The 57671-nt window shown below is 58.4% G+C and carries 48 protein-coding genes (2 of these 48 running past the window's edge); 32 read left to right on the forward strand and 16 right to left on the reverse strand.

The features are described 5' to 3' along the window. The 6 genes from ABVT35_RS19275 to nthB form a co-directional block, all read right to left on the reverse strand. On the reverse strand, window positions 1-60 hold the 5' end (the start) of the coding sequence (locus ABVT35_RS19275) for a DUF1097 domain-containing protein (protein ID WP_368468531.1). The gene continues 465 nt to the left of window position 1, outside the view; the window shows 60 of its 525 coding nt (coding positions 1-60); its start codon is at window positions 58-60; its stop codon lies beyond the left edge, outside the window. Window positions 61-320: 260 nt separating this feature from the next. Further along, on the reverse strand, window positions 321-734 hold the full coding sequence (locus tag ABVT35_RS19280; RefSeq protein ID WP_368468533.1) for an OsmC family protein: 414 nt from the start codon (window positions 732-734) through the stop codon (window positions 321-323). Further along, on the reverse strand, window positions 731-1093 hold the full coding sequence (locus tag ABVT35_RS19285) for a nitrile hydratase accessory protein (protein WP_368468535.1): 363 nt from the start codon (window positions 1091-1093) through the stop codon (window positions 731-733). Before ABVT35_RS19285 ends, ABVT35_RS19280 begins: the two co-directional genes overlap by 4 nt. Before the next feature lie 4 nt (window positions 1094-1097). After that, window positions 1098-1697 carry a nitrile hydratase subunit alpha gene (nthA, locus tag ABVT35_RS19290; protein ID WP_368468536.1) on the reverse strand — a complete coding sequence of 200 codons (600 nt, stop codon included), beginning with the start codon at window positions 1695-1697 and terminating at the stop codon, window positions 1098-1100. A 27-nt stretch (window positions 1698-1724) separates the two neighbouring features. Continuing rightward, complete coding sequence (locus tag ABVT35_RS19295) at window positions 1725-1853, reverse strand: hypothetical protein (RefSeq protein ID WP_368468537.1); 129 nt, start codon at window positions 1851-1853, stop codon at window positions 1725-1727. Beyond that, window positions 1850-2509: a nitrile hydratase subunit beta gene (nthB, locus tag ABVT35_RS19300; protein WP_368468539.1), complete on the reverse strand. Its 660-nt coding sequence runs from the start codon at window positions 2507-2509 to the stop codon at window positions 1850-1852. Before nthB ends, ABVT35_RS19295 begins: the two co-directional genes overlap by 4 nt. A 330-nt stretch (window positions 2510-2839) precedes the next feature. Between nthB and ABVT35_RS19305 the strand changes: the two genes are divergently transcribed. The 8 genes from ABVT35_RS19305 (at window position 2840) to ABVT35_RS19340 (ending at window position 10840) form a co-directional block, all read left to right on the forward strand. Further along, a complete protein-coding gene (locus tag ABVT35_RS19305) occupies window positions 2840-3640 on the forward strand; it encodes a phosphosulfolactate synthase (RefSeq protein ID WP_368468540.1) in 801 nt (266 codons plus the stop codon). Further along, the gene (locus tag ABVT35_RS19310; RefSeq protein ID WP_368468542.1) at window positions 3627-4544 is read left to right on the forward strand and encodes a hypothetical protein; all 918 of its coding nucleotides are present in this window, start codon (window positions 3627-3629) and stop codon (window positions 4542-4544) included. The genes ABVT35_RS19305 and ABVT35_RS19310 overlap by 14 nt, the downstream gene beginning before the upstream one ends. Beyond that, window positions 4541-5872, forward strand: a complete 1332-nt coding sequence (locus tag ABVT35_RS19315) for an adenylosuccinate lyase family protein (protein ID WP_368468544.1) — start codon at window positions 4541-4543, stop codon at window positions 5870-5872. The genes ABVT35_RS19310 and ABVT35_RS19315 overlap by 4 nt, the downstream gene beginning before the upstream one ends. Window positions 5873-6009: 137 nt before the next feature. After that, window positions 6010-7533 carry a lyase family protein gene (locus ABVT35_RS19320; RefSeq protein ID WP_368468545.1) on the forward strand — a complete coding sequence of 508 codons (1524 nt, stop codon included), beginning with the start codon at window positions 6010-6012 and terminating at the stop codon, window positions 7531-7533. Between the two features lie 334 nt (window positions 7534-7867). Further along, on the forward strand, window positions 7868-9202 hold the full coding sequence (locus tag ABVT35_RS19325) for an FAD-dependent oxidoreductase (protein ID WP_368468546.1): 1335 nt from the start codon (window positions 7868-7870) through the stop codon (window positions 9200-9202). A gap of 19 nt (window positions 9203-9221) precedes the next feature. Next, a complete protein-coding gene (locus ABVT35_RS19330; RefSeq protein ID WP_368468548.1) occupies window positions 9222-9506 on the forward strand; it encodes a hypothetical protein in 285 nt (94 codons plus the stop codon). Between the two features lie 23 nt (window positions 9507-9529). After that, window positions 9530-10018, forward strand: coding sequence for an MSMEG_0572/Sll0783 family nitrogen starvation response protein (locus tag ABVT35_RS19335; protein WP_368468550.1), 489 nt, complete (start codon window positions 9530-9532; stop codon window positions 10016-10018). A gap of 138 nt (window positions 10019-10156) precedes the next feature. Further along, complete coding sequence (locus tag ABVT35_RS19340; RefSeq protein WP_368468551.1) at window positions 10157-10840, forward strand: energy-coupling factor ABC transporter permease; 684 nt, start codon at window positions 10157-10159, stop codon at window positions 10838-10840. Between the two features lie 560 nt (window positions 10841-11400). Here ABVT35_RS19340 and ABVT35_RS19345 read toward each other — a convergent pair. The 3 genes from ABVT35_RS19345 to ABVT35_RS19355 are packed head-to-tail and all read right to left on the reverse strand — an operon-like array spanning window position 11401 to window position 15198. Next, a complete protein-coding gene (locus ABVT35_RS19345) occupies window positions 11401-12606 on the reverse strand; it encodes an MSMEG_0565 family glycosyltransferase (protein ID WP_368468552.1) in 1206 nt (401 codons plus the stop codon). A 36-nt stretch (window positions 12607-12642) separates the two neighbouring features. Continuing rightward, window positions 12643-14187 (reverse strand): oxidoreductase, encoded by a 1545-nt coding sequence (locus ABVT35_RS19350; protein WP_368468554.1) that lies wholly within the window; start codon window positions 14185-14187, stop codon window positions 12643-12645. Beyond that, entirely contained in the window at window positions 14188-15198 is a 1011-nt protein-coding gene (locus tag ABVT35_RS19355) for a carbamate kinase (RefSeq protein ID WP_368468555.1), read from the reverse strand. A 181-nt stretch (window positions 15199-15379) separates the two neighbouring features. Here ABVT35_RS19355 and ABVT35_RS19360 point away from each other — a divergent pair, with 181 nt between their 5' ends. Then, window positions 15380-16036: a hypothetical protein gene (locus ABVT35_RS19360; RefSeq protein ID WP_368468556.1), complete on the forward strand. Its 657-nt coding sequence runs from the start codon at window positions 15380-15382 to the stop codon at window positions 16034-16036. A 161-nt stretch (window positions 16037-16197) separates the two neighbouring features. Continuing rightward, window positions 16198-16743, forward strand: coding sequence for an MSMEG_0567/Sll0786 family nitrogen starvation N-acetyltransferase (locus ABVT35_RS19365; protein ID WP_368468558.1), 546 nt, complete (start codon window positions 16198-16200; stop codon window positions 16741-16743). Between the two features lie 30 nt (window positions 16744-16773). Here the strand turns inward: ABVT35_RS19365 and ABVT35_RS19370 are convergent, their stop codons facing one another. Beyond that, on the reverse strand, window positions 16774-17745 hold the full coding sequence (locus tag ABVT35_RS19370) for an AIR synthase related protein (protein WP_368468560.1): 972 nt from the start codon (window positions 17743-17745) through the stop codon (window positions 16774-16776). 226 nt (window positions 17746-17971) lie between these two features. Here ABVT35_RS19370 and ABVT35_RS19375 point away from each other — a divergent pair, with 226 nt between their 5' ends. Beyond that, window positions 17972-18613 (forward strand): cupin domain-containing protein, encoded by a 642-nt coding sequence (locus ABVT35_RS19375; RefSeq protein ID WP_368468562.1) that lies wholly within the window; start codon window positions 17972-17974, stop codon window positions 18611-18613. Window positions 18614-18650: 37 nt separating this feature from the next. On the opposite strand, the gene ABVT35_RS19380 is transcribed toward ABVT35_RS19375, so the two are convergent. Then, the gene (locus tag ABVT35_RS19380; RefSeq protein WP_368468564.1) at window positions 18651-20039 is read right to left on the reverse strand and encodes a PLP-dependent aminotransferase family protein; all 1389 of its coding nucleotides are present in this window, start codon (window positions 20037-20039) and stop codon (window positions 18651-18653) included. 288 nt (window positions 20040-20327) lie between these two features. Here ABVT35_RS19380 and ABVT35_RS19385 point away from each other — a divergent pair, with 288 nt between their 5' ends. From ABVT35_RS19385 to ABVT35_RS19400, 4 genes are all read left to right on the forward strand, one after another. Next, on the forward strand, window positions 20328-21449 hold the full coding sequence (locus ABVT35_RS19385) for an MSMEG_0568 family radical SAM protein (RefSeq protein WP_368468565.1): 1122 nt from the start codon (window positions 20328-20330) through the stop codon (window positions 21447-21449). An 18-nt stretch (window positions 21450-21467) separates the two neighbouring features. Further along, a complete protein-coding gene (locus ABVT35_RS19390) occupies window positions 21468-22316 on the forward strand; it encodes an LnmK family bifunctional acyltransferase/decarboxylase (RefSeq protein WP_368468566.1) in 849 nt (282 codons plus the stop codon). Between the two features lie 111 nt (window positions 22317-22427). Continuing rightward, the gene (gene metC, locus ABVT35_RS19395; protein WP_368468567.1) at window positions 22428-23582 is read left to right on the forward strand and encodes a cystathionine beta-lyase; all 1155 of its coding nucleotides are present in this window, start codon (window positions 22428-22430) and stop codon (window positions 23580-23582) included. A gap of 218 nt (window positions 23583-23800) precedes the next feature. Beyond that, window positions 23801-25111: an ABC transporter substrate-binding protein gene (locus ABVT35_RS19400; protein ID WP_368468568.1), complete on the forward strand. Its 1311-nt coding sequence runs from the start codon at window positions 23801-23803 to the stop codon at window positions 25109-25111. On the opposite strand, the gene ABVT35_RS19405 is transcribed toward ABVT35_RS19400, so the two are convergent. Continuing rightward, complete coding sequence (locus ABVT35_RS19405; RefSeq protein ID WP_368468570.1) at window positions 25087-25848, reverse strand: FadR/GntR family transcriptional regulator; 762 nt, start codon at window positions 25846-25848, stop codon at window positions 25087-25089. The genes ABVT35_RS19400 and ABVT35_RS19405 overlap by 25 nt on opposite strands. Before the next feature lie 458 nt (window positions 25849-26306). On the opposite strand from ABVT35_RS19405, the gene ABVT35_RS19410 reads away from it, so the two are divergent. The 13 genes from ABVT35_RS19410 (at window position 26307) to ABVT35_RS19470 (ending at window position 41403) form a co-directional block, all read left to right on the forward strand. Further along, window positions 26307-27599 carry an ABC transporter substrate-binding protein gene (locus ABVT35_RS19410; protein ID WP_368468571.1) on the forward strand — a complete coding sequence of 431 codons (1293 nt, stop codon included), beginning with the start codon at window positions 26307-26309 and terminating at the stop codon, window positions 27597-27599. A gap of 77 nt (window positions 27600-27676) precedes the next feature. Next, a complete protein-coding gene (locus ABVT35_RS19415; protein WP_368468572.1) occupies window positions 27677-28546 on the forward strand; it encodes a branched-chain amino acid ABC transporter permease in 870 nt (289 codons plus the stop codon). Continuing rightward, window positions 28539-29570: a branched-chain amino acid ABC transporter permease gene (locus ABVT35_RS19420; protein WP_368468573.1), complete on the forward strand. Its 1032-nt coding sequence runs from the start codon at window positions 28539-28541 to the stop codon at window positions 29568-29570. The genes ABVT35_RS19415 and ABVT35_RS19420 overlap by 8 nt, the downstream gene beginning before the upstream one ends. Beyond that, the gene (locus tag ABVT35_RS19425) at window positions 29567-30337 is read left to right on the forward strand and encodes an ABC transporter ATP-binding protein (RefSeq protein ID WP_368468575.1); all 771 of its coding nucleotides are present in this window, start codon (window positions 29567-29569) and stop codon (window positions 30335-30337) included. Before ABVT35_RS19420 ends, ABVT35_RS19425 begins: the two co-directional genes overlap by 4 nt. Continuing rightward, entirely contained in the window at window positions 30327-31034 is a 708-nt protein-coding gene (locus tag ABVT35_RS19430) for an ABC transporter ATP-binding protein (protein ID WP_368468576.1), read from the forward strand. Before ABVT35_RS19425 ends, ABVT35_RS19430 begins: the two co-directional genes overlap by 11 nt. After that, window positions 30994-31620 (forward strand): hypothetical protein, encoded by a 627-nt coding sequence (locus tag ABVT35_RS19435; RefSeq protein WP_368468578.1) that lies wholly within the window; start codon window positions 30994-30996, stop codon window positions 31618-31620. The genes ABVT35_RS19430 and ABVT35_RS19435 overlap by 41 nt, the downstream gene beginning before the upstream one ends. 41 nt (window positions 31621-31661) lie before the next feature. After that, complete coding sequence (locus tag ABVT35_RS19440; RefSeq protein ID WP_368468580.1) at window positions 31662-33860, forward strand: FAD-dependent oxidoreductase; 2199 nt, start codon at window positions 31662-31664, stop codon at window positions 33858-33860. 83 nt (window positions 33861-33943) lie between these two features. Further along, the gene (locus ABVT35_RS19445) at window positions 33944-36097 is read left to right on the forward strand and encodes a heterodisulfide reductase-related iron-sulfur binding cluster (RefSeq protein ID WP_368468582.1); all 2154 of its coding nucleotides are present in this window, start codon (window positions 33944-33946) and stop codon (window positions 36095-36097) included. Beyond that, complete coding sequence (locus ABVT35_RS19450) at window positions 36094-37518, forward strand: hypothetical protein (RefSeq protein WP_368468584.1); 1425 nt, start codon at window positions 36094-36096, stop codon at window positions 37516-37518. Before ABVT35_RS19445 ends, ABVT35_RS19450 begins: the two co-directional genes overlap by 4 nt. A 19-nt stretch (window positions 37519-37537) precedes the next feature. Continuing rightward, window positions 37538-38323 carry an electron transfer flavoprotein subunit beta gene (locus ABVT35_RS19455; protein ID WP_368468586.1) on the forward strand — a complete coding sequence of 262 codons (786 nt, stop codon included), beginning with the start codon at window positions 37538-37540 and terminating at the stop codon, window positions 38321-38323. 3 nt (window positions 38324-38326) lie between these two features. Next, window positions 38327-39283 carry an electron transfer flavoprotein subunit alpha/FixB family protein gene (locus tag ABVT35_RS19460; protein ID WP_368468588.1) on the forward strand — a complete coding sequence of 319 codons (957 nt, stop codon included), beginning with the start codon at window positions 38327-38329 and terminating at the stop codon, window positions 39281-39283. Between the two features lie 87 nt (window positions 39284-39370). Beyond that, window positions 39371-40468, forward strand: coding sequence for an aminomethyltransferase family protein (locus tag ABVT35_RS19465; protein WP_368468590.1), 1098 nt, complete (start codon window positions 39371-39373; stop codon window positions 40466-40468). 11 nt (window positions 40469-40479) lie between these two features. Beyond that, window positions 40480-41403 carry a DMT family transporter gene (locus ABVT35_RS19470; protein ID WP_368468592.1) on the forward strand — a complete coding sequence of 308 codons (924 nt, stop codon included), beginning with the start codon at window positions 40480-40482 and terminating at the stop codon, window positions 41401-41403. A 13-nt stretch (window positions 41404-41416) separates the two neighbouring features. Here ABVT35_RS19470 and ABVT35_RS19475 read toward each other — a convergent pair whose 3' ends face one another. Genes ABVT35_RS19475 through ABVT35_RS19485 form a run of 3 tightly spaced genes read right to left on the reverse strand, consistent with a single transcriptional unit; the run spans window position 41417 to window position 44270 of the window. After that, the gene (locus ABVT35_RS19475; RefSeq protein ID WP_368468594.1) at window positions 41417-42457 is read right to left on the reverse strand and encodes a 2-dehydropantoate 2-reductase; all 1041 of its coding nucleotides are present in this window, start codon (window positions 42455-42457) and stop codon (window positions 41417-41419) included. Next, window positions 42454-43992 carry an acyl--CoA ligase gene (locus tag ABVT35_RS19480; protein ID WP_368468596.1) on the reverse strand — a complete coding sequence of 513 codons (1539 nt, stop codon included), beginning with the start codon at window positions 43990-43992 and terminating at the stop codon, window positions 42454-42456. The genes ABVT35_RS19475 and ABVT35_RS19480 overlap by 4 nt, the downstream gene beginning before the upstream one ends. Window positions 43993-44024: 32 nt before the next feature. After that, window positions 44025-44270 carry a hypothetical protein gene (locus ABVT35_RS19485; RefSeq protein WP_368468857.1) on the reverse strand — a complete coding sequence of 82 codons (246 nt, stop codon included), beginning with the start codon at window positions 44268-44270 and terminating at the stop codon, window positions 44025-44027. Window positions 44271-44332: 62 nt separating this feature from the next. On the opposite strand from ABVT35_RS19485, the gene ABVT35_RS19490 reads away from it, so the two are divergent. The 3 genes from ABVT35_RS19490 to ABVT35_RS19500 all read left to right on the forward strand — a co-directional run bounded on the left by ABVT35_RS19490 (window position 44333) and on the right by ABVT35_RS19500 (window position 55403). Next, complete coding sequence (locus ABVT35_RS19490) at window positions 44333-46381, forward strand: glycosyl transferase (protein WP_368468598.1); 2049 nt, start codon at window positions 44333-44335, stop codon at window positions 46379-46381. A gap of 41 nt (window positions 46382-46422) precedes the next feature. Further along, the gene (locus tag ABVT35_RS19495) at window positions 46423-47580 is read left to right on the forward strand and encodes a UDP-galactopyranose mutase (RefSeq protein WP_368468600.1); all 1158 of its coding nucleotides are present in this window, start codon (window positions 46423-46425) and stop codon (window positions 47578-47580) included. A 167-nt stretch (window positions 47581-47747) separates the two neighbouring features. Beyond that, entirely contained in the window at window positions 47748-55403 is a 7656-nt protein-coding gene (locus tag ABVT35_RS19500; protein ID WP_368468602.1) for a hypothetical protein, read from the forward strand. Between the two features lie 210 nt (window positions 55404-55613). On the opposite strand, the gene ABVT35_RS19505 is transcribed toward ABVT35_RS19500, so the two are convergent. Further along, complete coding sequence (locus ABVT35_RS19505; RefSeq protein ID WP_368468603.1) at window positions 55614-57065, reverse strand: aldehyde dehydrogenase; 1452 nt, start codon at window positions 57063-57065, stop codon at window positions 55614-55616. A gap of 182 nt (window positions 57066-57247) precedes the next feature. On the opposite strand from ABVT35_RS19505, the gene ABVT35_RS19510 reads away from it, so the two are divergent. Continuing rightward, window positions 57248-57671, forward strand: partial view of a helix-turn-helix domain-containing protein gene (locus tag ABVT35_RS19510; protein WP_368468604.1) — the 5' portion only. The gene runs 482 nt beyond the window's last position; 424 of the gene's 906 nt are visible here — the first part of the coding sequence; it begins with the start codon at window positions 57248-57250; its stop codon lies off the right edge, out of view.

Consider the following 57671-nt stretch of genomic DNA (forward strand, 5'->3'; position numbering starts at 1 on the left):
ATACGTTGCGACCACTCCTGTCAAAGGGATGCTTATAGATAGTGCGTTCAAATTCTTCATAACTGTGTCCTCCTCAGTTTGTTGAAGCATTGAGCCGCCGAAGGCGGCGTGAGTTCCTGATTGTTTTTGTTCTTGTCGCAAACCGTGAATCCACTCATTTGCGATTGTCACCGGCCCCTACCGGCGATCATGTGCATGTTCTTGTATTGATCCTCCCCCATGGTTTCTTGTCAGCAATGACGGGCTTTGGCACACAGATGTTCCGCTCCGGAATCAGCATGTGTTTCCAGAAAATGAAAAAGCGCTGTTAGGGCTTTGTTTTATGGCGCCGGTGCAGCTATGGCCGTTGCGTTCACCTTGATCTCTATCTCGGATCTAAGCGTATTGGTCACATAGCAGACACGCTCCGCAGCCTGCACAAGTGTATCAACCCGATCCGGATCGCAGCCCAGGCGGCTTTCGATGCTGATTGAGCGAAATCGCGGACCGTCATAAATTCCGGTTGCGCTGACCGTGAGGTCGTCGAGGGCGATGGATCGCTTTCGTGCGCTATAGGCGATGGCAAGGGTAAAGCACGAAGCGACCGATGCGAGCAGCAGCGCCGTCGGCTCCGGGCCGAGGTTGGATCCGCCGACATGCTCCGGCTCGTCGACGGTGACAACAAATTCACCCGCCGATACATCGCAGCACAAGCCGCCGCGCCAGGTGCTTTCCACCATGCGCTGGCCGGTCAATGGTGATGCCCGTCCGCGTGATCGTGGTCGTGGCCGTGCGGGCGCTTGCAGAAATCGGTAACAAGCGTGTCGAGTTCTGCGGTCGAGATCAGACCCCGCTCCACAACCAGCGCCTCGAGAGCTGCAAACCACCGTTCGTAATAGCGGTAGGACGGCAAGCCGTCCTGCCCGGGTTCGCACTTGGCAATGGAAGTGATCAGGCTTTGCTGAAAATCCGACCAGTCAAAAATACCAAGATCGGCCAGGGCAGCCGCCATTCCGAATGCGCGGCTCTCCCAGGGTTCTTCAAACACCAGCTCACCATTGGATCGCGGCAGTGACGTTTCGGAATCGGTCCCTAATTTTTCAACGAGGCTCATGGAACTATCCTGCCTTGACTGCGGCGACACCAACCATGGCGTCGCGTGAAACGAGCAAAGCGAGCTCCTCTTCAGAGAGATCTTCGGTTCCTTCCGGCCGGTTCGGAAGCACGAAATACCGGTTTTCCGCGCTGGAATCCCACACGTGGATTTCCACGTCGTCAGCCAGTTCGAGACCCATTTCGCCCAATAGCTTGCGTGGCTCGCGAACTACGCGAGAACGATAGGCGGGATCCTTGTACCAGTTGGGCGGAAGGCCGAGGAGCGGCCATGGATAGCAAGAGCAAAGCGTGCACACCACCACATTGTGCAATGTTGGCGTGTTTTCAACGACAACGATGTGTTCGCCCTGCGGGCCGCCAAATCCAAGTTCCTTTACTGCATCCGTGCCGGATTCGAGCAGGCGCTTGCGGTAATCGGGATCGACCCAGGCCTTGGCCACCACCTTCGCGCCATTCATCGGTCCGACGTCATTAACATAGCGGCTGATAAATCCATCAAGCATTTCCGGATCCACCAGACCACGCTCGACAAGCAGTGCCTCCAGAGCCTCGACACGCAATTGCGGCGAGGGGTAGTCGGCTGAATGTGGGTAATCGGTCATGAGGCCTCCTGATAACTTTCAATCATGTCAGTGAACAAAGTCGGGAGCTTTGCGCTTTCGCCCCAACTTTCTGAGGAAGTGGGTCAACAGCGCCTCCAGCGCCTCGACCCGCAATTGCGGTGAGGGGTAGTCGGCTGAGTGGGGGTAATCGGTCATGACGCCTCCAGGTAGCTCTCGAACATGTCGATGAACAAAGTCGCGGGCTCTGAATCCTCGCCCCAAAGTTCTGTGGAGGTGAACTCCACGGTGTAGACGTGCTGGGGGTCTTCGCCGGTAAAATGCGCGGTGCTGTCGGGAAGCACGGCGGCAGGCCTTATCGCGCTGATCACGCCGGCATGGCCGCGGATATAGGCAGGAAGGCGCGTGTGTCCTGATTTGCGAAATGTCTTGGCCCGCACCGGCTGGCCGACGGCGAACTTCGGTGCGGCGTCAATGTCACGGAGCGATCCGGCGCCGCCTCTTTCATATTGCGGTTTGCGGGTTTCGACATCCGCGGGCTCTTCGACATCTTCACCGCGCAGCCGGCGGGCGCGGGCTTCGACTGCACCGGGCGCCAGGATGCCGCTGTCAACGCAAAGCTGTTCTGCGCAGCTGAGCCAGCGCCCGTAATATCCGTGCTGCAGATAGTCTAGCGGGTGCAGCCGCTCCAGGCTGTGGCGGAAAGCATCCAGATTGGTTCCCGAGACGCCCATCGACGCCAGTCCCAGTGCAAATGTCCGCCCATGCCACAGGTCAGCGAATACAGGCTCGTCGGGCTCGATCCGGACTGTTCCCCAGCCCTGCGTTCCGCCCATATCGTGTATTCCGTCCATTGTGCTCCCCTTTTCGATTGATGGCGAAGCGTAACAAAACGCAATGCTGATTGTCAATTATACGATATACATGTTTCTTTAAGGATATGAATAATTCGACCTTCTGACACAGGAAATCCGAGGTGCATGATTGGCGGAATTGCGCTGTTAATCCCGGATTTGTGGGAAAAACCCTGCGCTGCTTCAGCGGAAAATACGGCGGTCGTGTCGGCCCGGAAGATGAAAGGCGAAGGCGCTCTCGTCGCTTGACGACGTTTCGGATATGATATACCAATCACCGTATCGTTAACGGTCATCCCAAGGTCCGTTGAGATGATATTGGAGCTGAGAATGTTGGCAGATCCGCGTCCGTCATTTTTGAAATTGAAAAAAAGACCGCCCAAACCACGCAGCGTTGGACTGACCCATGTTCTCGACAAGGGCTACACATTGTCGATGACACAAGAAGTACTGGCACAGGCCGCGGACTTCATCGATATCTGGAAATTCGGATGGGGAACTTCCTACGTTGATCCCGCTGTTCGTTCCAAAGTGGCGGAATTACAGGCGGCGGGCATCAAAACCTGCACGGGCGGAACCCTCCTCGAAGTGGCCTGGATGCAGGGCCAGACCGAGGCGATGTTTCAATTCGCATCCGAGGTCGGGTTTGATTGCGTGGAAGTGTCCGACGGCGCAACGGAGATGCCGCCGAGTGAAAAAAGGAAGCTGATTTCGCGAGCCTGCGATTACGGGTTCGATGTCATGGCTGAAGTCGGCAGCAAGGATCCTGCCAAGCTCGTAACGCCTGCCGGCTGGCTCGACGAGATTGACGGCGATGTGGCGGCAGGAGCCAGCTGGATTGTCGCCGAGGGCCGCGAAAGCGGAACGGTCGGTCTCTACGAAGGGACCGGCGAAGTCCGCCGCTCACTGATTGATATGCTCGGGCAAAGCCCCCATGCGGATAAAATCATCTATGAAGCGCCGCAACGTGCCCAGCAGTCGTTTCTGCTGCGCCTTTTTGGGCCGAAGGTCAATCTGGGCAATATTTCCATCGACGACATTATGAGCCTTGAGACGCTGCGGCTTGGTCTGCGGGCGGATACGCTCGGATTGTTGTCGGGAGACGATCGAGGATCAGATGTTCGGATTTGATCCATCAGCCGCCAATGTTGTTCCGTCGCGTTATCGTCAGGTGGCGCTGAGCACCGGTCTGCAAAGCCTCGATCCGGTGTGGCTTGAAAATCACTTCATCGGTCGCGAAGCCTATATGCGCACGCGATTCATCGTCGCGCGATGCGGCGAAGAGACTGCATTGGTTGAGATCGACCGCCGCCAAAGTTCCGACCTGTTCTCGCCAATCGAAAGCGCCCGCGTTCTGGCAACGCCGCGTCAGTGCCGCTATGTGGTGGCCCGTGAAACGGACTGTGGCGTCGCGTCACAAATGGCGGCAGTTGCCTTGGATCACCAGGATGTATCCTGTGTTGTTGTCGAGGGGCGTTATTCCCATGTCAGCTTCATCCTCAACCCCCAACCCTTGAAGCTGCACGTCCTTGATATCGTTCCGCCTTTCCCCTCGAAACTGCTCGACCAGGTTCAGCGGGTCCTCGATCTGGCGGAGGAACTGCCGCCTGTTGTTGTCGTTCCCACACTGATCGACAGCCGCGCGCAGCTGACCGAGGCCTGCGACCGGCTTCCGTCCCGGGTGCTCGTGCCCTGTCGCGGGTCGGGCATCGATCTGGAGGGCGTCACTATTGACTACCTCGACGAACGGCCACAGGCCGCCGACTGGACGCTGCTTGGCTGCGAGCGCTCGCACCAGATTCACCGCTGGTTTTATGGCTCTTCACCGACAACGGTTGATATTTGCCCAAAACGCTTTGCAGGCGATATCGGCAGGGAGGGCGGTCACATTCTGACACGCTGCTGCCTGCTGCAGGAGGGTATCGAGGATAGCAGCCAGGCGACGTTCGTTCCGTGGGGTGCCTCGCTTTGCGAGGTGCATGATGCAATCGAAACCATCATAAACCGGGTGGGAGTGACATGGACGCCCACATGATCGACTCCAGGATTTTCGGACATCAATGGGCCACGGCCGAGGGCCGGGCGATCTTCGCCGAAAAAGCCCGGGTGGTCAGATGGCTTGAAATCGTGATCGCGCTGGCTGAGGCGCAGGCTGAATGCGGGATCATACCTGCCGCGTCTGCGGAAGAGATTTCGGGTCTTCGTGACGTCGATCTGCCGATCGATGATATAGCCGCGCGAACAAGGCAAACCTCCCACTCGACGCTGGGTATGATCCAGGTTCTGCGCGACTTGCTGCCGGCTTCTTCAGCCGAACATGTCTATTACGGCACGACGGTGCAGGATATCACCGACACTTCGCAGGTATTGGAGATGCGCGCGGTCGGACTGCTGATCTGGCGTGATCTCTGGTTGCTGGAAGGTGACCTTTTGCATCTTGCCGAAGTGCATCGTGAAACGCCGATGGCGGGACGCACCCACGGCCAGCCGGGCTCACCCATCTCATTCGGATTTAAGGCCGCGTCCTGGGCCGACGAGGTTGGCCGCCACCTGCAGCGCATGCAGGAAATGCGTGGCCGGTGGCTTGTCGGTCAGTTTGGTGGAGCGGTCGGAACGCTGGCTTTTTTCGGAGACCACGCGTTGACGCTACGCGCGGCCTTTTGCCGCCGACTTGACCTTTCTGAACCCGATATCTCCTGGACCAATTCACGTGACAGGCTTGCGGAATTTGCCAATTTTGCCGCAGCGGCTGTTTCCAGCCTCGCGCGCATCGCCAATGAAGTATATGCCCTGCAGCGCAACGAAATCGGCGAACTCGCGGAAAGCAGCCGACCGGGCACTGTCGGCAGCATTACCATGCCGCACAAGCGCAACCCGGAGGACAGCGAACAGATCGTAGCGCTGTCGCGTCTGGTGCGCTCGCTGGCGGGTATTCTGACGGAAACGATGGTGCAGGAACACGAGCGCGATGCCCGAAGCTGGAAAGTCGAATGGGCCACATTCCCCGAGCTCTGTCACTATGCCCTGGCTGCGACCGCGATGGCGAGGGAACTGATGTCGGGTCTCGAAGTGAATGCCGACGCAATGCAGCGAAATCTTGGATTTGGCTCGTCGTCCGAGCGTTTGCTGAGCGAAATGTCGGCCCGGCTAGGAAAACACCGCGCACAGGAGACCCTGCAGGAGGCCTATCGCAGGGCCCGCGAAGAGCGGCGGCCTGTTGTGGAGATGCTCGAAGGAGTTGCAACGGCCGCTGAACTTGCCGAACTGCCCAAGGTGGATGTCGGCGCATCCGGCCCGATGGTGGACCGGGTGATCATGACCGCCCGAAACCGCAGATCCTCGGAAACGGAAAACTGGTTGTGACCCGTTTGTGCCAGTTTGGTTCGGGTTCCGGCCGGGTGCGGTTCAGAGCGCGTTCCGGATTGCAGATCGGCTGATTTTTCTACCGGAATCCGGAACGACCGGGCCCGGCGAAAACCAAGATGTCTAAGGAGTGAACAATGACCCGTTCGGGGATGGGCGCTGCGGCCCGCCGTTTTGAAGGACCTTCTGCTGATGGTCCGGCGCAGGAACTGATCGATGCGGGCTTTGCCTGGGAGATCGCTGACGCGCCGATGCTGCACCACGGGCTCAATGTCGCGGATCTCGGCCACGTTCTTGACCTGCAGCATCGAGGGATCATTCCCGGCGGCGCAGCCCGTCAGCTGCTTACGGTGCTGATGGAAGCCTACCATACGGATGCAGCGGATTTCCCGTATGATGCCCGGCACGGGGAGCCTTACAACTCGCGGGAGCGGCACTTCGTCGAACGCATTGGTGATGCTGCCGGGTGGCTGCATGCCGGGCGTCCGCGGCGCGAAGCTGCCCGCGTGGCGCTGCGTGTTGTGCTTCGGCGTCTTACCGCCGAGCTGATTGTCTCGGCCGGTTCCTTTGCTGAAACCACCGCCGAGTTTGCCGCGCGGCATCGCGACGTGTTCATGGCCGATCAGACCTATCTGCAACAGGCGCAACCTTCCACGTTTGGGCATTACCTTCTGGGCTTTGTTCCACCGGCAGTGCGCGATTGCGAGCGCCTGTTCACCGCGCTTGAACAAATCAACCAGAGTCCGGGTGGCGCCGGCTGCGTCAACGGAACCCAGTTGCTCGCCGATCGCCAGCACATTGCCGATCTGCTCGGCTTTGATGGGGTGATCGATCACACGCGCGATGCAATGTGGCAGACAGATACGTTCATCGATGTTCTGGCCAGCAGTGTGAGCGTGTTGTCGAACCAGTCCAAGCTGGCTGAAGATCTGGAAATCTGGTCGAGCCAGGAATTCGACTATGTCGATCTCGCTGGTCCCTATACGCGCGCCTCGGTGCTCATGCCGCAAAAACGCAACCCTTATGCGCTGTCCATCGTACGCGGCGGCAGTGGCGTGGTGATTGGCCGACTGACGGGTTTCCTGGCCGTGGTCAAAAGCCCGTCGGCAAGAAGTGACAACCTGATCTTTGCCTATGGTGAGATTCCGAGGGCGCTGGAGTTTGCCTCGAAAATCAGCGACCTGATGAAAGGTGTTGTTGATACGATGAGCGTCAATCAGAACCGCATGTGGAAGGTTCTGGAAGATGGGTTCAGCCAGGCGACGGATCTCGCTGAACACATCATGCTCACCTGCGGGGTTGACTATCGCACGGCATATCGCGTCGTCGGGGAGGCGGTCAAAGCTGCAAGCCGAAGCGGTTTTCGAGGCGTTGATATCGATCCCGGGATGATCGATTCCGCGGCGAGCAAAATCGGTTGCCGTTCACTGTCGCTCGACCCGGACGATCTTGCGCGCGCGCTCGATCCGCGTGCGATTGTGGCAACGCGCACCGCTCCGGGCGGGGCGGCTCCGGACGTGGTTGCTCAAATGGCGCAGGACAATTGTGCTGCGGCCCGCCGGTATTGCGAACGCGCCACCGGGCAGCTCGCCAGATTCACCAATGTGGAAAATGAACTGACCAAACGCGTAGAGGACATTCTGGCCTCTGATGCATCCTGACGGGGTAAATCAGTGTTCCGCGGACTGTTAAAAATTTCCCAAAGTAAATGCCGGCGAATAATCTCATTGGTGCCGGAACGGTTCGCGCGAGGGGCGAATAAACAACGCTTTGAGGATTGAAGCACCATAGTTTTAATATATTGTTTTTAAACAATAATATTGATGGGATTGCCTCCGTTTCGAGCTGATCTCCCCGCCGGGTCCGTAGAGCGGCCGGCACCCAATTACCGGACAGCCAACAGATATCTCAGAGCCCTTGACGGGTTCTGAATGATTGTCTACGATACGAAATATGAATGTCTGATGAGAAATATTTCTCGGTTGGGAGAACGAAGTGAAAATCGTAATGATCGGAGGAGGCCCCGGGGGTCTGGGCGCGGCGGGCGCTGCAAAAGGAACTGATCCGTCTGCGGAAACTGTCATCTACACGCAGTTTGAAGACGTGGCCTACAGCCCCTGCGGTATCCCGTTTGTGCATGGCAAGGAAATCGATTCCTTTGACCGGTTGTTTCTTGCGACCAAGGAGCAATATGTGCAGGCGGGAATAGACGTTCACTACGAGACAACCGTCGAATCCATCGACCTGAAGAACAAGAAGATTCATGTCCGCAGCGAAGGCGATGTGAGCTATGACCGTTTGATCCTTTGTTCGGGCTGGAAGTACAAGGAACTCGACATTCCGGGTCAGGATCTTGACGGTATTTACCGCGTCAAGAACATCCGCAGCGCCATGGAATGGGATAAATTTCTCGACAATGTCAAAACCGCGGTCGTTGTCGAGTGCGGCCCCATCGCCGTTGAGATGGTATCGGCCATGGTTCATCGCGGGATCAAGACAACGGTCGTGGATCCCAACCCGTGGCCGATGTCGGAAGCGGTTGATCCGGACATCATGGAGCCTGTCCGCAAGGACTGGGAAGAAGCCGGCGTGGATCTGCGCTGGGGCGAACGCGTAACCGCTTTCCGTGGCGATAAAACACTGACCCATGTGGAGACGACATCGGGTGTTGTCGATGCGGATATTGCAATTCTCGGCACGCCGAAAGTGCCCAACAACGATCTGGCAAAAGCCGCGGGGATCAAAATCGGCAGTACCGGCGGCATTATCATCGACTCGCGCGGCCGCACGTCCGATCCGGATGTCTTTGCGGCTGGCGACTGCGCCGAGATAGTTCATGGCATCACCAATGTTCCGTTGCAGGGTCTGTCCGGAAGCCACGCCTATGCCCAGGGAAAAGTCGCGGGCGTAAACGCTGCCGGCGGCGAGCGAATTTACCAGCCTGTCCATATCCCGTGGGGCATGCTTGCCGGCGAATGGATGATCGGCGGTATCTCGTTTGGCGAAACATCGGCCTCCGCTGTCGGCATCAACTACATATGCGGTCAAACAACCGGAATTACCCGGGCGCGCTACTACCCGGGCGTGAAGCCAATCACCGTCAAACTGCTGGTCGATCCCAAATCCCGCCGCCTGGTCGGTGCGCAGATGGTCGGCGGTGAAGGCGTCAAAGAGCGTGCGGACTTCCTCGGAGTGGTCTCCAGGGCAGGCCTTACCATTGATGCCCTTGCGTCCATGGAAAACGTCTACTCCCCGGCGATCGGCGCGCTCAATGAACCGATTGCGATTGCGGCGCAGGATGCGGTGATGAAGCTGGATGGAAAGGTATGATTGCCATGTCGTTTCCCCAATGGATCAGATCCAATTCCGAGCACTATCTGATGTGCGATGCCCAGGACCGGATGGCGAAGAAAATGGGCTTCAATCCACCGAACAGGCCGCGTGGATTGAAAGAGCGGTTCTGGCGACAGTTGTTCGTGCCGATCTATCGGCTGATGCCCTGGTCGATGAAGAAAACCGTCATGCAATCACTACCGGGAAGCCACAGAAAATCCTGGCCAAGGAGATTTTTTCGATCCCCTGGATCGTGAAGGAGAGGTTCAGTCAGGAGCAGCAGGCTTATGACGAACAATGAACGACATAACAAAGGGAACTGATATGCCTAAGACTGTCACAATCGATCCGCCGAAAGAGGGCGACATCCTATTTAATGTGGAAGACAAGGTTTTTCCTGATCACCAGGCCAACGAGGGCGACAAAGCATATATCTTCATGCACACCGTCCCGTTCGAAGGCTCGGTCGGCCTTGTCAATATGCTTACCGCCACGCGCCTGCAGCGCAAGGGCTTCAACCTGACCTTCATTCTCTATGGTCCGGGTGTTTTGATGGCTTCCGCCGCAAGGGGCTATCCGGCCGTGGGTTCGGAAGGATTCCCCGGGAACCTTGGCTACAACCGCCAGCTTAAAACGCTCATGGACGAAGGCGCCACGGTTTACGCCTGTCGTTTTGCAATGGGTGCCCTTTATGGCATGCGCGAAGATGATTTGATCCCCGGTGTCAAAGCCTTCAACCCGCTGGATGTGCTGGATGCAAACATTCAGGCCTATCGCGATCGCGCCCTGGTGCTGTCGACCTGGACTTTGTGACCCGGATATTTTTCGCTTCCTGCCGGCTCGGCGAGGGACGGTGCAATCCGGTCTCTTCGTCGTGCCAAGGCACCGCCCGCGATTAACGGCGGACGAAGCGCTTGTCTCCGGCATGTTGGGTGCGGAAAGGAGCAACTCATGCATATCGAACCTGGCGTCGTGGACGGCGCAAAGATAGTCCTAAGCTACGCAACGGCGGCGGCCTCCGTGGGGCTGGTCGCCAAAATGGCAATCGACACCATTCGCAATGATGGCGGATTTGGAGCGCTGGCCATGCGCAGCGTTGCCGCATCATTGCTTGTATTCTGCTTCTTCGAGGTGCTGCCGCACTATCCGGTGGGCGTTTCCGAGGTGCATTTCATACTGGGATCCACACTCTACCTGATATTCGGAGCGGGTCCGGCAGCAATCGGCCTGGCGGCCGGCCTTCTGCTGCAGGGCGTGATGTTTGCGCCCTTCGATCTGCCGCAATACGGCATCAACATAACGACACTTCTGGTGCCGTTGTGGGCGGTGAGCCTGTTGGCAAAACGGATCATTCCGGCCCGCACGCCATATGTTGAAGTGAAATACTGGCAGACACTGGCACTTTCCACGGCCTATCAGGGCGGTATCGTTTCTTGGGTGGCCTTTTGGGCTTTCTACGGAAACGGCTTCGGTGCCGAAAACCTCGGCGCCGTCGGTTCATTCGGCGTCGCGTATATGGCGGTCATCCTCTTGGAACCGGTCGCGGATCTTGCGGTTCTCGCCTTTGCCAAAACCCTGGCTCCCTATGCGAGAAACCCGATGCTCTACCATCGACTCCATCATGCAGCCAGCTAGAGCTCAACGCCCCCGGTAATCCCCAACTACCGGGGGCGGCTCAGGCTGGCAGCGTTGATTTCCCAATACTTCATTTTTGTTGGAACTCTTTCCGCCCTTGCTCAGGCCTTGAACGCGGCCTGAGCGGGCTGATCGGCGTTATCGACGCGGGGTGCTGATAAGTGCACAAGCACCGCCGGCGTTCAATAAAACCGGATTTCATGAATGTTCTGATGTGGATAAATACCGTGTGCCTCGATGCACTTCTATGTATACCGCTTTGGGATTCTCCACTATCGCCGGCTGTGCAAACGGAACAAAGCCGCAGCGAAAAAACCAATCCAGAAAACGCTCCAGATCCAGTCCTGCCAAAGCTCCATCAAAGCCTCCCCGCTTCATGGAAATTCCGTGACCATAACGTTGGTCTGATCTCGAAACAGGCTCGGTCCACTTGCGGATGCCAGGATCCGTGAACCAATCCCAAAATGGTAGCGCTTACCCGTTATCTTGCTGGATTTCGGGCGGTTGGTGCAACTTTGCCTGACCCGTTGGTTGCGCCGCTACTGCCGTTAGCCGCCACTTTATTGTGCAGCCACGGTTGTTGGTGCGTCATGATGGTTTTCGCGAGCCGCCATGACGTTGTTGTAAATTTCAATGTGCTGCGCGGCGGTGTTATCCCATTGGTAACGCGCGGCCAGTCGAGGCCCGTTGTCGCGCAACCTCGCGGCGGTATCAGGCTCGTTCAGGAGCCTTGCCATTCCCTGCGACAGGGAGGCAGGGTCTGCGACCCGCGTCAGGATGGCGTCGCTGTCATGAACAAGGAATTCCCTGAATACGTCGATGTCCGACGCAACCACAGGCAATCCTGCGCTCGCGGCTTCCAGGATAACCAGCCCCCAGCCTTCCTTGACGGAAGGAAACACGAAGCCGTCTGCGGCAGCGAACCATTCCGGAAACTCCCGGTCGTCGACCGTGCCGAGCAAGATAATGTCCTTGTCCAGTTCCAGTCCGAGATCGGGAAGCGAATTGAGAACGTCTTCGCGGTACTCGCGATAGTCCTGGAATGAGTGGCCGCCGATCACGGCCAAAACGGGCTTATTTTGCCCCTTTGCCTTCAAGTCCGCGAGAGCCTGGATCAGGAAGCGGCTTCCCTTGCGTGGTTCGATACCGCCAACGGTCAGGTAAAGGAACCGGCCTTCAGCCCCGGCCCGTTGCCGCAATTCGGCGCGTCGTTCTTTGCTGACGGGCTCGGCAAACCGCTCGGACCGGACCCCGTTGGTGACGATCGTGGACCGGACGCCGTAATCGTCGAGAAGTTGCTGCTTCCACAGTTTGCTGACAACGAGGACGTGGTCAGGTTCCAGAATTGCATTGCGCTGACAGTCGATGAGTGCCTGCGTGGTGAAATCGTCGACATGATGTACGGTACGCACAAGCTGGAAATTAGCGCCCGCGTCACGGACCCGCGCAGCGGCCCGGGCCGAAATGCAATCCTGACTGTGGATGATATCGAATGCGTTGCCGAATTTGCTCAAACCGGCTTCCATCGCATCGATCCAGCTGAAAACCCGCTGTTCAAGCGTGTCCATCCATGGCGGTGATTCAACGATTTCGACAGGCACGGCGACTTCGCGAAAAAGGCCGGCGTCCTGTGGACCCATGGCAAAGATGGTAACGTCCACGCCGGCGGTCTGCAGAGCCTCTGCGAGTTCCAGAGTATGAACCACACCACCGCGTGGCTTGATTGAATAGGTGGTCAGGGCCACGCGGGGGAGGGAGGGTTTCATGTGATCTTTTTTCGAACGTTTGGATAACCAATTGAATCAGGACAGCGCACCCGACAGATCCGCATTGACGATGGAGGTATCGCGAAGGACCAGGGCTGCTGCCGCCATCGCACCGCGTGCCGCCGTCTCGGTGACGATGCATCCGGCCTGGCGGAATGCTGCACGCTGCGCCTCGAAGCCCTGAGGATCGCTTTCGGTGCCCAGGACATAGACGATCACGGCGGCACCGGATTTCACGACTTCAGCCGCAACCGGTGCGAGAACACTGGCCGGATCATCATGTGCGCCGTCACCGATGACCACGTCCAGCAGCACGGCCGCCACCGTCGGGTCTTCCGCCTGGCGCTTCAAGAACCCCATGCGAGCTTCCGTGTCGATCATCGGATGCGGTCGCCCATCGGTGTATTCTTCTTCGCCAAGGTCAAGGCAGGTATGCCCTTGCGCGGGAGCACCTTCGATGTTCCAGCTCTTGTCCAGCGGAATATTGGAATAGATCGGACCAACGTAGTCCGTTGCGATGGTCATTGCCTCGTAACATAAGGTTCCACCGCTGTAGAGACCTGACAGGCGGGTGCGTTCTGTGTCCAGGCCGGCGATGGTCCTGTCCAGGTCGTCAACCAGATTGCCAACGACACTCGGCCTTTCCTTGCCGAGCACGGTGAGGGTATTCGATGCGCCCTGTTCCAGCGTATTGCAGACACTGACGTGTTCGGGTGACGGCACGTGGTCCCGCAGGCCAATCAGGGCCGCAACCATGGGCTTGTTGGGCAAATTCAGCAGCTTTTCGGCGACCTCGGGCGAGGGCGGTTTCGATACGAGAAGGATTGCCTCGGTTCCTTCGTCGGCATCCAGGGCGCGTATGGCGGATTCCGCCATCAGCCCGCCGACCTCGGGCGAAAGGTCGCGTCCGCCGACACCGATAACATGCGAGACGCCGACGCCCCACCGGTCGAGCAGGCTCATGACCTCCTGGGCTCCGGTGCCGGCTGCGGCGACAACACCTACCGGGCCCTTCTTGACCCTGTTGGCAAATGCCAGGCCGGTGCCCGCCAGCATTGCCGTACCGGCACCGGGACCCATGACAAGCCGGCCGAGTTCCTGCGCGCGCTGTTTGAGGGAGATTTCATCCTCAAGCGGTACGTTGTCGCTGAACAGCAAAACGTCGAGGCCGGCTGTCAGCGCCTTGTGGGTCTCGAGTGCGGCGTAAGAGCCGGGTACCGAGATAATCGCCAGGTTGGAGGCGGGCTGGTCCTTGAGCGCTGATACAAGGTCGGGCGCGGCCTCTTTTTCGTCGGCGTCATCGCCCGCCGTCGTTTCGAACAGAGCCTCCGTTGCGGTCGCAATTGCAGCCTTGGCTGCGTCGTCGTCGTTCGCGCGCACCGCAAAGACAAGATCGTTGGCCCCGGCCCCGGCCAGCCCGTCTGTAAAACCTTCCTGTTCCAGGGTTGCAAGGTTCGCCGGGGTGGCCATGAGCGCCCAGCCCCAGTCGACACCGTCGGCTCCTAGGATCGCGCGCGTCGCCTCCAGCAGGCGAACGCTGTCTTTGTAAGAATTCGGGTGAACAGCTACTACTCGGGTCATTCAGACAGTTTCCTTCAAGGGCGCGCGGGATACAGCGGGATTGGGAATGATGCGGGTGCCACGGCCACCCTCGATAATGCCGCCGGACGTCTCATCAAGCGTGCCATAGACAAGCTCAGGCGTGGTGATCGCTGCCATTCGGCTGCGCCCGTTAGCGGATTTTTCACCGACGAATTTGATTGCGGCGGCCATTTTCGGCCCCATGCTTCCCGGCGGAAACTGGCCGTCGGCCAGATGTTTTTGCGCTTCGGCAACGGTCAGGTCTTCAACCGGCCGCTCGGTTTCCTTGCCGAAGTCGAGCCGGACTGTTGACACACCAGTCACCATGACCAGGGCATCGGCGTTTGCCGCATCGGCGATCCGTTCCGCTGCAAAGTCCTTGTCGATGACGGCGTCGACACCCTTGTGGACATCGTCCTCAAGCATGACGGGAATGCCGCCGCCGCCGGCAGCGACGACAATGTGACCTGATGAAATCAGTTTGGCGATTGCCTCGGCTTCGAGTGTTGCCTTTGGTTCCGGTGATGCGACAACACGCCGAAAGCCACGCCCTGAATCAGGAACCATGGTCCAGCCACGGGTTTTGGTGAACTTGTCCTTCTCGGCTTCGCTGAAGAACGGGCCGATAGGTTTTGTCGGATTGGAAAACGCCGGATCATCGGGATCGACAACCACATGTGTGACAACCGAAACCACCCCCGAGACTTCCGAGCCGCACACCTCATGGATGGCGAGGGTGATCAGACTGCCAAGAGCACCCTGGGTCATGGCTCCGAGGGCGTACAGGGGCTGTGCCGGCACCAGTTTCGCACCTTCTTCGTGCTGAATGGCAAGATTGCCCACCTGCGGGCCGTTGCCATGCACTATGATGATCTGCCAATCCTGGCGGATCAATGAGCGCACAGACCGCGCCATCGCGATTGCATTCTCGTACTGTTCATCCTGGGTGCCCTGTTGGCCTTCTCGGATTAGCGCATTTCCACCGAGTGCGACGACTGCGATTTTAGTCACGGCTCCTCCTACTCCTCCTGATACTGCTTGTTCCGGCGCAAAAAACGCTGGCATGTCCGGCGGACAATTAGTAAAGTAAATAGAACTTCATTATAGTTAACATCATATCGTATACGACACAAGGCCCATATCGAAATTGGCGGCGGCATGCGCTAAATGTTGTTGCAGAAAGGGGCAAGGCATGGATGGAAAGACGAGTTTGGGAAATGCGCGGATGTACTGGGATGAGTGCGAGAGGCAACTGTTCGCCATGGTTGGTATGGATGCGGACCGGTACGAAAAAATCATCCTGGCGGTTCGCGCTTTGGCAGATGAAATGCGTGATATTTCGTCGATCGAGCAATTGACGGCATCGTGGCCGCAAGCAGGCGAAATGCTGAGCAAGGCTGCGGCAGCGCGAGGGTTTTCCGCGTCGATGCTGCCGCAGGACAAAGTTGCCGGAGCCGCCTTCGCGTTGCGTCAGCGCGAAATTAATCAACAATTACAATATCAAGCGCGGCGAAATCTCATCAATTCTGCACGTCAGTCCGGTGATGATTGGGTGATGCTCGACGAATCCGGCAATATCGAATCCGGGAATTTTGACGCCTATCGGAGTACCGAGATGCATGTTGCATCGGGGTATGCGGTGATGTCGATGGTTCAGGTCGACCCCGGTTCAGGTGCGCCCGAATACGTGGTGGCGGTCGTCAGACTTGACCCGGAAACAGGGGAGTTGCTGGACGCGGAACCCGGAATCCAGGACTGGATGTCCCATGCCCAACAGGCCGAATTCAGCGAAAACCGGGATATGGTTCGACAGAAGATCGGTTCCATATCGCCTCAGAAAACGCAGTGAAGCGACGGCAAATCCGTTTCCTTTGGTAGACGCGTAACGTAAATTCTGATATATGCAGGTGACGGGCGATGGCCCGCCATCTTGATTACACCCGGGCCGCTTGAGCGAAATTGCACTCGTACCGGCTGCCCGTCGGGGCGTGCTGCAAAGGAAGTCCAGCGATGACAGAGTCGGCAATCTCGGTATGGCACGCCAAGGCAAAAACAGATCTGGCCGCCCATTATGCGATCAGGCATCACGTATTCGTCAATGAACAGGGTGTTTTGGTGTTCACCGATGTGGACCGGTGGGACGATCAGCCGGGGGTCGTGCACGTGCTGGCGGCCCGTGGCCGTCATTGCGCGGGATCCGTCAGGCTTTATCCCCTTGACGACGAAGGGCGGTGGAAGGGTGACCGGCTTGCAGTACTCAAGAACCATAGAGCGACGGTGATCGGTGCGCAGCTTGTGCGCTTTGCCACTGCCACTGCTGCAGCGGCAGGCGGGAAAGTGATGGAGGCGAGCATACAGATTGCCAACGTCAAGTTCTTCCGCCGGCTCGGCTGGACCTGCGATGGCGCTGAACGGACCTATTTCGGCCTTCTGCATCAGCCGATGTTATTCGACCTGGCACAGGCTCCGCCGCTGAACTGGCCGGGGCGCCCCGATGCGCTGATATATGAAGACGTGACCGAACACGACGAAGAGTTACTCTATCCCGCCGCATGATCATCTATCTGCCGGTGTTCTGACGCTGTCTCAGTTCCACAGGCCTGTGACACTTTCCGATGAAAGGTCAATGAGGGTCCGGCGATGGTCGCCATCTTCAAGAACCAACGCTCCTCCGCCGGTCACTTCACCGACCTGCGCGCAGATGAGCCCCTTTGATTCAAATATCCCGGCACAGTCCGCCACCCGGTCAGGGTCCGCTGTCAGCCAGAATGCGTAGGTCGGAAACGACACCAGCCATCTTAGCGGATCAGTGTCCGCGGGCATCGGATGCCTGCGCAGGTCGACATTGGCCCCGCAGCGTGTGAATTCCAGCAGCATCGCCAGCGAGCCCAGAGACCCGGCCATCGACACATCCTTGGCGGCGACCGCGGCGCCCTCTGCAGCCACCTGCGCAAGCAGCCTCACATCGCGCGCCAGGTTCGGGCCCTGGCGCTCAATTGAAGTAAAGAATGGAAAATCGGGACGCATTTCGCCGTCAAGCGAACACGCGAACAACAGCGCCTGCCCCGGGCGCACATTGGCCATTGACAGCACCTGTTCGGCATGGCCGATGGCGAAGGCAGAGAGCGAACTTTCCCCTTCACGTTCCGTCAGGTGACCACCGAGGATTGGTACATCATACATTTCCGCAGCGTCGCTCAGGCCGCGCATCAGTTCGCTTGTCACCCTTGTCGGACCGACGACGGTGTTGACGATACCGCGCGGTATGCCGCCCATCGCAGCAACATCGTTGACATTGGCCAACACCCCTGCGATGCCCGCACCGTATGGATCGCCTTCGATGAAGGGGGGAGAGATGGCCTCGCCGCAGGCAACGACCTGATGGCTGGCGATATCGACAATCGCGCCGTCGTCGCCCGGTCCGTGAACGGGATCGACCGGGTCCACAAACCGGCTGGCACCGTTGATAGCCTGCTTTCCGGAGACGCCAGTATGGTTTCTAACCGCGCTTACGACGGCATCGAGAAAGGCGTTGGATTTTTCTGTTGTGTTTGACATGATCCGTATCGTACAATTAACTACGTATTTCGTATAGTGTACTTTATGACGCGTGTCGACCCATGCTAAAAAAAGTGTACGCGGGCAAAATGGCTTCGGCGCCGATCATCGAAAGGTCAGGACAAATGCGACTTGACGTAAATAATCTCACACAGCTATTGCGCCTGTCGCATACGATGCCGATCGAGTATGAAGGTGCCTGAAAGCGAATGGCAACAGATTAACGATGGAGATCCTTTTGGCGGCGAAAGCGACCAGAAAAAAAAGTACTGAATTGGCAAGACCCAATTCAGCTTCCGAGCAAGTCGAGGAAATCGTCAGCAGGGTGGGCGAGAAACTCATGCGACTGCGCAGCGAGCAGAAGCTGTCGCTCCAGCAGCTTGCCGCAAAGAGTGATGTTTCAGGCCCGGCCATTCACAAAATCGAGCGAAGCGGCATGGTGCCGACCATCACCACATTGCTGAAATTGAGCAATGCCCTTGGCGTTCCGGTGAATTATTTCACTGAAGAGGACGAGGCCCTGCCGGAACCGGTTCATTTTACCAAGGGCAGTGAACGCGGCACCGTTTTCACCCCCCATAAGGGACTCGATCTCGAAGGCATCACAGGTCCCTATCGGCAGTTCCGCTCTGCGGCAGCCGTCGCACATATGAAACCGGGTGCGAACAGCGGTCGAAAACGCCTGAAACACCCAGGTGAAGAGCTCGTGCATGTCACATCCGGTGAAGTCTATTTTCAACTGGGCGGAAAAGAATATTCGCTGAAAGCCGGAGATTCGCTGCATTTCAGCGGTGAAATTCCGCACCAATGGGCAAATACGACAGACAAACCGGCCGAACTGATCTGGGTTGTCCTGCGCGACGAGTGAAGCATCACAAGATCCACGGGCGTTCGAATTCAGGCGCTTACAAAAAGGTTGAGGCGAGTGCCGGGGATTCTGTCATCGCATGTTCAATGTATTCCAGCGCGCTCTTGATCTCCTGGCGTTTGGTCGGGCCTCCAAGACATATGCGGACAGCCTCCGGAGCAGTTCCGCCTGCCACGAATGCATCGCTGGCAACGACACCAATTCCTGTCGATCGCAGATGTTCAACAAATGCCGTGCGCGTCCATAGTGCCGGCAGCGGTACCCATATGCTGAAACTCAGCGGGCTGCCGCGAAATGAGTTTTCCGGCAGGATTTCAGTTGCGAGTTTGTAACGCTCTGCGGTCTCGGAGCGTATGGAGCGCAGCAACATGGTCGCCGTTCCATCCTTGATCCATCTAGTCGCCAACGCCGCTGTCAAAGGAGAAGCCATTACCGTGGAGGCGCGTAGTGTCGAGGCAAATGGCCACGCGGAACGCGTATTGGGGACAATGACAAATGCAAGACGAAGCCCGGCGCCGATGCATTTTGACAGGCCGGCAATGTGCCAGGTCAGTTCCGGGGCGAGGGTGGCAAAGGGTGCCGGTTGCTGTCCTCTTGCCGGAATGAAGCCATAGGCGTCGTCTTCGATGATCGGAACATTGAACTCGCGCGCAACGGCTGCGATTTCCTTCCGCCGCTCAATCGGAATCGTCAGTGTCGTCGGGTTCTGCAGTGTTGGATTCAGGTAAATCGCCTTTGGTTTCATGGTTGTGCAGGCATCACGAAAGGCTTGTGGGATAATACCGTCTTCGTCCATGGGCAGGCCAAGAAGCTTCAGCCCCAACTGCGCAGCAATCGACCGAATTCCCGGATATGTGATTTGCTCGCACAAGACGATCTCGCCCTGCTCGGCAAGGATGGTCAACATGCCGACCAGGGCCGCGTGCGCGCCGGGTGAAACAAAGATACGCTCCTGAGACGGAGCCATCGCTCTGCGGCCAAGCCAGATTGACGCTGCGTCCTTGTCCTCCCGGGTTCCTCCAAATCCCTGATAGCGCAATACCGACATGATATCTTCGGCAACGTATTCCAGACCGGCCTGCATCCTTTCGAGCAGATCCGGATCGGTCGGTTCCGGCGGCAGGTTCATTGTCAGGTCGGCAGGCCGCGCCTCGTGGGAGTGCTGCATTCTTCGCGTGCGCGACCTGTCGGTGACGAACGTGCCCTGACCGACCCTCGAATCGACCAGGCCGCGATTTTGCGCTTCGACGTAGCCCCGCGCCACCGTCGTGAAATGCACACCGAGCCTTTTGGCCAGCGTGCGCTGCGGCGGCAAGCGCTCGCCGGTCGATAGCCGCCCGGCCGCGATGTCCGCGGCGATTGCATTGGCGAGTGCCATGTAGCTGGGTGAGCCATCGCTGGAGAGTTCGGGTATCCAATCAGACATTGCATGTCATCCATAGAATCTATGATTTAAATTGACTGTATATTGTAGCATTTGATAACTCAAGCCAATCATGAGAATTTTTCTCAGAAATTTACATTTTCTAACAAAAACAATGCAATATATCAGATTTGGGCGACGAAAAATTGATCAGATTGAATGCCGAATTTGTGATAATTGACAGTATCATTATTCGCACATAGACTACATTATTGTTTCATATTGAAGTGCGTATGCACTCGGGTCGGTATTCGGAGGGCCGATCGAAAGTCCAGGTGGGAGGAAGCCGAGGTGAGAGAACAAGCTAAAAAGTTACCGGTCGAGCAATTGATAAACGAATTGCAATCCTCCGGTGTTCGTCTGGTCGACCCTGAGTCCATGGGTGAAAGCAGGCGCGGCGGTGCCGGCCCTTCCGACCACACGGCGATGACCATTGAAGGCACGACTGTCATGGTTCCGGTTCACACGGCCCCCGCATTCAACAGCCCGTATGTCGTGGAAAAGCCGGACAATTCTGGCAACAGCAGTGTCAGCCGAGACGGCACGACCATCGGAAACGTCAAGTTTCAGCTGCGGCCGCGTTTTTATGAGCGGTCAACGGCAGACGGTATCCCCTATTCAAAGATTGCAACGCTGCATAGCCGCGATGTGCTGGCAACAACGATCCTGCAAACCTGCATTCGCTATCAGAGCCGGACTAAAACCTGCCAGTTCTGCGCCATCGGCCAGTCGCTTGCCGCGGGACGCACCATCGAGCGAAAAACCCCGGAGCAGTTGGGAGAAGTCGCCAAGGCGGCGGTCGAGCTTGATGGCGTTACGCATATGGTGATGACGACCGGAACGCCGCCGGGCAGGGACCGGGGCGCAAAGATCCTTTGCGAAAGTGCGATTGGCGTCAAATCGGCCGTCGATCTGCCTATTCAGGGACAATGCGAACCGCCGGATGACGATGCCTGGTTTCAACGCATGAGAGATGCCGGTATCGATGCGCTTGGCATGCACCTTGAAGCCGTCAGCGAAGATGTTCGGGCCCGCGTCATGCCGGGCAAGGCACAGGTTTCGGTGGAACGTTATTTCGAAGCCTTCGGTGCGGCTGTCGACGTCTTCGGGCGAGGTCAGGTTTCAACCTATGTTCTCGCCGGTCTCGGCGACACGCAAAAACAGATTCTCACGGTCTGCAGGCGTCTTGTCGATATCGGTGTCTATCCGTTCGTCGTGCCGTTCATTCCAATCTCGGGCACTCCGCTGGAAAGTCATCCCTCGCCGAATTCCGAATTCATGCACGGTATCCTGGCCCCGTTGGCCCAGATGCTGCGCGATGCCGGAATCCGGGCAAGCGATGTCAAGGCGGGTTGTGCCAAATGCGGCGCGTGTTCGGCACTTTCGACCTATGAATTGAATGACAGGGGCTGACTGGCAGGGGTATGAGAGATGTTTACGTGTAGCAAAATACTCCAGGCCGGAATGCCGCACCTCGACATTTTCGGCCTGTCTGAACTGTTTTGCCTGGCCAATGCCGGAGACAATCACTGGTCCCTGATCTCGAAACTGACATCGAGGATGCCGTCGGAGTGGAAAGGCGACCAGGGTGAACGAATATATGCGAGCTTTGTCTACGCGTCGGTGACGTACCACAGGCATTTCAGCGTTGAAGAGGACGATACGATCAGAATCGAATGTGTTCCTCGCAGCCTGCTGGCGCCGTTCTTCATCACCGAGACCAACTACATCAAGGCGGATTCCGACATTGTCGCAACCGTAAGATTGATGTCGACTTTTTCGAGCACCAACGGGCACAGCAACAATAAATTCTTGCGATCAACCATTGATTTCCATTCGGACCCGTTCGGAGAAACCATCCTTGAATCGACCAAGAGCCGATACAAGGAAATGTACAGGCACAACGATGGGGATCTGAAGAAGACGCAGGAGCATGTCGTAAATCCCTCGGTGGATTTCAACGCGGCAAAATTCATGTACTTCGTAAACTACTGCCAGCTTTTCAAACGCTATGAGAGCCCCGAACTCAGCTCAACGGTTCCCCTCAAATTCCGCGAGATCGCCTATTTCGGAAATGTCGATCCGTTTGAGCGCGTCACTATCTTTTCCCGTCAGAAAAATATGAATGTGATGTCCGCAATGAACCGGTCAAGTGATCAAAAATGCATAGCGCGAAGCTTCAGTGTCAGCCTCCAAGACCAAGGTGAAATACCGGATGTGGATGCTGGAATATTCGGAAATGTTCAGGAAACGGCGGGCAGTTGTAACGCGTTGCGTTGAGCATGAACCGGTGTTTCCGCAACGAAATTCAGAACGCCGCGTGCTTCATGGATGATCCGGTCTTTGTATTTTGTAGCCCGGCTCCAGTGCTGCGCGCGGAGGAGTTGAAAAATGCGCCGCGAAACTAAGCTCGTGCACTATGGACGCCCTACAATGCCGGGGCCTGCCAACCCTCCGGTGATACGCGCCTCAACGATCCTGCATGACAAAATTGCCTCCTTCCGCGACACGAAAATCCGTCGCGAAACGGATGACTCGCTGCTGTCCTACGGCAGGCGCGGCACGACAACGGCCCATGCGCTCGCAGATGCAATCAGTGATTTGGAAGCTGGCGATGCCACCTTTCTGTTTCCCTCAGGCGTTGCTGCTATGGCAAGCGCAATCTCGGCCTTCGCCGCCGCCGGCGACCATGTGCTGATTGTCGATACTGTCTTTGGAGCGACCCGGGCATTTTGTGAAGAGCAATTTGACCGAAACCAGGTGGAATTCGACTTCATACCCTGGAATACGGTGGATCTGTCGCCATGGGTCAAACCCTGGACGAGGGCCGTTGTCGTCGAATCGCCTGCCAGCCAGACATTTGAGGTGATGGATTTACCTGCGCTTTGCAAAAGTGCGAAAACGCACGGGCTAACAGTCATCGCAGATAACACTTATGGCTCCGGCTGGCTGTATCGGCCATTGGAGTTGGGGTGCGATATTTCTGTCGTATCCGGGACGAAATATCTTAGCGGCCATGCCGATTTGATGATGGGTGCTGCGTGCGCGCGTGGTGATGCCTGCACGCCTCTGCGGTCCTTTGTTCACGGGACCGGACAGACACTCTCGCCGGATGATGCATATGCCTGTCTTCGAGGCATGCGTACACTGGGACTGCGCCTTGCACATCATGGTCAATCCAGCCTGGCGCTGGCGAATTGGCTATCGGCAAGACCCGAGGTTGCACGCGTCTTTCATCCAGGGCTGGAAGGGCATGCGGGGCATGAAATCTGGGCTCGCGACGCCGTTGGCTGCAACGGTTTGCTGAGTGTCAGGTTCAATGCGGGCTTTCATCTGGAATCTTTTCTCGATCGCCTGAAACTGTTCTCGATCGGCGCTTCATGGGGAGGGTTCGAAAGCCTCGCTTTGCCTGTTTATCCGGATCAGCATCGTAGCCTGGAAGCCGAGTCTGAAGATGAAGCGTCCGGTCCGATGGTACGGTTCCATGCGGGTCTTGAACATGCAGAAGACCTTGTCGATGATTTGCAAAACGCTTTTGGATCGTAGCCCGGCCGGTTAGTAACCCTGACCAGTGCGGGCCGCCCCGTCAGTGGGCGCATTCGGCAAACAGCGGGCCTGCTGCATCATAACTTGTTCAGTCTCGGAAAATTTGCGTACGGTGTGATATGAATGAGTCCGGTACTTATTCGTGTTTCCCTTTTGGATCATCGGTGATCTAAGCGGGATTTCTTCTATATAACCGGTATAGACCCCGTGAGGATAACTTGAGCACCTATCGCTTTGGAGCAGATTTGGCGATATCGGCTAGCCTGCCGAAGTTCGGCGTGAAGGCCAAGGAAGCCGTGCGCATTGGCGTGCTCACCTCATTAACAGGTGACGCTTCGGCCTGGGGCAGGCCGGGGCTTGAAGGGTGTCACATCTGGGCGGATTGGGTGAACGCGCAAAACGGCATCAAAATCGGTGACCAGCATCGCCTGGTCGATATCGTGGCTTTTGACGACCAGTACGATCCGGAGCAGGCGGTGATCGGCGCAAAACACCTTGTGACGGAAAAGGACGTCAAGATCATTTTGATGCTGGGCGGCGACACCGTTCCGGCGATCAGCGATTTTCTCAAGCGGAACAAGATGCTGGCAACCACGTTGCTGCCCAGCGACCTGTCGCCGGATACGCCCTATATGATCGCGCCATGCGAGGTGCATCCGATCTATCTGGTCACCGGCGTTGACTGGCTTGCGGAAAACCGGCCGGAACTGAAGACCGTCGCCCTGTGTGCTCAAAGGGATGCCCTTGGCCTGCCGTCACAGGCGACCTACCGGGCCGCATTTGAGGCGGCCGGCATCGATATCGTCAAGGAGATTCTTTACGAGGGCGCACCGCAGGACCCCGACGGGCTGGTCGATGCGCTTTTGTCGGCAAATCCGGACTTTCTATGCTGGGATACCGCATACGAACCATTCGTCCACATGCTCACCGAGGCGGCTTACCGGCGCGGCTTCACCGGGCAGATACTTTCCTGCACCTGCGACAACTATCCGGCGCTCATCGAAAAGACGAGCAGGGAATTCATGGAAGGGTTCGTTTTCCAGTTTCCCGATTTTGACGATCCTGCGCTCAATGACCCGCGCGTCAATTTTCCGCGTCCCAATGAGTTTTATTCGGAGTTTGTCCGGCGCTTCCCCGGTGAGTGGAGCGCCGTTTCCTGGGAATATTGTGCAATCCTTGAAATGTGGCGCAAGGCGGTCGAGCGTGTTCAGACCGTCGAGCCGGTTGCCGTGCTTTCCGCCATGAAACTCGGTGGAACAGCCCGCAATGTGTTCGGTGAAGCCAGATGGTGGGGCAAGGACCTGTTCGGCATTGATCACGCTCTCGTCGGCTCCTGGCCTGTGGTGCAAATCCAGAGCGGCAGGGCCCGGATCGTCGAGTTCAGATCGGTCCTTGACTGGTGGGACCAGCATGGTGACCTGCTTCTGCGGCACATGCGCGCCAGCGGGCAGATGTGGGACCAGCGGCTGGAGCGCCGCATGACGGGTTCTGCTACGGCAGGGGATTATGCGCCGCGCATCAAATCCTGATGAAAATCGGCAAGCGAGATTTTGAGATACTCGACGGCCGCTTCGATATCGCGGCGCCCGATGGCCTCGCAAAGCGAACGGTTTTGAAGCCGGTATTCGCTGATCCTGTCGGGGGTAAGCGCATTGCGGCGTTGGGCCGCCCAATCGGCATTTTTGCTGACATAATTGACCATTTCATAGATCGTGATCAGCAATGGATTGTGCGTTCCCCTTGCGATTTGCATGCGCAATTCGTCGTCAAGGGCGGAGAACCGTTCACCGTCTACTGAAACCCGATCGATCTCCTGCTGGATGGCATTCAGACGCTGAATGTCCCGTGACGTCATGTTGAGGACTGCCAGGCGGGCGATCTCCGGTTCGACAATTGAACGCACGACGCCCAGTTCGAGGGGACTGGTCGTCTCCCCGATTTCACTCAGATTCAACATGTTGGGATGCACGACGGGTGCATTGTCGGATGCCGGTTCATCCGGCCGGTAACACACCACAGACCCGCTGCCGGCGCGGCGCTTGATAATGCCATGGCGTTCCAGATGACCGAGTGCTTCGCGGATCGTGCTGCGTGACAGGCCGTGCGACTCCGACAATTGGCGTTCCGGAGGAAGGCGTGTGCCGTAGCGGTACACACCATTTATGATCTCGGCAAACAGTTTGTCAGCGAGTTTCCGTGTTTTGGCAGCCACCGGCCTTTCGATGTCGGTATCATTGTCCCAGGGCAGCTGTACTAGTCCATCCATATTGTTCGGTCGTCTCCTGTTGAAACGGCGTGCCTGTTGCTGACGGCGTCAGTCGGCATTCGATTCCGCCTAAAATTGTAGTGACATTTGCGGTTCAGTTTGTCATCCCGTCGTTTTCCACACTCCAACTGTACCAAAGTAGACCAAAATTACAGAAATTGGTCTAAAATTGATGCATCCTGCAATCGTTTGATTTTGTTGAGAGTATTCCCATCAATATTTTTCTTTGAAACCAATTATAACCAATTTAGGGCAGTTTGGCAATAAAAATCAGAAAAAAACATAAAAAACTTGAATTTGGGCAAAATTGGTTCTAATCTTGAGGCCATAATAAACCAAATACGACCAAAATGTGAAATTCGGGCTAAATTGGGCAGACCAATTTGAGATGCGGTTTGTGAACCGAATCAGGACCGCGTGCAAATGAAGGGCCCAAAAAGCTCCTGGGAGGAGTTGAAATGTATACAAAGATTTTCAAGGACGGACTTTCGCGTCGGCGGTTTCTCGAAACAGCTGCAAGTGCCGTGGCGCTGGCGGGTCTCAATACCCGCGTTCTGGCGGCGGATAAGATTATAAAAATAGGATTTCTGGCGCCCCTGACCGGTCCGGTGGCGGCATGGGGTAAACCCGGCCTCGATGGCTGTCAGATTTGGGCCGAGAAGGTCAATGCCTCGGGGGGCGTTCAGCTCGCCGACGGCAATTATATGGTTGAGTTCATCGGCTACGACAACGAATACGATCCGGCCAAGGCGCGGACGGGAGCCACAAAGCTCATACGCGAGGAAGACGTCAAGTTCGTCATGATGCTTGGCGGCGACACCTGGCCGGGAGCGCAACCCGTTGCCGACAAGACCGGCATGCTGTTTTCGACATTGCTGCCGTCCGATCTCGCGCCCGATACGGAGACATTGCTGGCGCCTGCCGAAGTGCATCCGATCTACAATGTCACCGGCGTTGAATGGCTGGCGGAAAACAAGCCCGATTTGAAAACGGCAGTGATTTGCGCGCAGGATGATGCTCTCGGGCTGCCATCCGTTGCAACCTATCTGGCGGCATTTGAAGCAGCCGGCATAGAAATGCTGGAAGAGCCGCTGCTGTTCGACCCGGCAACCACCGATTTTGCGCCTGTGGTCACCAAACTGATTGCCAAGGATCCGCAGATCGTCTGTCTCGACACGTGCTATTCGGACTATGTCCATCCAATTGCCGAACAGCTGTTTCAGCAGGGCTACAAGGGTCAAATCATCTCCTGCACCGCTGACTTCTACGACCAGATGATCGACAAGACATCGGTCGAGTTCATGGAAGGCTTTATCTTCCAGTTCCCGGATTTCGACGATCCGGCCTTGAATGACGAAGCGATCAACTTCAGGGATCCGAATGGCTTTTATGCGGAATACAACAAGCGGCATCCCGGCGAATGGGGCGCCGTGAGTTGGGAATACGCAGCCATTATGGACCTTTGGAAAGACGGCGCCGAAAGGGCCGGCACAGCCGAGCCCGCCGCTGTTCTTGCAGCAATGAAAGAAGGTGGGCGCGGCAAGCATGCCTTCGGTACCGCCGACTGGTGGGGAACTGACCTGTTCGGCATTGACAATGCCCTGGTCGGCAACTGGCCGGTTGTGGTGATCGAAGACGGCAAAGCCCGCATAAAGGCCTTCAAGTCCATTCCCGACTGGTACGCCAAGCATGGCGACCTCCTCAAGAAGCATATGGCTGCTTACGGGCAGATGTGGAATCAGCGCAGCTGATGACTCCCGGGGCGCTGCATGGATCCTTCCCCCCATGCAGCGCCATTCACCACAACTGTATTTGATCGGGTGAGACGATGGTTGAGCTTCTCGCGCAAACCTGCCTGAACGCGCTTTATGCCGCCAGCTATATGTCGCTGGTTGCCGTTGGACTGGTACTGATTTTCGGAGTGATGGGTGTGATCAACTTCGCCCATGGCGAGTTGTTTATGCTTGGCGCCTACGTCGTTGTGTCGCTCTACGCAGATCTGCAGATATCGTTCCTTTTCGCAGTCGCCGTTGGCCTGGTGTTTGTCGGCCTTGTCGGATTGGGAATGGAGCGCGCGCTGTTTCGCCCCTTGCGCACCAACCCGCTTGGCGGACTGGTCGCATCGATCGGGTTTTTGATGATCCTGCAGGCCCTGGCCGTCATGGGTTTCGGCGTGCGCATGGAACATGTGCCGCCGGTGACACAACAGGTGATCGCCTTTTCCGACAAGGTTCATCTGGCGATGCCGAGACTGTTCGTGATCGTCGCGGCGGTCGTCCTGTTGACCGCGCTCTGGGCATTCCTGACCAAAACCCGTTTCGGGTGGGCGTTGCGTGCCAGCGCCCAGGATCCGGAAGCCGCCGCGCTGCAAGGTATTTCCATCAACCAGACCTCGCGGATCGCCATGTTCATCGGCGCTGGCCTTGCCGGTGTCGCCGGGGCATTGACCGCGCCGTTGGTGTCGGTCAACCCGCATATGGGGCATTCGGTCATCGTGACCGCGTTCATTGTCATTATCGTTGGCGGGGTGGGGTCTCTCGAAGGAGCCGTTGTGGCTGCGGTTGCCTATTCGCTGGTCCATACTTTCGTGACCACATTTTATGACGGCGTGATTGCCGACATTGTCGGCTTGTCGCTGATGCTGCTCGTGTTGATTGTCAAGCCGACAGGTTTGTTCGGGACGGCAGACCGTGCCTAGGGCCGCGTCACATACAGCCGGATGGCTGGTGCTGGCGGCCTTGCTGATCGCATTGCCCCATGCCCTCAGCTTTTCGCAACAGGAAGTGCTGGTTTTCCTGACCATCAACGTGCTTCTGGTTGCGTCCTACCGGCTTTTGACGCTGACCGGCGAGTGGTCGCTGGGCCATGTGGTTATCATGGGCGTCGGAGCCTATGCCTCGGCGCTCTATAGCAAGCAGCTCGGGATTTATGTGCCGGTTTCCATGATTCTCGGTGCGCTCACCGCGGTGCTGGTGGCGATGGTGCTGAGTTATCCGCTGTTTCGCATGAAGGGGTTCTATTTCCTCATCGGCTCCTTTGCTGCGGGTGAGATTATCCGGCTTTTGTGGAAGCGTTTTCGCGATCCGTTTGGCGGACCCAAGGGGATCAAGAAGATCGATCCGATGCCGGATTTCGATATCGGCATCTACAGTTTCGATTTCTTCGAACCGGTCAGCTACTACTATTTTGCGCTTGCGGTAGTCGCACTGTCGCTATGGGTGATGTGGCGGATCGAGCGCTCACCGGTGGGGCTCACCTTCCATGCGGTCCATTGGCAGGACAAGCTTGCCCAGTCGGCCGGCGTTGATGTGCGCGCCTACCGCACACGGGCATTCCTGATCGCATCGGGTTTTGCCGGGCTGTCGGGCGCACTCCTTGCCCATTATATCGGCACCATCAATCCCAACAGCTTCGATGTCGAGCTGATGGTTTTCGTCCTGACCTGGGCGATCGTCGGCGGCACGGCCACATTCTATGGCCCGATCTTAGGATGTGTCGTGCTGTCGATCCTCAATGAAGTTGTGCTGCGCGAACTCGGGTTCGAGCAGATGCGTCCGTTTATCTACGGCCTCCTGCTGATCTGTTCGGTGCTGTTCATGCCCAAAGGGCTGGAAAGCGTGGTCCAGTATTTCATGCGTCGGCGTCCAGGCAATGCCGTTGCAAAGGCGCAGCGGACAGGCGGCCCGGCGCAATACGAGGCGGAAAGGGGGACCGAGACATGAGCGGTCACTTTCTGCAGATCGACAAGCTGGTCATGCGCTTCGGCGGGCTGACAGCCGTCGATGATCTCAGCTTTGTCGTTGAAGAGGGTGCCATCCACGGTTTGATTGGCCCCAACGGCGCCGGCAAGACCACGACATTCAACATGATCTCGGGATTTTACCGGCCTACCGGCGGAACGGTGCGCCTGCGCGGTGAGCCGATCTCCGGCCTGCCGATGCACGAGGTCGCGCGCCGCGGCGTGGTGCGCACGTTCCAGCATTCGACGCTCTTTGCCGAGCTTACGGTGTTGGAGAACGCGCTCGTCGGAACGCACATGAATTTCCGGCCCGGCATTGTTTCGGCGATCCTCGGTCTGGATGCGGAAAACCGGCGCGGTGCCAGAGACCGCGCGGAAGAGGCGCTCGAATTTTTCGGGTTGCTTGAATTCGCGGGCGAACTGGCGGGCGAGCTGCCACATGGCCATCAGCGCGCGCTTGGCATGGCCGTGGCAATGGCGGCGCAGCCGGACGTCATTTTGCTGGACGAACCCTTCACCGGCATGAACCCGGAAGAAACCCGACAGATGATGGAATTGATGTTCAAGCTCCGCGATTCCGGGGTCACCATATTGCTGGTCGAACACGATATGCACGCGATCATGGGGCTGTGCGATCGGATAACGGTAATGAGTTTCGGCAGGTTCCTGGCCGAAGGCGGGCCGCAGGAGATCCGGACCCATCCGGACGTCATCGAGGCGTATCTCGGAGGAGGCCGGCATGTTGCTTGAGATGCGAAATGCCTCGATCAGCTACGGCAAGGTGTCGGCGATCCGCAACATTTCGATGCGTGTTTCCGAAGGCGCCATCGTTACGATCATAGGCGCCAATGGAGCCGGCAAATCGACGACCCTGAGGGCGCTCTCGGGCCTGGAGCCGCTGCGGACGGGTGAAATCCACTTCAACGGCAAGCGAATTGACAGGCTGCCGGCGCACAAGATTGTTGGCGAAGGCATTGCCCATGTCCCCGAAGGCCGTCGCATCTTTCCCGATCTGACGGTCGAGGAAAATCTGCGCACCGGCGCCTTCCTGCGCAGGAACAAGGCCGAGGTTGAAACGGACCTGGAAGCCGCCTTTGTCCGATTCCCGCGCCTGCGTGAACGGCGCCGGCAACTGGCCAAGACCATGTCGGGGGGTGAGCAGCAGATGCTGGCAATCGGGCGTGCCCTGATGGCCAAACCGAAAATGCTGCTGATGGATGAGCCATCGATGGGGCTGGCACCGATCATCGTCGATGAAATTGCAGGCATTATCGAGGAACTCAATGCTCAGGGAATGACAGTGGTGCTGGTTGAGCAGAACGCCCAGCTGGCGCTTGATCTCGCAAACTACGCCTATGTGCTGGAAACCGGTGACATGGCGCTGGAAGGACCCGCAGGAGAGCTTCATGACAATGAACATGTCCGCGCAGCATATCTCGGCGTGTGACGCCGACACAGAGCTCGTCGTGGCCCGCAAGGCGGGTTGGCGTCCGGTCGACCTCAATTGGGAGCGCCTGCAGGAGCGGGGGAACGCCCACTTGCTTACCGACAACCTGCCTGCTGCCACGCGGTGCTTTCGCAGCGCCGGCCGGATCGCGTTTTGGCGCTTTGCACTATCCGATCCCCGACGGGCGACCTCACTCGCCAATCTGGCGCTGGCCGACCGGCTTGCGGGATGCGAGACAAGGGCGGTGCGGCGCTATGCAAGGGCTCGCAGGCTGTGGAATGGGGCCGATGCATGGATTGAAGGCATGCAGGTCGCCAGGCGTGCCAGGAGTTCGCTTTTCCATCTCAGAATGGAGACACGCCACTGGGATACCTACCAGGACAATTTACGCACGCGTATGCGCACCTTCGCTGCCGAAACCGCCGCGGCTTTGGCCGTTTTGGAGCAGGACGGGACGCCGCCGCAGCGCCTCTACGAGCGCTGGCGCGGCGAAAAGCCAAGCGTGTTCGATGACACCAGAAAGTTCCTGGCGGCGGCGCTGCTGGTTGGTGTCGGCAAGAAACATCCTTCGGATCTTAACAGCTAAAGCAACGGCCGCTGTGGTCGGCCAATTCAAGGAGAAGAAAAATGGCAAGTAAGCGACCGGCCAAATACGACATCCTCTTCGAGCCGATCCAGGTGGGTCCGAAAGTGATGAAAAACCGCTTCCACCAGAGCCCGCACTGTATCGGCGCAGGCTCCGACAAGCCCGGCTTCCAGGCGGCCCATCGCGGCGTCAAAGCCGAGGGCGGCTGGGGCGCGATCAACACGGAATATTGTTCCATCCATCCCGAATCCGACGACACCCACCGCGTATCGGCGCGTATCTGGGACGAGGGCGACGTGCGCAACCTGCGCGCCATGACCGACGAGATACATAAACATGGTGCGCTGGCCGGAGTCGAAATGTGGTACGGGTCGTCCCATGCACCGTGCATGGAGACGCGCTGCACGCCGCGCGGCGCGAGCCAGTATGCCTCGGAATTTGAGACACTGACTTACTGTCATGAGATGGATCATGACGATATCCGGCAGGTCCAGCAATATTACGTCGATGCGGCCCTGCGGTCGCGCGATGCGGGATTTGATATCGTGAACGTCTATGGCGGACACGCTTATCTGCCCGTGCAGTTCCTGTCGCCCTACCACAACAAGCGCACCGACAGTTACGGCGGCTCGTTCGAGAACCGCGCCCGCTTCTGGGTGGAAACGCTGGAACAGGTCAAAAATGCCGTCGGCAATGACTGCGCTGTCGCCTCGCGCTTTGCCATTGACTCGCTCTACGGCACGGCCGGCGTCGAGGTCGAGGTCGACGGTATCAAGTTCATTCAGCTGGCCGATGACCTGGTCGATATCTGGGACATCAAGATCGGCGACATCGCCGAGTGGGGCGAGGATGCCGGACCATCGCGCTTCTACCGCCAGGGTCACCAGATCCCGTGGCAGAAATTCGTCAAGCAGCACTCGAAGAAAGCGGTGCTCGGCGTTGGCCGCTTTACCGATGCCGAAAAGATGGCTGAGGTGATCCGCAACGGCGAACTGGACATCATCAGTTGTGCACGGCCGTCAATTTCTGACCCGTTCCTGCCTCAGAAGATCGAGGAAGGCCGCATTGACGATGTGCGGACCTGCATCGGCTGTAACGTTTGCATTTCCCGGTGGGAAATCGGCGGCCCGCCGATGATCTGCACGCAAAACGCGACGGCCGGCGAAGAATACCGCCGCGGCTGGCATCCGGAGAAGTTCGAGCCGGCAAAATCCGACGACACGATCCTGGTGGTCGGCGCCGGACCTTCCGGATCCGAGGCGGCGCGTGTTCTGATGGAACGCGGTTATGTGGTCCATCTCGCCGACAGTTCGGAGAAGATCGGCGGCCATATCAATGCGGTCGCGACGCTGCCCGGCCTCGGCGAATGGGGCTATCACCGCGACTATCGCGAAGTGCAGCTCGACAAGCTGGTCAAGAGGAACCGAGACAGCCAGCTAGCGCTTGGCGGGCAGGCGCTCAGCGCGGATGATGTGCTCGCCTATGGCGCCGACAAGGTGATCATTGCGACCGGCTCTTTCTGGAACGGCGACGGCACCAACTCCCTTACGCATGATCCGATCCCGGGCATTGATTCCGCCAGGCCCGACCATGCAACCCCCGAGCAGATCCTCGGCGGAACCAAGGAGCTCGGCAAAAAGGTCACGATCCTGAATTCCGATCCCTATTTCATGGGACCGTCGCTCGCCGAGTTGCTTGCCGCCAGGGGCCATGAGGTGACAGTGATCGATGGTGTCGGCTTCGGCAACTACATGCATTTCACGCTTGAGGCGCCGAATATGCACCGCCGCCTGCACGAGTTGCATGTCAATGTGATCGGCGACACCTGGGTGAGCAAGGTAGAAGACGGCCGGATCCAGACATACAACATCTGGGGTGACGGGTCGCGGCGCGAGTACCGTGGTCCGGGCGTGATCCCACGCGAAGAAAACCGCACCTATGAATGGCACGATTACGACTCCCTGGTCCTCGTCACGGGACGAAGCTCCCATGACGGTCTCTTTCGGGAGTTAAAGGCCCGGCGGGACGAATTCGCGAAGAACGACATCAAGGGCGTTTATGTGATCGGCGATGCCTGGGCACCGAAGATCATGGCCGATGCGACCTTCGACGGACATCGCATTGCCCGTGAGATTGAAGAGGCCAACCCACAGCTCCCGATTGCCTACAAGCGCGAAGCGTCCGTGTGGGGTGCGGCATATCTGCCGGACGGCGAGTTCCGCCAGGAATGGAGGGTCTGAGGCTGAAGGCACCTGGCTGCCGGGGCGCAAGACAACGAGTCGTCCCGGCCCAGATTTTGGAAAGAAGATAGGAAACGGCACGGATGATTGGCATAGAGCACGATCCGCAGGAAGTGACCCGCATTCTGTTTCGGGATTTCCCGTTATGGATGATGGTTGTCTTCTATGTTGCCGCAGTCTGTGCACTGGGATCGTTCGCGTACGGCACCTATGCGCAGATCCGCAAATACCGCAGGGGCGTCCGTTCGGGTGCGTGGTCTCCCTTTATGGGGCGATTTTTCGAGATGGTGCGGACTGTCCTGTCGCATCGCACCGTCAAGCGCCGGGACAATTCCGCCGGCATTGCCCATGCATGGATATTTTTCGGCTTTGCGCTGCTTTTCATCGGCACCAGCGTGATTACGCTCGAATACGATATTCTCGGACCGCTGGCCGGGATTACATTCTGGCATGGCAGCTTTTACCTCGTCTTTTCGCTGATCCTGGACATTGCCGGAGCGGGGCTGATCGGCGCGCTTTTATATATGATGTACCGGCGCAAATGGCTGGCGCTTCCGAAACTCGACTACGCGCGGCCCGACCGCGCGCCGGAGGAAGAGGACTACGACCGCTCGTTCTACCGCCGCGAAGACTGGGCGTTTTTATGGATCCTCATCCTGATCGCCGTTACCGGTTATTTTCTGGAAGCATCGCGGCTTGTCTGGCTGCAGGATGATGCAACCGTTTGGGACTATCGCTGGTGGTCGCCAGTGGGTGCGGTCGTCGCCTATTTCCTGCAGGCCGTTGGCCTTGGCGCCGAAGGTGCAGGTGCGTTCCGCATGGGGCTGTGGTGGTTCCACGGGCTTCTGGCTTTCGCCTTCATCGGGCTCATTCCCTACACCAAGGTCAAGCACATCTTCACCGCCATGGGGTCCCTGATGGCAAGGGACCCGGACGCCAAATGCCACCTGCCCATGGCGGATGTCGACGAGGATAAGATCGGCTTTTCCGAGCTAACCGATTTCACCGATAAATACCTTTTGAACTTCGATGCCTGCACCAAATGCGGCCGCTGCCATGAGGCCTGTCCGGCAAATGCCGCGGGCTATCCGCTGTCCCCGCGCGATCTGGTTCTGAGCCTGCGCGAACTGGCCGATGACAAGCTGTCGGGTGTTCGCCTGCCCGAAGGGCCGATTGAAGTTTGCGGCGACGGCGTGAACCAGATCCGTCCTGAGACGCTTTGGTCATGCCGGACCTGCGGGGCGTGCACCGAGATCTGCCCGGTTGGGGTGGAACATCTGCCGATGATTGTGCAGATGCGGCGCGCCCTGATCGAGGAGGGCGAGTTTGACCCGATGTTGCAGCCGACGCTCAAGAGCCTGCAGAAATCGGGCAACGCGCTCGGCGAATCAAAGCGCAAGCGGCCGCGCTGGACCAGGAAGCTCGATTTTGAGGTCAAGGACGCAAGGGCCGAGCCGGTAGATATGCTTTGGTATGTCGGCGACTATGCGTCTTTCGATCCCCGTTCGCAAAAAGTGACGATTGCCTTTGCCAAGATCCTCCATGAAGCCGGGGTCGACTTCGGCATTCTTTATGAGGACGAGCAGACGGCCGGTAACGACGTGCGCCGCATCGGCGAGGAGGGGCTGTACCAGGCAATTGCGCAGTCCAATATCGAACTCCTTGAGGAATGCGACTTCAAATCGATCGTCACAACCGACCCGCACACGTTCAACACGATCAAGAACGAATACCCCGAACTGGGCGGGACCTATCGGATCGAGCATGCCAGTGCCGTGCTGGAGCGGTTGATCCGCGAGGGTACGGTCAGGATCCCGAAAGAACTGGCCTATCGGGTCACCTATCATGATCCGTGCCATCTCGGTCGGCTCAACAACGGCTTTGAGTCGCCGCGTCGGGTGCTGGCTGAACTTGGCGCCGACCTTGTCGAGATGCCGCGCTCCAAGGACAACTCGTTCTGTTGCGGTGCAGGCGGCGGGCGCATCTGGCTGCCCGAGCCGCCGGATCTGCAAAAGCCAGCGGAAATCCGCGCGCGGGAGGCCGCCGAAATCGGTGGGTTGGATGTGCTGGTCGTCAATTGTCCGAAGTGCCTGAACATGATGGAGGATGGCGTCAAGGGCTCCGGAAACGAGGACAGTTTCCGGGTCATGGAACTGATTGAACTCGTCGCCGAGGCGATGGCCGACGGCAAGCCGGAACAGGGCGATGGGGCTCAGGAAGCGGTGGAAGTGGCATGACCGCGCAATCGGGAGCAGCGGCAATGGCCGTTCCAGAAGAATCTCGACGGTTGAATGTTTACCTGCTGGAAGCACGCGATCCTTACGCTGCGCTCGGGGCTTACCCTTTTGTAGACGGGACTATACGTCCTGCGCTAGAGGAAATTGTCCTGGCGACACCGCGCCTCAAACTGATTTTTGCCGCGGCTGCCTACACCTCTCCCGATTTGCTCGACCGCATTTCGATGGATGCAAGAAGAGCGCTTCAACTGCGTTTGGCAAAGAATCCGGCTGCCCCGCCCAAGGCCCTGGCGCGATTGCTGGAGGATGATGCCTGCGAGCGAATCCGGCGCTATGTGGCTATGCATCCCAGATGTGACCGGACGACAATGTCAAAGCTTGCCGACAACACGTCAATCAACGTGCGCCGGGCCGTTGCCGGAAACCCAAATGCGACTGCTAGTGTCCTTGCAAAGCTTGTTGCAGAAGGCGATGGCCAGATTGACAGAAATGCCGCTAGCGGCCCGTTTGCGGATAGAGATACCCTGCAGGCACTGTGGGACAAAGGCGACCGCCAGGTACGCGCGGAGATAGCCGCTCATCCGAACTGTCCCGAAGACCTGCTCGAACGGGCGGAAGCAACCGCGGACAAGCTGATCCTGCGCAAGCTGGCTTCCAACCCGGCTCTCGATTCTTCAGTGCTGACGCGGCTGACGGCTGATGACGACGAGCGGGTTCGCGTGGCCGCGGTGCGCAACATCGCCGTTGCGGGAGACCTTGTCGAGGAATCGGGCTACGAACCCTCGCCGAAAGTGCGGCGCATTTTCGCCCGCTGCCGGCGGCTCGCTTCCGGTGCCGTGACCCGGCTTGCAGCCGACCCGGATAGCTGGGTGCGCTGCTGGATTGCCCGCAACCCGGCCGTTCCGGGGGATATCCTGCATTGCCTCGCCATCGACGCGGTAATGGAGGTGCGCCGCAGTGTGGGACGTAATCCTGCTTGCCCGGCATCGCTCCAGATTGCCTTGGCGGGCGATCCGGCTCCGTGGGTGCGGGCCGGAGTGGCGATGCGCGAGGATGCGCCGGAAGCAGCGATCAAGCAGCTTCTCGACGATCGGCATCCGGACGTGCTGAGCGCGCTTGGACGCAATCCGCGAACACCGGCCGCGAGCCTGGACGCGATTGCGCATCACGCGGACAAGGACGTGCGTCGTTCTGTTGCATTTAATCAAAGTGCGTTTGCACCGCTGGCTGCCCATTTGGCCGAAGATCCCTATCCGCTGAACCGTGTCATCGCCGCCGGGCATTCCAACCTTGCATTGGCGTGGGTTTGGCGACTGCTGGACGACCCCGAGCCGCAAGTTCGATTTGTCGCTGCTGCGCGCCTGGCGCGGCAGTGGAATCCGCAAGGCCGTGCTCCGGCAGCATCGGCGTTGAAGCTTTAGTAGGAGTGGAGCAGTTGTCATGAAGATTCTGGTAGCGGTTAAACAGGTTTCGGTTCTCGATGACGAATTCGAGATGCGCGAGGATGGCCGCGATGTGGATGAGGATTTCTTCGAAAAGGACCTCAACGAATTTGACCACTTCGCCGTCGAAGAGGCGTTGCTGATTGCGGAAGCCGCCGGTGATGAGGCAGAAGTTGTCATTGTCACCGTGGGAGACGAGGACGCCGATGACGCCCTGCGCACAGCCCTTGCCAAGGGGGCGGAACGGGGCATCCGGGTTTGGGATGATTCCCTTGTGGACGCCGACAGCATTGCGATTGCCAGAGTGCTTGCCAAAGTGGTCGAGCGCGAAAATCCTGACATGGTGTTTACTGGCGCCCAGTCCGTCGATTTCGGCCATGCCGCGACAGGCATGGCGCTTGCCGGCCTGCTCGGCTGGCCCCACGCGGCAGTGGTATCAAAGCTCGAATTCAAGCCGGGCAATGAGAGAGCGACCATTCACCGGGAACTCGAGGGCGGTCTTGAGGAGATCATGAGCGTCGCCTGTCCGGCGGTGCTTTCAATACAGCTCGGCATCAACCAGCCACGCTACGCATCACTGCGGGGTATACGCCAGGCCCGGCAAAAGCCGGTGGACGAGCTTGATCTTTCGGATCTGGGGCTTACCGCGGAGGCCGTCAAGGCGGCCTCGCGGGTGCGCCGCATGTATGCGCCGGAGAAAGGGCAGGCCGAAATCATTGAAGGCTCGGTGGCCGAACAGGCGGCCCGGTTGGCTGAAATCGTCAAAGAACTGCGGGGAGCGTGAGTCATGGCAGAGATTATTGTTGTTGCCGGTCAACGTGACGGCGTCTTGCATCCTGCGACGCTTGAGGCTGTGTCTGCTGCCAAAACCGTCAAGGGGGAGGGCGACAGCCTTGCGGCCGTCATCGTGTCGGCCGATCCGGATAGCCTGGCCGGTTCCCTTTCCGTGGAGGGCGTCGACGAGGTGATCACGGTCACGGCCGGTTCGAATGATTTCCAGCCGGAAGTCGTGGAAGCGGTCGTTATCGCGCTGGCGCAGGCGCGCAAACCGTCCCTGATCGCAACGGCGCACAGCGTTGACGCCTGGTCATTTGCGCCGTCTGTGGCAGTGACGCTCGGAAGCGGTTTTGCCAGCGATGTTTTGGCGCTGAAATCCGAGGGCGGCGATTTGATCGCCACCCGCGCGGGTTACGCCGAAAAGGTGCTGGTCGACCTGGAGTTTCCGGGCAGGGAAACGACGCTCGTAACCATCCGCACCAATGTCTTCGAGCCCGCGGGCGGCACATCCGAGCCGAAGATGACCACTATGGATGCCCCGGCCTGCGAGACGTCGCTCAATCATGTGGGCTGGAAGGAACCGGCGGATGCCGGCGGCATAGATATCCCCGGATCGGATTTCATTCTGTCGATCGGCCGCGGTGTGAACGATGAAAGCAATGTCGAGCAGTTCCTCGAACTTGCGGACGAAATGGGTGCCACATTGGGCTGCTCAAGACCGGTCGCCGACAATGGCTGGCTGCCGAAGGCGCGTCAGGTCGGCCAGTCCGGCCAACTGGCGGCAAATTGCCGGCTCTATATCGCCATGGGCATTTCCGGTTCGGTTCAACACCAGTGGGGAATGAAGCACATCGAAAACATTGTCGCGGTGAATACCGATCCTGAAGCCTCGATATTCAGCATCGCCCGTTACGGCATCGTCGGCGACATGTTCGAGATTGCCGAGGAACTCGAAAATCATTTTTAGACACAGGCCCTGAACCAGGCCGCACAGCAACAAACACGCCGCCGGACAGCCGGGCGTGATTGAAACAACCAGAGGAGGAACAGGACGATGGCAAGAAGAGTTTCCGCACTTGAAGCCGAGCACCGCGCGCTTGGCGCCGGGCTCGACGACTGGAACGGCATGGATGTGGCGTGGAGCTACGCCACATCGGACGAGGACGAGCATGACGCGGTGCGTGAGGCGGCCGGCCTGTTCGATGTTTCCGGCCTGAAGAAGATCTGGATCACCGGACCGGATGCGCTCGAGGTCGTTGACCGTGTCGCCACCCGGGAGATGCAGAAAATCTACAAGGGCAAATCTGCCTACTGCCCGTTATTGACCGACGAAGGCACGATCTGCGACGACAACATCATCTTTCACATCGACGCCAACAAGTACCTTTATGTCCACGGCTCGGGCCAAAGCGAGGCGAGACTCGAAGAAGCCGGTCGAGGCAAGAATGTCGAGATACGGTTTGACGATGAGCTGCATGATATCTCGCTGCAGGGGCCGAAGGCGCTGGGGCTGTTGAATGCGCACACACCGGTGGATCTCGCGGATCTGAAGTACTTCCATCAGGTCGAAACCACGCTCTTCGACCGGAAGGTCATCCTGTCGCGGACCGGTTATTCCGGGGAGCGTGGCTACGAGATATTCACGGATCGGGAAGATGTCGTCGAAATCTGGCGTAACATCCTCGAGGCCGGGATCTCTGAGGGCATCATGGCCTGTTCGTTCAACTGTCTCGACAAGATCCGCATCGAGGCGGCTTTGCTGTTTTACCCATACGATATGAGCGAGGTGAACACGCCCTGGGAGGTTGGTCTTGGTTGGTCCATCTCCCGTACCAAAGCCGACTTCATGGGACGCGAGCCTATGATCGCGGCAAAGGGCAAGGAAAAGATCAAATTCGGTGGTGTTTCCTGCGCAACCACGACGGATGTTCTCGAAGCCGATGCGAGGCTCTTTCTGAACGGTGAGGATGTCGGTGTTGTCAACAGCCCGGCCTATTCGCACCGTATGAAAAAGTCCCTGGCTCTGGTTCATCTGCGGCCTGATGTGGCTCCGGGAACCACGCTTCAGTTGCGCGGCAAGGAGCAATCCCTCGATGTGGTCGTCGAAGCTTTGCCTTTCTACGATCCGGACAAATCGCGCACACACGCCTGAGGTCGTTCTTCTTGCAACCGGGTTTTGCAGCGGCGGCGTTCGCCTCGTTTTCATCATCGACCGTGCGCGTATCTGCGGTGGTTGCCTTGTCGGCGGTGGCCTGGGGATGCTGGTGGATTCCGCTGCGCCATATTGATGGTTTTGGCCTGAAAGGCGACTGGACGAGTGTCGTTGTCTTAGGCATTGCAGCGGTGTGCCTCATGCCATTTATTCTCGGCCGTCTCGGCAGGTTGCTGCGCGCCGGCCCGATGGTCTGGGGGGCGGGTCTTTTTTTCGGCGCAATGTTTTCGACCTATCAGCATGGGCTGATCAACGGCGATATTGTCCGTGTGACCTTGTTGTTTTATCTGGCACCGGTTTGGGGAACGCTATTGGGGCTCGCCTTTCTCGGTGAACGCTTCAGCTGGCTTCGAGTGGCCGTGATCGTGCTGGGCTTTGCCGGCGTTACAGTGATCCTCGATCACACGGGCGGGGTGCCGACGCCACAGGGTCCTGGCGAATGGATGGGGCTTGCTTCCGGAATGGCTTTTGCGGTCGGGGCGACATTTGCACATCGTGTCACCGGGGACTACGAGCTGGAAAAAACCTGGCTCAGCCTGGCGAGCGGAGCGGGACTTTCGACACTGTTTGCATTGGTGAACCCGGCCTATTCAACACCGACCGCCGAACAGGCACTACAGGCTTTGCCATTTGTCATTGCGGTGGTGGTTGTCATCCTTATCCCCATTACCTGGGCCATGGTCTGGGGCGCGCAGAGGCTGGATCCGGGCCGTGTCTCGCTGCTGTTGATGCTTGAGGTCGTGGCTGCGTCGATCACCGCGACCTTGATTGCCGGGGAATCCTATGGAATGGCGAAACTGGCCGGCACGGCCATGATCCTGGCGGCCGGAGCGACGGAAGCGTTTTCCGAAACTGCGGATGGCGAGGTTTCATAAACGGTCCGGATGCTCAATTATCGGCAGGTTCATATGGCCCGGTGATGATTGCTTCGATATCGTCCCTTCGCTGATAGAGACCGAGCACGTCTCCCTGCATGCGAACCAGCGCCGCAACATGGTCGAGTGTCGGGGTTTTTATGCCCAGACGCCGCGCCAGTTCCAGGACGGCACAGATAAGTCCATCCAGTTCCATTGGGCGGAGCATCTCGACATCGTGCCGGGTCGAGGGTTTGTGACCGACAATATCGGCACCAGCCTGGATGCGCCGCTCGATAGGGACGTTGAACCGTGCGCCAAGCGCCTCACCGACATTTCGGCACTCAATCATAATGTCGCGCACCAGGGAGCGACAGGCGGGATCCGCGCCGATCAGATCCAGGCTGGCGCCGGTCAGCGCTGAAATCGGATTGAACGAACAATTGCCCCACAGCTTGATCCAGATCTCGTCGCGTATGCGCGGCTTGACCGGCGCGCGCAGGCCGCCATCACGCATCAGCCCGGCCAGGATCTTGCTTCGCTCAGACTGGCTTCCGTCTGGCTCGCCCAACGAAAACCGGTCGCCGCCCATGTGGCGAACGACCCCGGGCTCGGGAATTTCGCAAGCCGGGTATACGACGCAGCCGATCGCCCGCTCTGGACCGAAACCGCGCCACTGCGCCCCGCCTGGATCGACCGCTTCGACCCATTTGTCGTCAAGACCGGTACCGGTATTCGCCTTGTAAAAATACCACCACGGAATGCCGTTGACGGCGGATACGATTGCCGTTTCTTCACCCAGAAGCGGCTGAAACTGCTCAACTATCGGCGGCACTGAATGGGCCTTGAGGCCGATAATAACAAAATCCTGCACGCCCAGATCCGACGGGTTGTCGCTTGCCCGCACGTCAATCGTATCGGCGGTTCCGTCCTTGATGAGGGTCAGCCCCTTTGTGCGCATCGCTTCGAGATGCGGGCCGCGGGCGACAAGGCTGACATCGGCGCCGGCCTTTGAGAGCGCATGGGCCAGAAAACCGCCGATGGCGCCGGCGCCGAAGATGCTGATCCGGGTCATTGTGCATCCTTCAAGCCGAGTTTTTCAGCCAGTCCGATCCGCTGCAGTTTTCCGGTCGGACCTTTCGGGATTTCATCCAGAATGACAATCTGACGCGGAACCTTGAATCCGGCAAGCCGTTCGCGGGCAAAGGATTTCAGTTCGGACTGCTCCAGGGTGCATCCGTCTTTAAGTTTGACTGCAGCCGCGACGTCTTCGCCAAGCTGCTTGTGCGGAACAGCGAAGGTAACTGCCTGCAGAACCGCTTCATGATCCATGAGGATCTCATCGACTTCGCGTGGCGATATCTTCTCGCCGCCGCGGTTGATGATCTCCTTGAGGCGGCCGGTGATGTACAGATAACCGTCGGCATCGAAACGCCCCTGGTCACCGGTCCGAAACCATGTCCGTTCGCTATCCGGATCGGCTATGAAGGACTCGGCATTGGCCTTTTCGTTTGCCTCGTAACCTTTCGTGACATTGTCGCCGCTGATGACGATTTCGCCGAGCAGATCGGCCTTTGTGCCAATTTCGCCGTCACAGTAAATGGCGACTTCGGGGCCTGCTGCGCTTCCCACCGAGCCCGGCTTTTGTGTACCATGCGCGATCGGGTTGCTGGTCATCTGGTGAGCCGCCTCGGTCATGCCGTAGGCTTCGACCACGGGGCACCGGAATGTTTCCTCGAGCGCGGCCATCACCTGCGGCGGAAGCGAGGACGACGATGAGCGGATGAAGCGCAGTGTTGTTCCGGCAATCACCTCTTCATTACGCCCGGCGCGTGTCAGGATGGCCTGATGCATTGTCGGCACCGCCGTATACCAGGTCGGGTGCGCCTCCTCGAACCAGGAAAACACTTTCATCGCGTTGAAACCGGGTGTGCAGTAGATGCTGGCTCCGGCCGACAAGGAAGAAAGCACCGCTGCAATAAGCCCGTGAATGTGGAAAAGAGGCATGATGTTGACGGTTCGATCATCCGCGGTCAGGTTCAAGGTGGCGGCGATATTATGCGCCGAAGCGCAGATGTTTCGATGTGTCAGGGGAACGATTTTGGGGCGCGATGTGGTGCCTGAAGTGTGCAGGACCATGCAGGCATCGTCCGGCCCGGCATTTGTTGCGATGCCGTTTTTCTCTCCGGAAAGCTTGAGGGAAAACTGGCCGGCGCTTGCTTTACGTTCGATTGAAACCACCCTTATGCCAAGCCCTGCAGCGGCCGCGGCGGCAAGGCCGGCGGCATCGTCGCAAATAACCAGCTTTGCACCCAGATCCTGCAGGTAGAAGGCAAACTCATCTTGTGTATAGGCCGGATTGAGCGGTGCGGCGACGGCGATATGGGCCGCTGCCAGAAATGCCGTTGCCGCCTCGGGCCCGTTTGGCAGGACGATTGCGACCTTGTCCCCGCGCTCGACACCCGCACTGGCAAGCGCGGCGGCGGTTTCTTCGATCAGCTCGATCAGGCCCGAATAAGACAGGTCTGACTGATTGGGCGCTGAAAACGCCACCTTGTCTCCGGACCGGTTTTTCAGAAGTTCAATGAGCGTGTTTTTCTCTGTCGTCATGGTGTTCTCTCAAACCCGATGCTGTTCGGCAATCATGCCGCTTCGAACAGGATGCCCCAACCGGGACTATGTTCTCCGATTCCGGCCAGACGCGGGCAATACCACATGCTGGCCTGATTGCTGCAGATGACCGGCTTATTGAGCCGTCTTTCCGCTTCTTTGGCAATATCGACAGAACGTAGCACGCCGCAGCTAAAAAACACTGCCTCGGCCTCGGAACGATTGGCATATTTGCCGCTGTATCCGGGTAGGGAATCAACTAAGGTAATATCCGGAATTCTCCTGGCTTGGGAGCCAAATCCTTGCCTGCGGAGTAGCCCCTGGGTTGACTAATTGCGAGATGTCAGTGGTCACGAACAATGCACCTGCTTCACCGGCCAGCGTCATGTTGGAGCGCGCGCGTGCGCAGCAATTGTCCCTGGCAGAGTTGTTTGAATTTGCGGAAAACCGCAGCGCGGCAGGACAAAGGGACGAAGCAGCGGAACTTTACAAGGTCTGGATTGCGACAAATAACGACAATCCCTTCCTGCATCTGGCGTATTTCAACTATTCCGTCACACTGCGCGAGTTGGGTGATGTTGCCGGATCGATCCACGCCCTGCGCGCTTGCCTGGAACTCAATCCGCGTTTCGGGCAGGCACATATCAATCTCGGCCGGGCATTCGAAGATAGCGGCATGGCCACGCAGGCCATCCAGCAATGGCGAAGCTTCGTAGAGACGACTGCGGACAGTTCGGCGGAGCAGGTAGCCCACCGATTGATGGCTCTCCAGCACATCGGCCGCGTTATGGAAAACGCAGGTCTGTTCGAAGAAGCGGAAACCGCACTGTGGCAGGCCATCGAATTGCGTCCCGACAAGACTGAATCGGGCCAGCATTGGAGCGCTTTGCGGCAGCGACAGTGCAAATGGCCGATCCTGGTATCGTCAGACCATGTCTCTGAACAACAGTTGCTCGACGCCATGTCGCCCCTGGCGCTTGCCTGCTATTCGGACGATCCGCTGTTTCAACTTGCAAAGGCCTACCGCTACAACAAATCCCTGGTCAAACAACCCGATGTCAGCGGATTTCCGCGCCCGCAGCCGAGGCAGAAGTCGGGAACCGGACAACGCCTTCGCGTCGGCTACCTTTCCTCAGATCTGCGGGACCACGCGGTTGGATTTGCGCTAAGAGAAGTGCTGGAACTGCATGACAAGAGCAGTGTCGAAATCTATGCCTACTATTGCGGCGAAGCGATAGACGGCGATGCAACGCAAACGCGGATGAAAGAGGCCGTCGACCACTGGCACGACATTGCGGCACTTAGCGATATGGCGGCTGCAAAACAGATTGCCGACGACGAAATAGATATTCTCGTCGACGTCAACGGGTACACAAAACATGCGAGGACAAAAATCTTCGCCTTCAGACCGGCGCCTGTCATCGTCAATTTCTGCGGTTATCCGGGCTCCATGGGCAGCCCGTTTCATCAATATATGATTGCAGACGAACACATCGTTCCGCCCAAGAATGAGATATTTTACTCGGAAAAGGTGCTGAGGATTTCCTGCAACCAGCCCATCGACCGCAAGAGGGTGATTGCCGATGCGCCATCGCGCGAAGAGGCCGGGCTGCCGGAGGATGCGTTTGTTTTTGCCTGTTTCAACGGCATGCAGAAGATCACCAGCGGCACCTTCGAGCGTTGGATGTCAATACTGTCGGCAACGCCCGACAGTGTGCTGTGGCTGTTGACCGGAAACGAGAATGTAGATCTGCGCCTGCGCGATTTGGCAGAAAAGAGCGGCGTGGCACCCGAACGCCTAATATTTGCACCCAAGGCCGCAAACGCGAACCATCTCGCCCGGATCAGTCTTGCCGACCTCTTTCTCGACACCTTTCCTTACGGTGCACATTCCACGGCGGCTGATGCGCTGACGGTGGGGTTGCCTGTTCTGACATTTCCCGGAAAAAGCTTCGCCGCACGGTTCTGCCACAGTATCGTCATGGCCGCTGGCGTTCCGGAGCTGATTTGCAGCGGGCCGGATCACTATGTTGAACAGGCCATAAGCTTTGCGAAGGACCGCGAGAGTATCGCCAGGGTGAGGCGAAAGCTGCAGGATCAGAGGGAAACCAGCGTGTTGCGTGACATTCCGGCCCTTGCCCGCCGGCTCGAAACGTTGTTCTGGCAGATGCAGGAGGAGTGCGAGCGTGGTGACACGCCGGTACCTGATCTGCGCAATCTCGATCTCTATTACGAAATCGGTGCTGAGCTGGCTGGCGGCAATGCAGAATATCTGGATGACGACATCTATAGGCAACGTTACGTCGAAAAACTGGCCGATAACCACGAATTTGCACCCGTCCCCTACGATTGCCGTTTGTGGACGGAAACTACGGCCGGGAAATTATGAACGAATTCAATGTCGATTTCGGCCACAGGGCCTAGGTCGCAATGCCGGGGGCCAAAAAAATTGCCGCTGTAGGTGCCGGACTTTCAGGGGCGGTTATTGCGCGTGAACTCGCAGAAGCAGGACACCGGGTCGAAGTTTTTGACACCCGCAACCATATCGCCGGGAACTGCCATACGGAGCGCGATCAAGAGACCGGGGTAATGGTTCATGTGTACGGGCCGCACATTTTCCATACGGACGACCGCGAGGTTTGGGATTATGTGAACGGTTTCCAGAAATTCATGCCCTACAAGAACCGCGTCAAGACGACGATCAGCGGGCTGGTATATTCGCTGCCCATCAACCTGCACACAATCAACCAGTTTTTCGGAAAATGTTTCAGGCCAGACGAGGCACGTGCCTTTATCGACGCGCAGGCGGACAAGACAATCGAAGAGCCTCAAACTTTTGAAGAACAGGCTCTGCGCTACGTCGGGAGAGACCTCTACGAGGCTTTCCTGAAGGGCTACACCCAAAAACAGTGGGGCTGCTCACCGCGCGAATTGCCGGCCTCGATATTGAAACGGCTTCCGGTGCGTTTCAGCTATGATGACAATTATTTCTTCCATAAATATCAGGGCATGCCTGAAAACGGCTATACGGACATGATTGGCCGCATTCTTGATCATGCCCATATCACGGTAAATCTCCGAACCAGGTTTCATCGCGGCCAAAAGGACGATTTCGATCACGTCTTTTACTCCGGTCCGCTTGACGGCTATTTCGATTATGAGAAAGGCCAATTGGGCTATCGCACGCTGGACTTCGAGCGCTTTACCCATGAGGGTGACTACCAGGGCTGTGCGGTGATGAACTATGCCGATCTTTCGGTGCCTCATACGAGAGTGACCGAGCACAAGCATTTTTCGCCGTGGGAGAAACATGCAGGCTCCGTCTGCTATCTGGAATTTTCCCGATCATGCGGCCTTGAAGATATTCCCTATTATCCGATCCGGCTCGTCCGAGAAAAAGAACAGCTTGCACAATATGTTTCGCGCGCCGAGCTTGAGAAATCCGTCACATTTGTCGGCCGGTTGGGGACATATCGTTATCTCGATATGGACGTAACGATCCGGGAGGCCTTGGACACCGCCAGGCTTTACATGTCCAAATGCGCGCATGGCACCCCCATGCCCGCATTTCTGCAATCATCTATCTGATTTCGCGGGTAGCGGCGGAAGTAAATTCAGCGCTCGGACCGCCTTCGTGCAGCGCTCCGCAATCAGCTTCACACAAGCCAGGCAATGTATGGGTAAACTTATTTTTTTCGGGCGGTTGGCGGCAGAATTTATTGATTTGCGCGAATTAGGATCAAAGGCATTCGTTTATGACCTCAAGCATTTCGTCACTGAGTGTCGCGCAGATCCAGTCTCTTACAACGGCAGAAATAGCCGCTTTGACCACCGACGACGCGGCTGCGCTGTCCACAAAACAGATCAACGCGCTTTCTTCAACTCAAATTGCCGCATTGGAAACCGAGGACGTCGTCGTCTTCAGCACGCTTCAGTTGCGTGCCATATCGACCAGTGCCATCCCCGGTTTGAGCCTGGATCAACTGGCCGTTCTATCCACGGGCAGCGTTGAGAACCTTGCAACCGGACAAATCGCGGCATTCAGCTACACGCAGATCGGTGGTTTATCCACCGATCAGGCCGAGGCGCTGTCCGCCTCACAGGTTTCGAAGCTGAGCTCAAGTCAGCTTTCGGCCCTTGGCACGGACGATATTGCAACCTTTTCGACCGATGACATTGCGGCAATCAGCTCGACCGCCGTATCGGGCCTTTCGACGGCTGTCGTCGCGGCGCTTTCGACCGACCAGCTTGTTGCGCTCGGCACCAGGGCGCTCACCAAGCTGACGGCCAGCCAGATCGGCGCCCTGACCACCGATCAGGCCGATGTGCTGACGACGACGCAGGTTGCCAAGTTGAGTTCGGCGCAGGTCGCTGCGCTCAGCACCGACAATGTCGCGGTGCTTTCCACCGACCAGATCGCGGCGCTGAGCACCAAGGCGGTTTATGGTCTGACCACCACGCAGATCGGCGCCTTGTCCACCGGCCAGGCCGAGGCGCTGACCGAAGCGCAGGTGGCAAAGCTGAGTTCAAGACAGCTTTCGGCCCTTGGCACGGACGACATAGCAACCTTCTCGACCGCCGATATCGCCTCGATCAGCTCGACGGCGTCATCGGGCCTGTCGACAGATGTTGTCGCGGCCCTTTCCACCGACCAGCTTGTTGCGCTGAGCACCAGGGCGCTCACCGGGCTGACCACCAGGCAGATCGATGCCCTTACCACCGATCAGGCCGATGTGCTGACGACGACGCAGGTTGCCAAGCTGAGTTCGGCGCAGGTCGCAGCGCTCAGCACGGACAATGTCGCGGTGCTCTCGACCGATCAGATCGCGGCGCTGAGCACCAAGGCGGTCCTCGGGCTGACGGCCGCTCAGATCGGTGCCTTGTCCACCGGCCAGGCCGAGGTGCTGACCGCTTCACAGGTTGCGAAGCTGAGTTCGGCGCAGGTTGCCGGTCTTGGCACGGACGACATTGCAACCTTTTCGACTGCCGATATCGCGTCGATCAGCTCGACGGCCGTGTCGGGCCTGTCGACGGATGTTGTCGCGGCGCTTTCCACCGATCAGCTTGTTGCGCTCAGCACCAGGGCGCTCACCGGGCTGACCGCCGCTCAGATCGGCGCTCTGACCACAACCCAGGCCGATGTGCTGACGTCGGCGCAGGTTGCCAAGCTGAGTTCGGCGCAGGTTGCTGCCCTCAGCACCGATAATGTCGCAGTGCTCTCGACCGATCAGGTTGCCACCCTCAGCACCAAGGCGGTTCTCGGGCTGACCGCCGCTCAGATCGGCACCTTGTCCACCGATCAGGCCGAGGCACTGACCGCCTCGCAGGTTTCGAAGTTGAGTTCGGCGCAACTTTCGGCCCTTGGCACGGATGATATAGCGACTTTCTCGACCGATGATATTGCGGCGATCAGCTCGACGGCGGCATCGGGTCTTTCGACGGATGTGATCGCCGCCCTTTCCACCGACCAGATTGTTGCCTTGAGCACCAAGGCAATCACCGGGTTGACGGCGGCCCAGATCGCCGCCTTATCCACCGCCCAGGCCGAGGCGCTGTCCGCCTCACAGGTTTCGAAGCTGAGCTCAAGTCAGCTTTCGGCCCTTGGCACGGACGATATTGCAACCTTTTCGACCGATGACATTGCGGCAATCAGCTCGACCGCCGTATCGGGCCTTTCGACGGCTGTCGTCGCGGCGCTTTCGACCGACCAGCTTGTTGCGCTCGGCACCAGGGCGCTCACCAAGCTGACGGCCAGCCAGATCGGCGCCCTGACCACCGATCAGGCCGATGTGCTGACGACGACGCAGGTTGCCAAGTTGAGTTCGGCGCAGGTCGCTGCGCTCAGCACCGACAATGTCGCGGTGCTTTCCACCGACCAGATCGCGGCGCTGAGCACCAAGGCGGTTTATGGTCTGACCACCACGCAGATCGGCGCCTTGTCCACCGGCCAGGCCGAGGCGCTGACCGAAGCGCAGGTGGCAAAGCTGAGTTCAAGACAGCTTTCGGCCCTTGGCACGGACGACATAGCAACCTTCTCGACCGCCGATATCGCCTCGATCAGCTCGACGGCGTCATCGGGCCTGTCGACAGATGTTGTCGCGGCCCTTTCCACCGACCAGCTTGTTGCGCTGAGCACCAGGGCGCTCACCGGGCTGACCACCAGGCAGATCGATGCCCTTACCACCGATCAGGCCGATGTGCTGACGACGACGCAGGTTGCCAAGCTGAGTTCGGCGCAGGTCGCAGCGCTCAGCACGGACAATGTCGCGGTGCTCTCGACCGATCAGATCGCGGCGCTGAGCACCAAGGCGGTCCTCGGGCTGACGGCCGCTCAGATCGGTGCCTTGTCCACCGGCCAGGCCGAGGTGCTGACCGCTTCACAGGTTGCGAAGCTGAGTTCGGCGCAGGTTGCCGGTCTTGGCACGGACGACATTGCAACCTTTTCGACTGCCGATATCGCGTCGATCAGCTCGACGGCCGTGTCGGGCCTGTCGACGGATGTTGTCGCGGCGCTTTCCACCGATCAGCTTGTTGCGCTCAGCACCAGGGCGCTCACCGGGCTGACCGCCGCTCAGATCGGCGCTCTGACCACAACCCAGGCCGATGTGCTGACGTCGGCGCAGGTTGCCAAGCTGAGTTCGGCACAGGTTGCTGCCCTCAGCACCGATAATGTCGCAGTGCTCTCGACCGATCAGCTTGCCACCCTCAGCACCAAGGCGGTCAGCGGGCTGACCGCCGCTCAGATCGGCACCCTTTCCACCGATCAGGCCGAGGCACTGACCGCCTCACAGGTTTCGAAGCTGAGTTCAAGTCAGCTTTCGGCCCTTGGCACGGATGATATAGCAACTTTCTCGACCGTCGATATTGCGGCGATCAGCTCGACGGCGGCATCAGGCCTTTCGACGGATGTTGTCGCCGCCCTTTCCACCGACCAGATTGCTGCCTTGAGCACCAAGGCAATCACCGGGTTGACGGCGGCCCAGATCGCCGCCTTATCCACCGCCCAGGCCGAGGCGCTGTCCGCCGCACAGGTTTCCAAGCTGAGTTCGGTGCAGGTTACCGGCCTTGGCACGGACGATATTGCAACCTTTTCGACCGATGACATAGCGGCAATCAGCTCGACCGCCGTATCGGGCCTTTCGACGGCCGTCGTCGCGGCGCTTTCGACCGACCAGCTTGTCGCGCTCGGCACCAGGGCGCTTACCAAGCTGACGGCCAGCCAGATCGGTGCCTTGACCACCGATCAGGCCGATGTGCTGACGACGACGCAGGTCGCCAAGCTGAGTTCGGCGCAGGTCGCTGCGCTCAGCACCGACAATGTCGCGGTGCTTTCCGCCGATCAGATCGCGGCGCTCAGCACCAAGGCGGTCTATGGCCTGACCACCACGCAGATCGGCGCCTTGTCCACCGGCCAGGCCGAGGCGCTGACCGAATCGCAAATCGCCAAGCTGAGTTCGACGCAAGTCGCTGCTTTGAGCACCGACAATGTAGCAGCGTTTTCCACCGATCAGGTGCCAGCCTTGAGTACCGGTGCGATCACGGGCCTTTCCACCGACCAGATCGGCGCGCTGACGACGGCACAGGCAGAGGCCCTGTCCACCAAACAGATCGCGGCACTGAGTTCGACGCAGATTGCGGCCATGGGTGCGGACGACATATCAACCTTTTCGACCGCCGATATCGCGGCGATCAGTTCGACCGCCGTATCGGGATTGTCCACTGACACGATCGCGGCCCTTTCGACCGACCAGATGGCCGCCCTGAGCACGAAGGCCGCAGCGGGTCTTTCCACCGGCCAGATTGACGCCCTGACCACCGCTCAGGCGGAAGCCATGTCCTCCGAACTCATCGCCGCATTGAGTTCAACGCAGATCGCATCGCTGGGTACCGACGACATTGCCACCTTTTCGACCGATGATATTGCGGCCATCAGCTCTGTTGCGGTATCGGGATTGTCCACAGACACAATAGCCTCCCTTTCCACCGATCAGATTGCTGCCCTCAGCACGAAAGCCGCCACAGGCCTTTCGACTGATCAGATCGACGCTCTGACCACAACCCAGGCCGAAGCCCTGTCTTCTGCGCAGATCGCGGTCCTGAACTCAACCCAGGCGGCGGCATTGACCGCCGACGATGTCCAGACATTCTCGACCGATGATATCGCAGCGATCAGCTCGGCTGCCGTTTCGAGCCTTTCCACCGATGTTATTGCGGTCCTTTCCACAGACCAGATTGCTGCCCTGAGCACCAAGACTACAACCAGTCTTTCCACCGACCAGATCGACGCCCTTTCCACCGACCAGGTCGCCGTTCTGTCTACCGATCAAATTGCCGCTTTGAGTTCGGCGCAAGTGTCTGCTCTCAGCACCGGTGACATAGCGACCTTCTCAACCGGTCAGATTGCCGCCCTGAGTTCGCAGGCGGTTACGGGTTTGAACGCCGATCAGATCGATACCCTTTCCACCGATCAGGTGTCAGTCCTGTCCAGTGACCAGTTTGCAGCTTTGGGTTCAGCGCAAATCTCCGCTTTCAACACCGCCAATGTCGCCGCGTTCTCGACCGCGCTGATCGCTGCGTTGAGCACCGACGGAATTACCGGCCTGAGCACATCTCAGATCAACACGATGAGTACAGATCAGGTCGAGGCCCTGTCGACCAAGCAGGTGGCTGTGCTCAGCTCGAAACAGGCCTCGGCTCTTGGCACGGATGACATCGGTGTCTTTTCCACCAATGACATCGCGGCCATCAGTTCGGAAGCGATACCGGGTCTTTCCACGGATGTTATAGCGGCGCTTTCTACGGATGAAATCACCGCTTTGAGCACAGGCGGCATCACGGGCCTGAGCACAATCCAGATTAATACGATGAGCACTGATCAGGTCGAGGCCCTGTCGACCAAGCAGGTGGCTGTTCTAAGCTCGAAACAGGCCTCGGCTCTCGGCACGGATGACATCGGTACTTTCTCGACGAACGATATCTCGGCAATCAGCTCGGATGCGATATCGGGCCTTTCCACGGATGTTATCGCGGCCCTTTCAACCGTGAATATCGGAGCTCTAAGCACCAATGGCGTTGCAGGCCTGAGCACCAAACAGGTCGATACTTTGAGTACTGATCAAGTGGTGGCCCTGTCGACGAAACAGGTCAGTGTGCTCAGCTCCAAACAGGTCGCAGCGCTGGATACGGCGGATATCGGAGCCTTGTCGACCGACCATATTGCCGCCCTGAACACCGATGGCGTCGCAGGGCTTTCCACCGATCAGATCGTTGCGCTGAGCACGGATCAGGTCGAGGCCTTGTCGACCAAGCAAGTAGGCGCTCTCAGCTCCAAACAGGTTGCCGCACTCGGTACGGACGACATAGCGGCCTTCTCGACCAATGACATCGCCGCGATCGGCTCGGATGCGGTATCGGGTCTTTCCACCGATGTTATCGCAGCGCTTTCGACCGATGAAATTGCCGCTTTGAGCACCGGCGGCGTTGCGGGTCTCAGCACAGCCCAGATCGGTACGTTGAGTACCGATCAGGTTGGAGCCCTGTCCCTGGACCAGGTTGGTGCCCTTGGCTCCAAACAGGTTGCTGCGCTTGGAACGGACGATGTGGGGATCTTGTCGACAGGTCAGATCGCGGCGTTAAGCACTGATGGAATCAAAGGCCTTTCGACGGACCAGGTGGGTGGCTTGAGCACAAGCCAGGTTGAAGCCTTGTCGACCGGTCAGATTGCCGCGTTGAGCTCGACGCAGGCTTCTGTGCTGGGTACTGACGATATTGCGATCTTGTCCACTGCACAGATAGCCGCTTTGAGCACGGCGGGCATAAAGGGGCTGAGTACCGATCAGATCGATATTTTAAGCGAGGACCAGGCTGAAGCTCTGACTTCTGATCAGGTGGCGGTGCTGAGCGCAACGCAAATCGCCGCGCTCGGTACGGATGATCTTGAGACCTTCTCAACCGACGATATCGCGGCGATCAGCTCAAGCGCCGTTTCGGGATTGTCCACAGACACCCTGTCCGCGTTCTCCACCGATCAGATTGCCGCCTTCAGCTCGGATGGCATATCCGGCCTTTCCACCGACCAGGTGAATACTTTGAATACAGATCAGGTCGAGGCCCTGTCGACCGATCAGATTGCTGCCTTGAGTTCGAACCAGATAGCCGCCCTTGGAACGGACGATCTTGAAACCTTTTCGACCGGCGATATCGCGGCGATCAGCTCGAGCGCCGTATCAGGATTGTCTACTGACAGCATTGCAGCATTTTCCACCGATCAGATTGCCGCGCTAAGCACCGATGGAATTGCAGGCCTTTCCACCGATCAGGTCAACGCGCTGACCATCGATCAGGCTGAAGCCCTTTCCACCGGTCAGATTGCCGCGTTGAGTTCCACGCAGGCTGCCGCGCTGGGCACAGATGACATCGCGGCCTTTTCCACGGATCATATCGCCGCCTTTAGCACGAATGGAATTGCCGGCCTGAGCAGCAGTCAGGTTGACGCCATGAGCACCGAGCAGGTTGAGGCCTTGACCACCGGCCAGATTGCCGCCTTGAGCTCGGGCGGGCTCGCGGGCCTGACGACAGATGACCTGGAGACATTCTCGACCGACGATATCGCGGCGATCAGCTCGGCCGGTATGTCGGGATTGTCCACGGACATTGTCGCGGCGCTCTCCACCGAGAAGATCGCAGCCCTGGGCACGGGCGGCATCTCGGGTCTGAGCAGCGATCAGGTTGGTGCCTTTAGCACCGGGCAGATCGACACATTGACGACCGACCAGATTGCCGCCTTGAGCTCGGGTGGGCTCGCGGGTCTGACGACGGACGATCTCGATACGTTTTCAACCGACGAACTCACGGCGATCAACTCGGGTGCCATATCGGGACTATCCACGGATGTTATCGCGGCCTTTACCACCGACGAAATTGCCGTTTTGACAACCAGTCAGGTGGCCTCGCTGAGCTATAGCCAGATAACGGCCATGAGCACTGACCAGATTGCAGCAATGTCGACATCGCAGGCGAGCGCCCTTAACGCATTGCATATCGCCGCGCTGGGCACGGACGATGTCGCGCAGCTTTCCACTGATCATATTGTCGCTTTGAGCACCAATGCCGTGGTGGGATTGAGCACTGCGGCGATCGTGTCCCTGACGACGGATCAGGCCGAGGCACTGACCTCGGCCCAGGTTAACGCACTGACGTCAGCACAGGTTGATGCTTTGACTGCGGAGGACCTCGCGACCTTCTCGACCGAAGACATTGCGTCGTTCAGCTCCGCCGGCATAGCGGGACTGTCAACCGAGGACATCTCGAACCTTTCAAGCGAACAAATAGGTGCTTTGGTGAGCGCCCAGATGGGGGCCCTGGATTCCGATCAGATTGCGGCGGTCATTGAGGCCTATCAGGCATTCTGACGCCCGCGCAACTACCTACTCTGATCCTTGCCGGCCTTGACCGTGCTGCCGCGCGGCGGCCGGGCTTGATCCGGGGCGCGCCGATCCTTCCCCGGATAACTGAGGCGAACGTGGCTCGGCCACGCCCAAACAGATTCTCTGAAATCCATTCCGATCAGATTTCGACACCAAAGCAGGTCGGTGTCGCGTCGTTTGTATTACGCCACAAGATTATATCGGGTAGTGCAGATCGCCGTCCTGTATGGTGATCCACCTCAGTTCGGTGAATTCGTTTATGCCGGCCTGTCCACCAAAGCGGCCGTAGCCGGATGCCTTCATGCCGCCGAAGGGCATTTGCGCTTCGTCGTGCACGGTGGGGCCGTTGATGTGGCAGATGCCGGATTCAATCCGCTTGGCGATCGCCATGGCATGGTTCACATCCGTGCTGAATACGGCTGCCGACAAGCCGTATTCCGTATCGTTGGCAATGCGGACGGCCTCGTCGTCACTACCGGCGCGGATGATGCTGACGACCGGGCCGAAGCTCTCTTCCGAATAGATGCGCATGGCCGGTGTCACCCTGTCGAGAACCGTAGCTTCCATGATCGTATCATTCGCGCTGCCGCCGGCGATCAGCTCGGCGCCTTTGTCGGTGGCGTCATTAACAAGTCCTATCAGACGTTCGGCGGCACTGCGGTCGACGATTGAGCCGAGCGGCGTGTTGCCCTTTCGCGGATCCCCGGCCTTCATCGTCTTGACCTTCGCGGCAAAGGCCGAGCTGAATTTATCAGCGATGGCGTCATGGACGACGAGCCGCTCGGTCGACATGCAGATCTGGCCCTGATTCATGAATGCGCCGAATGCTGCGGCGGCAACGGCCGCGTCTATGTCGGCATCTTCCAGTATGACCATCGGCGCCTTGCCGCCGAGTTCCAGCAGCGCCGGTTTCAGGTGGCGGCCGGCGGTTTCAGCGATGATGCGGCCCACACGGGTCGAGCCGGTGAAATTGACGCGGCGCACGGCCGGATGGGCGATGACCGCTTCCACAATCGCGGCAGCATCTTCGGGCGCATTGGAGATCAGGTTGAGGGCCCCTTTGGGCACGCCCCCTTCAAGCAGCGCCTCGACAATGAGCCTGTGGGTGCGCGGGCACAGCTCTGACGATTTCATGACTACGGTGTTCGCGCATGCCAATGGCATTGCGAGCGAGCGGACGCCGAGAATGACCGGTGCGTTCCACGGCGCCATGGAAAATATGACGCCGGCAGGCTGGCGGACCGCCATCGCCATGCTGCCGGGCCGGTTTGAAGGGATGATTTCGCCGGTAATCTGGGTGGTCATCGAGGCCGCTTCCAGCAGCATATCGGCGGCAAGGCCGACGTTGAAGCGCGCCCATATCTCGGTTGCGCCGACTTCCTCGGCCATGGCACTGACGAAGTCATCGGCACGGGCCTTGAGCGCGTCACTGGCTGCTATCAGTATCTTGCGGCGTTCACCGGGTGAGGTGGTCGACCATTGCGGGAACAGGCTGGCTGCATTATCGACCGCCCGCAGCGCATCCTCGACACTCGCCGCGGCCGCCCGCGTGGCTACTTCACCGGAAATCGGATTGGCCCGCTCGAATGTTTTTTCACCTGCGGCATCCAAGTCTTCGCCGCCGATGAGCAAAGTTGCAGTTTCCATGATTTGTCATTCCTCCCGACCATGCCCGTTTTGCTGTGTGTGGCATTTGGTGCTCACCGCTTTTGCAAAGGATAGGTCGGGCAATAAATTCGTGAATAGACAATTTGGAAACAAAATTGCACTTTTGCCGGAATGAAGACCTATTTGGAATGCAATCGGGGCTGCAGTGTAACGGTGTGACTATGACGATGGAAAATTCGAACCAGCAGGAACTTGTCAGGAAGCAGGCCTATCGGGCGCCGCATGAGGGATTTGAAACGCGCCGGATTCCAAGTTCACTTACGCAAACGGAGTTCGTTTTGAGGGGTGGGCGATTTCATTTGTTTCTGCTGGAGAGCGGCTCGGCATCACTGGTGGCGGAGGACGGTGAACACCGGCTTGCGCCGCCGGCGATCTGCTGGTTGCCCGATGGTACTGCACGCACGGTGAAGATTGCCGCCGGCTCGGTGGGCATTTTGAGCAGCATATCGAATGCTACGCTTGGGCGGTCGATCCCACAGGACGTAATGGGAAACCAGATCCGCCAGATCATCGGCCTGCGTCAACATCTGCAAAAGGTGGAACCGGAATCGTTCAAAACCATGCTGCATCATGCCCACCTAGCCG

The organism is Hoeflea sp. TYP-13 (assembly GCF_040932035.1).
Lineage (GTDB): Bacteria > Pseudomonadota > Alphaproteobacteria > Rhizobiales > Rhizobiaceae > Hoeflea_A.

Excerpts from the sequence above, each read along its gene's own strand:
- ABVT35_RS19305 (WP_368468540.1), top strand. The coding sequence starts at position 2,840 with ATGTTGGCAGATCCGCGTCCGTCATTTTTGAAATTGAAAAAAAGACCG.
- ABVT35_RS19295 (WP_368468537.1), bottom strand. The coding sequence starts at position 1,853 with ATGACCGATTACCCCCACTCAGCCGACTACCCCTCACCGCAATTGCGG.
- ABVT35_RS19495 (WP_368468600.1), top strand. The coding sequence starts at position 46,423 with ATGCCGGGGGCCAAAAAAATTGCCGCTGTAGGTGCCGGACTTTCAGGG.
- ABVT35_RS19430 (WP_368468576.1), top strand. The coding sequence starts at position 30,327 with ATGTTGCTTGAGATGCGAAATGCCTCGATCAGCTACGGCAAGGTGTCG.
- ABVT35_RS19350 (WP_368468554.1), bottom strand. The coding sequence starts at position 14,187 with ATGACCCGAGTAGTAGCTGTTCACCCGAATTCTTACAAAGACAGCGTT.
- ABVT35_RS19455 (WP_368468586.1), top strand. The coding sequence starts at position 37,538 with ATGAAGATTCTGGTAGCGGTTAAACAGGTTTCGGTTCTCGATGACGAA.
- ABVT35_RS19475 (WP_368468594.1), bottom strand. The coding sequence starts at position 42,457 with ATGACCCGGATCAGCATCTTCGGCGCCGGCGCCATCGGCGGTTTTCTG.
- ABVT35_RS19435 (WP_368468578.1), top strand. The coding sequence starts at position 30,994 with ATGACAATGAACATGTCCGCGCAGCATATCTCGGCGTGTGACGCCGAC.
- ABVT35_RS19425 (WP_368468575.1), top strand. The coding sequence starts at position 29,567 with ATGAGCGGTCACTTTCTGCAGATCGACAAGCTGGTCATGCGCTTCGGC.
- ABVT35_RS19450 (WP_368468584.1), top strand. The coding sequence starts at position 36,094 with ATGACCGCGCAATCGGGAGCAGCGGCAATGGCCGTTCCAGAAGAATCT.
- nthA (WP_368468536.1), bottom strand. The coding sequence starts at position 1,697 with ATGACCGATTACCCACATTCAGCCGACTACCCCTCGCCGCAATTGCGT.
- ABVT35_RS19410 (WP_368468571.1), top strand. The coding sequence starts at position 26,307 with ATGTATACAAAGATTTTCAAGGACGGACTTTCGCGTCGGCGGTTTCTC.
- ABVT35_RS19310 (WP_368468542.1), top strand. The coding sequence starts at position 3,627 with ATGTTCGGATTTGATCCATCAGCCGCCAATGTTGTTCCGTCGCGTTAT.
- ABVT35_RS19505 (WP_368468603.1), bottom strand. The coding sequence starts at position 57,065 with ATGGAAACTGCAACTTTGCTCATCGGCGGCGAAGACTTGGATGCCGCA.
- ABVT35_RS19405 (WP_368468570.1), bottom strand. The coding sequence starts at position 25,848 with ATGGATGGACTAGTACAGCTGCCCTGGGACAATGATACCGACATCGAA.
- ABVT35_RS19335 (WP_368468550.1), top strand. The coding sequence starts at position 9,530 with ATGCCTAAGACTGTCACAATCGATCCGCCGAAAGAGGGCGACATCCTA.
- ABVT35_RS19320 (WP_368468545.1), top strand. The coding sequence starts at position 6,010 with ATGACCCGTTCGGGGATGGGCGCTGCGGCCCGCCGTTTTGAAGGACCT.
- ABVT35_RS19380 (WP_368468564.1), bottom strand. The coding sequence starts at position 20,039 with ATGTCTGATTGGATACCCGAACTCTCCAGCGATGGCTCACCCAGCTAC.
- ABVT35_RS19330 (WP_368468548.1), top strand. The coding sequence starts at position 9,222 with ATGGATCAGATCCAATTCCGAGCACTATCTGATGTGCGATGCCCAGGA.
- ABVT35_RS19460 (WP_368468588.1), top strand. The coding sequence starts at position 38,327 with ATGGCAGAGATTATTGTTGTTGCCGGTCAACGTGACGGCGTCTTGCAT.
- nthB (WP_368468539.1), bottom strand. The coding sequence starts at position 2,509 with ATGGACGGAATACACGATATGGGCGGAACGCAGGGCTGGGGAACAGTC.
- ABVT35_RS19465 (WP_368468590.1), top strand. The coding sequence starts at position 39,371 with ATGGCAAGAAGAGTTTCCGCACTTGAAGCCGAGCACCGCGCGCTTGGC.
- ABVT35_RS19390 (WP_368468566.1), top strand. The coding sequence starts at position 21,468 with ATGTTTACGTGTAGCAAAATACTCCAGGCCGGAATGCCGCACCTCGAC.
- ABVT35_RS19360 (WP_368468556.1), top strand. The coding sequence starts at position 15,380 with ATGGATGGAAAGACGAGTTTGGGAAATGCGCGGATGTACTGGGATGAG.
- ABVT35_RS19370 (WP_368468560.1), bottom strand. The coding sequence starts at position 17,745 with ATGTCAAACACAACAGAAAAATCCAACGCCTTTCTCGATGCCGTCGTA.
- ABVT35_RS19415 (WP_368468572.1), top strand. The coding sequence starts at position 27,677 with ATGGTTGAGCTTCTCGCGCAAACCTGCCTGAACGCGCTTTATGCCGCC.
- ABVT35_RS19440 (WP_368468580.1), top strand. The coding sequence starts at position 31,662 with ATGGCAAGTAAGCGACCGGCCAAATACGACATCCTCTTCGAGCCGATC.
- ABVT35_RS19285 (WP_368468535.1), bottom strand. The coding sequence starts at position 1,093 with ATGAGCCTCGTTGAAAAATTAGGGACCGATTCCGAAACGTCACTGCCG.
- ABVT35_RS19490 (WP_368468598.1), top strand. The coding sequence starts at position 44,333 with ATGTCAGTGGTCACGAACAATGCACCTGCTTCACCGGCCAGCGTCATG.
- ABVT35_RS19500 (WP_368468602.1), top strand. The coding sequence starts at position 47,748 with ATGACCTCAAGCATTTCGTCACTGAGTGTCGCGCAGATCCAGTCTCTT.
- ABVT35_RS19345 (WP_368468552.1), bottom strand. The coding sequence starts at position 12,606 with ATGAAACCCTCCCTCCCCCGCGTGGCCCTGACCACCTATTCAATCAAG.
- ABVT35_RS19340 (WP_368468551.1), top strand. The coding sequence starts at position 10,157 with ATGCATATCGAACCTGGCGTCGTGGACGGCGCAAAGATAGTCCTAAGC.
- ABVT35_RS19445 (WP_368468582.1), top strand. The coding sequence starts at position 33,944 with ATGATTGGCATAGAGCACGATCCGCAGGAAGTGACCCGCATTCTGTTT.
- ABVT35_RS19480 (WP_368468596.1), bottom strand. The coding sequence starts at position 43,992 with ATGACGACAGAGAAAAACACGCTCATTGAACTTCTGAAAAACCGGTCC.
- ABVT35_RS19315 (WP_368468544.1), top strand. The coding sequence starts at position 4,541 with ATGATCGACTCCAGGATTTTCGGACATCAATGGGCCACGGCCGAGGGC.
- ABVT35_RS19375 (WP_368468562.1), top strand. The coding sequence starts at position 17,972 with ATGGAGATCCTTTTGGCGGCGAAAGCGACCAGAAAAAAAAGTACTGAA.
- ABVT35_RS19365 (WP_368468558.1), top strand. The coding sequence starts at position 16,198 with ATGACAGAGTCGGCAATCTCGGTATGGCACGCCAAGGCAAAAACAGAT.
- metC (WP_368468567.1), top strand. The coding sequence starts at position 22,428 with ATGCGCCGCGAAACTAAGCTCGTGCACTATGGACGCCCTACAATGCCG.